General features: G+C 47.2%; 51 protein-coding genes (1 of these 51 only partly in view). 9 read left to right on the top strand and 42 right to left on the bottom strand.

The window, feature by feature from the left end; genetic code table 11:
• The 12 genes from pcrA to BLV66_RS07950 form a co-directional block, all read right to left on the bottom strand.
• Positions 1–1,645, bottom strand: partial view of a DNA helicase PcrA gene (gene pcrA, locus BLV66_RS08005; protein ID WP_281251186.1) — the 5' portion only. The gene continues 638 nt to the left of window position 1, outside the view; only the first 1,645 of its 2,283 coding nucleotides appear in the window; the start codon lies at positions 1,643–1,645; its stop codon lies beyond the left edge, outside the window.
• A 404-nt stretch (positions 1,646–2,049) separates the two neighbouring features.
• A complete protein-coding gene (locus tag BLV66_RS08000; protein ID WP_086985601.1) occupies positions 2,050–2,706 on the bottom strand; it encodes a GntR family transcriptional regulator in 657 nt (218 codons plus the stop codon).
• Between the two features lie 45 nt (positions 2,707–2,751).
• The gene (gene purK / locus BLV66_RS07995; protein WP_086985600.1) at positions 2,752–3,882 is read right to left on the bottom strand and encodes a 5-(carboxyamino)imidazole ribonucleotide synthase; all 1,131 of its coding nucleotides are present in this window, start codon (positions 3,880–3,882) and stop codon (positions 2,752–2,754) included.
• A gap of 214 nt (positions 3,883–4,096) precedes the next feature.
• On the bottom strand, positions 4,097–4,717 hold the full coding sequence (locus BLV66_RS07990) for a glycoside hydrolase family 73 protein (RefSeq protein ID WP_086985599.1): 621 nt from the start codon (positions 4,715–4,717) through the stop codon (positions 4,097–4,099).
• 37 nt (positions 4,718–4,754) lie between these two features.
• Positions 4,755–5,606: a M15 family metallopeptidase gene (locus BLV66_RS07985; protein ID WP_086985598.1), complete on the bottom strand. Its 852-nt coding sequence runs from the start codon at positions 5,604–5,606 to the stop codon at positions 4,755–4,757.
• A 145-nt stretch (positions 5,607–5,751) separates the two neighbouring features.
• Positions 5,752–6,288, bottom strand: a complete 537-nt coding sequence (locus tag BLV66_RS07980) for a hypothetical protein (RefSeq protein WP_086985597.1) — start codon at positions 6,286–6,288, stop codon at positions 5,752–5,754.
• 280 nt (positions 6,289–6,568) lie between these two features.
• Positions 6,569–7,222: a CBS domain-containing protein gene (locus BLV66_RS07975; protein ID WP_086985596.1), complete on the bottom strand. Its 654-nt coding sequence runs from the start codon at positions 7,220–7,222 to the stop codon at positions 6,569–6,571.
• A gap of 3 nt (positions 7,223–7,225) precedes the next feature.
• The gene (locus BLV66_RS07970; protein ID WP_086986018.1) at positions 7,226–7,894 is read right to left on the bottom strand and encodes an ABC transporter ATP-binding protein; all 669 of its coding nucleotides are present in this window, start codon (positions 7,892–7,894) and stop codon (positions 7,226–7,228) included.
• A 37-nt stretch (positions 7,895–7,931) separates the two neighbouring features.
• Positions 7,932–8,705: an ABC transporter ATP-binding protein gene (locus BLV66_RS07965; RefSeq protein WP_086985595.1), complete on the bottom strand. Its 774-nt coding sequence runs from the start codon at positions 8,703–8,705 to the stop codon at positions 7,932–7,934.
• Entirely contained in the window at positions 8,705–9,691 is a 987-nt protein-coding gene (locus BLV66_RS07960; RefSeq protein WP_086986017.1) for a branched-chain amino acid ABC transporter permease, read from the bottom strand. The genes BLV66_RS07965 and BLV66_RS07960 overlap by 1 nt, the downstream gene beginning before the upstream one ends.
• Positions 9,692–9,700: 9 nt before the next feature.
• Complete coding sequence (locus BLV66_RS07955; RefSeq protein WP_086985594.1) at positions 9,701–10,579, bottom strand: branched-chain amino acid ABC transporter permease; 879 nt, start codon at positions 10,577–10,579, stop codon at positions 9,701–9,703.
• 225 nt (positions 10,580–10,804) lie between these two features.
• Positions 10,805–11,950, bottom strand: a complete 1,146-nt coding sequence (locus tag BLV66_RS07950) for an ABC transporter substrate-binding protein (protein WP_086985593.1) — start codon at positions 11,948–11,950, stop codon at positions 10,805–10,807.
• 404 nt (positions 11,951–12,354) lie between these two features.
• Between BLV66_RS07950 and BLV66_RS07945 the strand changes: the two genes are divergently transcribed.
• A complete protein-coding gene (locus BLV66_RS07945) occupies positions 12,355–12,861 on the top strand; it encodes an FUSC family protein (RefSeq protein ID WP_086985592.1) in 507 nt (168 codons plus the stop codon).
• Positions 12,862–12,923: 62 nt separating this feature from the next.
• Here BLV66_RS07945 and BLV66_RS07940 read toward each other — a convergent pair whose 3' ends face one another.
• The 3 genes from BLV66_RS07940 to BLV66_RS07930 all read right to left on the bottom strand — a co-directional run bounded on the left by BLV66_RS07940 (position 12,924) and on the right by BLV66_RS07930 (position 18,207).
• Entirely contained in the window at positions 12,924–16,745 is a 3,822-nt protein-coding gene (locus BLV66_RS07940; protein ID WP_086985591.1) for an ABC transporter permease, read from the bottom strand.
• A gap of 9 nt (positions 16,746–16,754) precedes the next feature.
• Complete coding sequence (locus BLV66_RS07935) at positions 16,755–17,456, bottom strand: ABC transporter ATP-binding protein (RefSeq protein WP_086985590.1); 702 nt, start codon at positions 17,454–17,456, stop codon at positions 16,755–16,757.
• Between the two features lie 223 nt (positions 17,457–17,679).
• Positions 17,680–18,207, bottom strand: coding sequence for a nitroreductase family protein (locus BLV66_RS07930; protein ID WP_176974181.1), 528 nt, complete (start codon positions 18,205–18,207; stop codon positions 17,680–17,682).
• A 354-nt stretch (positions 18,208–18,561) separates the two neighbouring features.
• Between BLV66_RS07930 and BLV66_RS07925 the strand changes: the two genes are divergently transcribed.
• A complete protein-coding gene (locus BLV66_RS07925) occupies positions 18,562–19,827 on the top strand; it encodes a BaiN/RdsA family NAD(P)/FAD-dependent oxidoreductase (protein WP_086985588.1) in 1,266 nt (421 codons plus the stop codon).
• Positions 19,828–19,916: 89 nt separating this feature from the next.
• Here BLV66_RS07925 and BLV66_RS07920 read toward each other — a convergent pair whose 3' ends face one another.
• The gene (locus BLV66_RS07920) at positions 19,917–21,101 is read right to left on the bottom strand and encodes a class I SAM-dependent rRNA methyltransferase (protein WP_086985587.1); all 1,185 of its coding nucleotides are present in this window, start codon (positions 21,099–21,101) and stop codon (positions 19,917–19,919) included.
• On the bottom strand, positions 21,098–21,751 hold the full coding sequence (locus BLV66_RS07915) for a VanZ family protein (protein ID WP_086985586.1): 654 nt from the start codon (positions 21,749–21,751) through the stop codon (positions 21,098–21,100). The genes BLV66_RS07920 and BLV66_RS07915 overlap by 4 nt, the downstream gene beginning before the upstream one ends.
• Positions 21,752–22,013: 262 nt before the next feature.
• On the opposite strand from BLV66_RS07915, the gene BLV66_RS07910 reads away from it, so the two are divergent.
• A complete protein-coding gene (locus tag BLV66_RS07910) occupies positions 22,014–24,191 on the top strand; it encodes an LTA synthase family protein (RefSeq protein WP_086985585.1) in 2,178 nt (725 codons plus the stop codon).
• 42 nt (positions 24,192–24,233) lie between these two features.
• Here BLV66_RS07910 and BLV66_RS07905 read toward each other — a convergent pair whose 3' ends face one another.
• From BLV66_RS07905 to glpK, 7 genes are all read right to left on the bottom strand, one after another.
• Positions 24,234–25,655: an ATP-binding protein gene (locus BLV66_RS07905; RefSeq protein WP_086985584.1), complete on the bottom strand. Its 1,422-nt coding sequence runs from the start codon at positions 25,653–25,655 to the stop codon at positions 24,234–24,236.
• A complete protein-coding gene (locus BLV66_RS07900) occupies positions 25,652–26,365 on the bottom strand; it encodes a response regulator transcription factor (RefSeq protein WP_086986016.1) in 714 nt (237 codons plus the stop codon). The genes BLV66_RS07905 and BLV66_RS07900 overlap by 4 nt, the downstream gene beginning before the upstream one ends.
• A 163-nt stretch (positions 26,366–26,528) precedes the next feature.
• Positions 26,529–26,864, bottom strand: a complete 336-nt coding sequence (locus tag BLV66_RS07895; protein ID WP_068560913.1) for a single-stranded DNA-binding protein — start codon at positions 26,862–26,864, stop codon at positions 26,529–26,531.
• A 120-nt stretch (positions 26,865–26,984) separates the two neighbouring features.
• Positions 26,985–27,926 (bottom strand): DNA-binding protein WhiA, encoded by a 942-nt coding sequence (whiA, locus tag BLV66_RS07890; protein WP_086985583.1) that lies wholly within the window; start codon positions 27,924–27,926, stop codon positions 26,985–26,987.
• Positions 27,927–27,968: 42 nt separating this feature from the next.
• Positions 27,969–28,967, bottom strand: coding sequence for a gluconeogenesis morphogenetic factor MgfK (gene mgfK / locus BLV66_RS07885; RefSeq protein ID WP_086985582.1), 999 nt, complete (start codon positions 28,965–28,967; stop codon positions 27,969–27,971).
• Positions 28,964–29,854, bottom strand: a complete 891-nt coding sequence (gene rapZ, locus BLV66_RS07880) for an RNase adapter RapZ (protein ID WP_086985581.1) — start codon at positions 29,852–29,854, stop codon at positions 28,964–28,966. The genes mgfK and rapZ overlap by 4 nt, the downstream gene beginning before the upstream one ends.
• Before the next feature lie 311 nt (positions 29,855–30,165).
• Positions 30,166–31,680: a glycerol kinase GlpK gene (glpK, locus tag BLV66_RS07875; protein WP_256327851.1), complete on the bottom strand. Its 1,515-nt coding sequence runs from the start codon at positions 31,678–31,680 to the stop codon at positions 30,166–30,168.
• A 389-nt stretch (positions 31,681–32,069) separates the two neighbouring features.
• Here glpK and BLV66_RS07870 point away from each other — a divergent pair, with 389 nt between their 5' ends.
• The 6 genes from BLV66_RS07870 to BLV66_RS07845 all read left to right on the top strand — a co-directional run bounded on the left by BLV66_RS07870 (position 32,070) and on the right by BLV66_RS07845 (position 38,374).
• On the top strand, positions 32,070–33,251 hold the full coding sequence (locus tag BLV66_RS07870) for a betaine/proline/choline family ABC transporter ATP-binding protein (RefSeq protein WP_086985580.1): 1,182 nt from the start codon (positions 32,070–32,072) through the stop codon (positions 33,249–33,251).
• 2 nt (positions 33,252–33,253) lie between these two features.
• Complete coding sequence (locus BLV66_RS07865; RefSeq protein WP_086986014.1) at positions 33,254–33,895, top strand: ABC transporter permease; 642 nt, start codon at positions 33,254–33,256, stop codon at positions 33,893–33,895.
• Positions 33,896–33,897: 2 nt separating this feature from the next.
• Entirely contained in the window at positions 33,898–34,848 is a 951-nt protein-coding gene (locus BLV66_RS07860) for an osmoprotectant ABC transporter substrate-binding protein (protein ID WP_086985579.1), read from the top strand.
• On the top strand, positions 34,845–35,522 hold the full coding sequence (locus tag BLV66_RS07855; protein ID WP_281251185.1) for an ABC transporter permease: 678 nt from the start codon (positions 34,845–34,847) through the stop codon (positions 35,520–35,522). The genes BLV66_RS07860 and BLV66_RS07855 overlap by 4 nt, the downstream gene beginning before the upstream one ends.
• Positions 35,523–35,722: 200 nt before the next feature.
• Positions 35,723–37,600, top strand: a complete 1,878-nt coding sequence (gene asnB / locus BLV66_RS07850; RefSeq protein WP_086985577.1) for an asparagine synthase (glutamine-hydrolyzing) — start codon at positions 35,723–35,725, stop codon at positions 37,598–37,600.
• A gap of 153 nt (positions 37,601–37,753) precedes the next feature.
• A complete protein-coding gene (locus tag BLV66_RS07845) occupies positions 37,754–38,374 on the top strand; it encodes an NAD(P)H-dependent oxidoreductase (protein WP_086985576.1) in 621 nt (206 codons plus the stop codon).
• Positions 38,375–38,426: 52 nt separating this feature from the next.
• On the opposite strand, the gene BLV66_RS07840 is transcribed toward BLV66_RS07845, so the two are convergent.
• The 18 genes from BLV66_RS07840 to BLV66_RS07755 all read right to left on the bottom strand — a co-directional run bounded on the left by BLV66_RS07840 (position 38,427) and on the right by BLV66_RS07755 (position 57,510).
• On the bottom strand, positions 38,427–40,154 hold the full coding sequence (locus tag BLV66_RS07840; RefSeq protein ID WP_086985575.1) for a phospho-sugar mutase: 1,728 nt from the start codon (positions 40,152–40,154) through the stop codon (positions 38,427–38,429).
• Between the two features lie 166 nt (positions 40,155–40,320).
• Complete coding sequence (trxB, locus tag BLV66_RS07835; RefSeq protein ID WP_086985574.1) at positions 40,321–41,295, bottom strand: thioredoxin-disulfide reductase; 975 nt, start codon at positions 41,293–41,295, stop codon at positions 40,321–40,323.
• Positions 41,296–41,510: 215 nt separating this feature from the next.
• Positions 41,511–42,404, bottom strand: a complete 894-nt coding sequence (gene galU, locus BLV66_RS07830) for a UTP--glucose-1-phosphate uridylyltransferase GalU (protein WP_086985573.1) — start codon at positions 42,402–42,404, stop codon at positions 41,511–41,513.
• Positions 42,401–43,447, bottom strand: coding sequence for an NAD(P)H-dependent glycerol-3-phosphate dehydrogenase (locus BLV66_RS07825; RefSeq protein WP_086985572.1), 1,047 nt, complete (start codon positions 43,445–43,447; stop codon positions 42,401–42,403). The genes galU and BLV66_RS07825 overlap by 4 nt, the downstream gene beginning before the upstream one ends.
• 19 nt (positions 43,448–43,466) lie before the next feature.
• Positions 43,467–44,117, bottom strand: coding sequence for an HAD-IA family hydrolase (locus BLV66_RS07820; protein WP_086985571.1), 651 nt, complete (start codon positions 44,115–44,117; stop codon positions 43,467–43,469).
• Between the two features lie 7 nt (positions 44,118–44,124).
• On the bottom strand, positions 44,125–44,961 hold the full coding sequence (gene lgt / locus BLV66_RS07815; RefSeq protein WP_086985570.1) for a prolipoprotein diacylglyceryl transferase: 837 nt from the start codon (positions 44,959–44,961) through the stop codon (positions 44,125–44,127).
• A 22-nt stretch (positions 44,962–44,983) separates the two neighbouring features.
• The gene (hprK, locus tag BLV66_RS07810) at positions 44,984–45,922 is read right to left on the bottom strand and encodes an HPr(Ser) kinase/phosphatase (protein ID WP_086985569.1); all 939 of its coding nucleotides are present in this window, start codon (positions 45,920–45,922) and stop codon (positions 44,984–44,986) included.
• 229 nt (positions 45,923–46,151) lie between these two features.
• Positions 46,152–46,496, bottom strand: coding sequence for a phage holin family protein (locus tag BLV66_RS07805; protein WP_086985568.1), 345 nt, complete (start codon positions 46,494–46,496; stop codon positions 46,152–46,154).
• Entirely contained in the window at positions 46,496–46,813 is a 318-nt protein-coding gene (locus tag BLV66_RS07800; RefSeq protein WP_086985567.1) for a PspC domain-containing protein, read from the bottom strand. The genes BLV66_RS07805 and BLV66_RS07800 overlap by 1 nt, the downstream gene beginning before the upstream one ends.
• A gap of 41 nt (positions 46,814–46,854) precedes the next feature.
• Positions 46,855–48,366, bottom strand: coding sequence for a daptomycin-sensing surface protein LiaX (liaX, locus tag BLV66_RS07795; protein WP_176974180.1), 1,512 nt, complete (start codon positions 48,364–48,366; stop codon positions 46,855–46,857).
• Between the two features lie 558 nt (positions 48,367–48,924).
• A complete protein-coding gene (gene uvrA / locus BLV66_RS07790; RefSeq protein WP_086985565.1) occupies positions 48,925–51,774 on the bottom strand; it encodes an excinuclease ABC subunit UvrA in 2,850 nt (949 codons plus the stop codon).
• Between the two features lie 105 nt (positions 51,775–51,879).
• Positions 51,880–52,230, bottom strand: a complete 351-nt coding sequence (locus tag BLV66_RS07785) for an ArsR/SmtB family transcription factor (RefSeq protein ID WP_483887656.1) — start codon at positions 52,228–52,230, stop codon at positions 51,880–51,882.
• A gap of 185 nt (positions 52,231–52,415) precedes the next feature.
• The gene (gene phoU / locus BLV66_RS07780; protein WP_086985564.1) at positions 52,416–53,084 is read right to left on the bottom strand and encodes a phosphate signaling complex protein PhoU; all 669 of its coding nucleotides are present in this window, start codon (positions 53,082–53,084) and stop codon (positions 52,416–52,418) included.
• Positions 53,085–53,127: 43 nt separating this feature from the next.
• The gene (pstB, locus tag BLV66_RS07775) at positions 53,128–53,892 is read right to left on the bottom strand and encodes a phosphate ABC transporter ATP-binding protein PstB (protein ID WP_086985563.1); all 765 of its coding nucleotides are present in this window, start codon (positions 53,890–53,892) and stop codon (positions 53,128–53,130) included.
• A gap of 12 nt (positions 53,893–53,904) precedes the next feature.
• Positions 53,905–54,711, bottom strand: a complete 807-nt coding sequence (gene pstB / locus BLV66_RS07770) for a phosphate ABC transporter ATP-binding protein PstB (protein ID WP_086985562.1) — start codon at positions 54,709–54,711, stop codon at positions 53,905–53,907.
• 34 nt (positions 54,712–54,745) lie between these two features.
• Complete coding sequence (gene pstA / locus BLV66_RS07765) at positions 54,746–55,630, bottom strand: phosphate ABC transporter permease PstA (protein WP_086986012.1); 885 nt, start codon at positions 55,628–55,630, stop codon at positions 54,746–54,748.
• Positions 55,631–55,632: 2 nt separating this feature from the next.
• Entirely contained in the window at positions 55,633–56,550 is a 918-nt protein-coding gene (gene pstC / locus BLV66_RS07760) for a phosphate ABC transporter permease subunit PstC (protein ID WP_086986011.1), read from the bottom strand.
• 99 nt (positions 56,551–56,649) lie between these two features.
• Positions 56,650–57,510: a phosphate ABC transporter substrate-binding protein PstS family protein gene (locus BLV66_RS07755; protein ID WP_086985561.1), complete on the bottom strand. Its 861-nt coding sequence runs from the start codon at positions 57,508–57,510 to the stop codon at positions 56,650–56,652.
• Positions 57,511–57,671: the final 161 nt, after the last annotated feature.

Raw genomic sequence — 57,671 nt, 5'->3', positions numbered from 1 at the left:
GATCCAAATCGGAAACCAGGGCCAAATCGGTCAGGAAGGAGGTCAGGTCAAAGTCGTCTTGATTCATTTTATCGAACTCTTGGGTTACAGACAGGAATTCATTGATGTTTTCGATTCGTGCTTCCGACTCCAACGTCTTCTCCATTTCGAGGGCTTCTAGATAAGTCGTCTGGGAAAGCAACTCCTGCACCAATTCCGTGATTGGAAGGAATTCCTGCATTTTATGCAGATTATCCATTATGGTAGCGAATTTCTTCAATTCCTTCGCGGCTTTTCCGGATACGCTGGACATTGCCACATCATGGGCAGCCTGCAATAAGGTCAGGTCATGCATATTTGCGAATTCGCGCAGTTTTTCGACACTAGCATCACCGATTCCCCGTTTCGGCACGTTCACGATCCGGCCGAAGCTTAAGTCATCCGATGGGTTTACGATCAGTCGCAGATAAGCCAAGAGGTCTTTGATTTCTTTGCGGTCGTAGAACTTGCGCCCGCCGACCATCTTGTAAGGGATGTTCGACTTCAGTAGGTTCTCTTCGATGACACGCGACTGGGCGTTCGTCCGGTAGAGCACTGCGAAATCCCCGTACTGGCGTTTGTTTTCTCGGACTTCCTGCTGCATCTTGGAGATGACATAGCGCGCTTCGTCATGTTCGGATTGGCCCCGGTAGTAGACGATGTTCTCGCCATCCGGATTGTCTGTCCACAACTCTTTTTCTTTCCGGTTGACGTTGTTTTGGATCACGTCATTGGCTGCGCGCAGGATTTTTTTGGTGGAACGGTAGTTCTGCTCCAGCAAAACCACTTTTGCATCCGGATAATCCTTTTCGAAGTTGAGGATGTTTTCCATGTCGGCACCGCGCCAACCGTAAATACTTTGATCCGCATCCCCGACGACGCAGATGTTTTTGAACTTGCTGGCCAACAGCTGCACCAATTGATATTGGGCGTAGTTGGTATCCTGATACTCGTCCACATGAATGTAATGGAATTTATTTTGGTAGTAGGACAGCGTTTCTGGATATTCTTGGAACAACTTGACCGTCAACATGATCAGGTCGTCAAAATCCATCGATTGGCTGTTTTCGAGCGCTTTCTGGTAATCCTTGTAGCATTCATAAACGATATTATCGATGTATCCGCCAGCCAAATCGCCGAATTCCTTCGGTGTCTGCAGCTCATTTTTCGCTTGGCTGATCCGACCCAGAATCATGCGGTGATCGAATTTTTTGGAATCCAGATTCTTTTCGCGGATGATGCGTTTCATCAATGTTTCGGTTTCGCTCTGGTCGCAGATGGTGAAAGAGCGCGCATAGCCGAGCTGTTCGCTCTCTCTTCTTAGGATCCGTACGCACATGGAGTGGAAAGTGGATACCCACATGTCGTTGCCGACTGTTCCGACCAAGCGGATGACCCGCTCTTTCATTTCTTTTGCCGCTTTATTCGTGAAGGTGATGGCTAAGATGTTCCAAGGGTTTACTGATTTTTCTTCCAGTAGATAGGCCATGCGATGTGTAAGCACACGCGTTTTGCCGCTGCCTGCCCCCGCCATGATCAATAGTGGCCCTTCCGTCGCCAAAACGGCTTCTGCTTGCCTTGGGTTCATTCCTTTTATGAGATCGTGTTTTTGTTGCACAATTGCCATCCTTTCTTTTGTTGCCTTTGTATCGGAGTGTGTATGGGTATGTTCTTTTTTGATAGGTTCAAGGCGATGGTGCAGCCTTATCGATTCTGATTTGCATCATGGTTTAGTCTATCATTTTAGAGCCTGTCTATCAATGAATCCCCGGATATTTTAGAGAGTTTTTAACCCTTGTTCCCCTTGGTGCATTTCAATTTCGTCTCAGCCTATTATGCCACTCTTTGCGGCTGTTTATAGCAAAAGAACTCTCTTTTCCGGATGTCAGGGTTTACAATGAAGTCAGTAGTCAGCATACCGACAGGAACCTGTTTGATATTAGCCTAAGGGTTGGATTTCATGACATCCAACATAAAAGTCCTGCCGCTGAATCAAGCAAATGATTCAGCGGCAGGACTTTCTTTCTCAGTCTATTGGGCCAGGATATCGTTTGTGTCTTTCAACGTTTCGAAGAAGAAAACAAGGTATTCGCCCATCTTATCATAATCTTTAGCACGCATACAGATGCTCACTTCTTGATACAAGGCGAGCAATTTGGCTTCATTTTGGTAACGCGCTTCATCCATCAGGTCACCGTTGTCGGAATAAGTGCCATGGATGTCCCGAGCTGTCGTCAAAATCACTTTCTTCATGAATTGATTGTCGCTTTGTTCGATGAATGTCTCAAAGAGTCGGTATTCATTCTTGAAGTAACCCGTCGCATCACGGTAATTCAAATACTCCACTTGTTTTTCCAGAATCTCATCAAATTTGTTGTGATCCAAGGCGATGTCGTTTTCCTTCAGATATTGTAGGTAATTCATAATGAGACCTGCGATCAGTTCCAGGCGTTCCAATAGACCCTCGTTTGAGATCTTCTTCTCGGCCACGATATAGCCTTTGTAGGGGATAGATTTCACCATCCCTTCCTCCTCAAGCAAAAGCAGCGCAGTGCGAATCGGTGTCCGGCTCATAAACAACGCTTCCGAAATAAGTTGTTCGGTTATTTTGGTTCCCGGAGGCCAGCAATTGCTGTCTATTTTGTCCTTTATGTAGTCGTATGCCTTATTGAATAGCCTTTCCTCCATCAATTGATTCCTTCCTTCATATAAGAGAGCGGACACCTGTTTCCGTTACTCTGTAGATTTCAACAAGCCGTTTTCTTCCAATTCGTTGATGAGGATATCTGGGATGTCACCCAATAATGTGACGTGTCCCATTTTCCGTTTCGCGCGGTGTTCTTTTTTTCCGTAAAAGTGGAAATGCCAATCTGGTTTGGTCAGCAGCAGAATCATTGCTTCATCAAGTTTTTCTTCCATGATATTGAAAGTCACGCTTGTATCGTACAACTGGATTTCCGGAATGGGCAACCCACAGATGCAGCGGACCAGCACCTCATATTGTGAGATGCTACAGCCGTCCAGTGAATAATTGCACGAATGGTGCGGTCGGACGACCAAACGGTTCACATACAGCGTTCCTGATGAAGTCATGAATGTCTCGATTGTCAAAATCCCGGTCAGATTCATGGCCTTCGCAGCCAGCTTGCCGATATGCTCTAGCTCTTTCTGGAAGTTACCGCCTACTCTTGCTGGCGTGATTGTCTTCACAAGTTTTTGCTCCCGGTAGACTGTTTCGGTGACAGGGAATGAAGTGAACACATTGTTCACATCCTGTGCGACCGTAATCGCCAACTCCATCTCAAATGGGATCCACGCCTCCAAAATGCACGTTCCTTTTTTCAGTAAGGCTGACGCCCTTCCGAAGTCTTCTTCACTGTATAAAAGATGTTGCACCGGTGTAGCCATTTCAATACGTATCGGCTTCAGAACACATGGGAAGCCGATACTTTTGACAGCCTCTTCCATGTCTTCGATGGTGGTTATCGTCGCATAAGGCGTTACGTTTATGTTCAATGATTCCAGAAACGCCTTTTCGATTAATCGGTCTTGGGTGATGGAAAGGCTGTCCGGATCCTGCGGTATGCTGATATAAGGATTGATTTGTGTCAGCAACATTGTGTCCACAGCTTCGGATTCAAATGTCAGGACGTCAGATTTTGCTGCGAGATCCGTCAGCGCTTCAAAGTCCGTATATCTCTTGGTTATCTGCCAATCAGCTATTTGCCCAGCCGGACAGGCAGGGTCGGCGTCCAAGATGCCTATTTGGTAACCCATTTTTTTGGCTTCCAAAGCAATCATACGGGCGACGTGTCCTCCGCCAATAATACCGATTGTTTTCCCGGGTAAAATTTGATTCGGCATGTGATCACACTACTCTCTTGGATTTTTCATTAGAATTTGTTAAAAAAGTCTTTACCAAATCATTTTATCACTATATTCAACGATTGTCGCCATGGAAAAAATCTCTGTTTGTCGAATTTCCGTAAGAAATCAGAAGTGATGGAAAAAAAAGCGCGGACATCAGGCTGCCTCTTGGAAAGGGCTCCATCTGTCCACGCGTTTCTTTTTGTATGTTTCAACTATCATATTCATAAAGTGCATGCTGTTCGATGACCGCAATCAATTTAGTCGCATAATCCGGATCGGTCGCATAGCCACAATCCTGAAGAGCTTGAGCTGCTTCCTGATAAGTGGCCGCCTGCAGAACGGGAGCGTATTGATTCGGATCCCAAGTGGTTCCGTTGACGAACAACAGCGCATGGTCTTGGACCGATTCTGTCCAGCTGCCGTAGACCCTGAATTTTGCTTGAATGGTGACCCACTGGCCGTTGTAGTATTCATTGGTCGTCAAAAGAACTGTATTTCCCGGATCCTCACCCTTCATGCCGTAAAGGTTATTGTAGACGGCAGACAGTTCGCTCTCTCCCCAATCTGATTCGAGTATAGCTTGAGCGATGCTGATGCTAGCGTGAACACCGTATGCTGCTTGCATCTGTTGTGCAGCAGGGGCGATAGTGGCGATGAAGCCGGTTCCCTGATTATTGTCGTACTCCGGGATATCCGGTACAATCGGAGCAAAATCGCCGATAAATGACAGACTTGCCATAAAACTGATCGACAAGAAAAATAAAATCTTAACGGCCTTAGCAGATGCTGATTGCGGTTGTTTTCGAGCCCGCTTAATCTTTCGTGCCATATTTTCCTCCATCTATTTGGTTGTGCTGCTTTACCTGCTATTTTTTACTGATCCCGAGTTCTTCATTTTGCTTCAGAATAGCTATGTATTCTTCCAATGTCAGATTCTGTTCAGTCATGTACACAGCGTTCTCTACGCCAACATACCGGAAATGCCACGGTTCAAAATTGATGCCGGTGATGTCTTCTTTCGCTTTTGGGAAACGCAAGACGAAACCGTATTTGGGTGCATTTTCTTTCAGCCATAGCCCTTCCGGATAGTTTTCCAAATCCGGTAATAAGCCTGAATTACCTTCTTGGTTGGCTAAAGCGGTCGATGTGATATCCACGGCGAGTCCGGTTGTGTGTTCGCTGGCATTAGGCAATGCAATATATTCTTCCGTCTTTGCGCGTGCCTCTTCTTCCGAAAAACCTGAGGCTAGATAATTTTGATAGTTGACATCATAGTTTGCTTGTTGTTGCTCAATGGAGCGGTAACCTGAAATCATCGTGAAATCCATCCCGGCAGCTTTTCCCGCTTCCATCAATGTCAAGTATGGGTCCTTAATTCTGCTGTCGATCTGATAGCCGCTTTCTGTCAAGTATAACTCCATGGCGATTTCTCCAGCAAGCTGATTTCCCCTGTTCACCAAAACCAGATTCCAATCAGCTGATGAAGCGTTGGGAGTCACGATCACTTTGGGCTCGTCTTCATCAACTGCAGCTTCGGCAGCGGCTTGCGATTCTCCGGAGTGATTATTTGCTGAAGAATTCTGCTGACTGATTTTTGGTTCATCATCATTGGTTGTGCATCCTGTGAAAAAGAGCATCGCCAGCAAGAGTCCCGCAAGGAAACGCAGTCTTTGTGCGTACCGCTCAGGTGTCTGGGAGTGTGTGTTTTTCGTTTCCATCTTCTACCCTCTTCTGGTCTAAAATTTTGTGTTATGCCTATTTTAGCACAAACGCCCATCAATCCACACCCAAAAAGTAAGCCTAAGCTCGAATCCAAGCGAAAAGCCAAGATAATATCATCTCGGCTTTTCGGTGTATATTAAATTATTCAGTAATTTTTGTAATGGTATCAGGCGTATTCTCATTGAACCATTCCAGCAGATTGATTTTTTCCGAATCGATCTGATGACGGATAATGCTAGGCAAGCGTAGGTCGATGATATCTTTGTAACTCCAGAAATCATAGTTGCACTCGAGCCGGAGTGTCGTGATTGCCGGTTTGTGGATCTCTGAATCATGAACCGTCTCATCGGTAGTGTACCATTTGAAATCGGCCAAATCCGTCGCTATCCATTTTTTGGCGACTTGATACTTCAGGAATTGATATTCTCTTACAGGGTTCTCTGCCACCTCGGGAAGAATTTCGGCATTGCGGCAAACTTTCTGGACAAGCATCCACTCATAATCGGTGAACAATTTTGAAATGATCTGCATGTTCTCGGGTTTTAAACCATGCTCTCCTTTTTTCCAGCGATCCCAGCTCTGCGGTGAGATCCCTAGTTGATTGGCATAAAAAGCTTTTTCACTGACATATTGCTCTTTGATCGTAAACAAGACAATTGTTATAAGTGCATTATTCATTTATGTGACCTCCAATCTATCATGTTCTTATTATACACTTATTACGTGATAAAAGAAATCATTTGCATAAAAAAACGCCCACTCCATTTTAGTTGGAGTGAGCGGTTTTCTTAATTGTATGATGTTGCTTGGTAAACGGGATTATTTGGATCCTTTTAGAACGGTTCTGAATCCTAGAGTTCTCCGCCTAACGCTATTCATGCCCACTCAGCCAAACCTAAGGCTGCGCAGTCCTGAACCTCGTTAGTGCTCAATCTCTGAGCTCAGGATTCATCACACACTATACTCTTTCTGGTTTGTAGATGATCGATCCGATTTCGTAGCCGTGTTCTTCAAGTCTGGCACGGATGCCGTCGATGTCTTTGCTTTCCAGTTGGATGACGACCTGGACATAGCCCAGTTTGCGGTAAGTCGCGATCTGTTGGATGTTGATGTTCTCATCGGAGAAGATATCGGTCAGATCTTCGAGGACGCCTTTTTTGTCTTCATGGATATTGACGACAACGCGGACGCCCGGTGTGTAGTAGCCTAGCACATCGATGAAGGCGGAGAAGATGTCCTTTTCGGTGATGATGCCGATCAGGCGGTTGCCTGCTTCGACGACCGGCAGGACGCTGATGCCATTCTCACGCATCATTACGGCAGCTTCTTCCAAAAGAGCTTCCTTATTGATCGTTACAACACGTTTTTCCATGATGTCTGCCACTGTTGTTTTGTTCAACAGATAGTTGACTTCATGCATATCCAAACTGGTCATGCTGGAAGGTGTATTGCGTTCAATGATGCCCTCCGTTATCAAACCCACGATAGTTTCGCCCTGAACAACCGGCAGACGGTGGATCTTATGCTCTTTCATTAAATCCAAAGCTTCGATAATTTTTGTTGAAGGTTGAATCGTTACTAAATCCGTTGACATATAGCTTTGTACATCCATTGTTTAGCCTCCTAAGTAAGCTTTCTGAACTTCGTCACTTGCTAATAATTCTTCCCCGGTTCCGGTCAAAACGATATTTCCCGTTTCCAATACATAACCGCGATTCGCAATCTGCAGCGCAACGTTAGCGTTTTGTTCGATCAAGAGGATCGTCGTGCCTTGTTTCTGGATATCCTGAATGATATGGAAAATTTCTTTGATGAAAATGGGCGCCAGCCCCATCGAAGGCTCATCCAAAAGCAATAACTTCGGCTTCGTCATCAAAGCGCGGCCCATTGCCAACATCTGTTGCTCTCCACCGGACAAGGTGGCTGCATCCTGATTTTTTCTTTCGCGCAGAATCGGAAATCGTTCGAATACCGCTTCAAGATCACCAGCAAGGTTCTGTTTGTCTTTGCGGGTAAAGCTTCCAAGGTCAAGATTTTCCTGAACGGTCAAACCTTTGAAGACATGGCGGCCTTCCGGAACTTGGGCAATCCCTTGCTCAACGATTTTTCTGGTCGCGATGTTATGGATAGGTTTCCCCAAATATTCGATTTCGCCTGATGACGGTTTTACCAACCCGGAAATCGTACGCAAAATGGTGGACTTGCCTGCTCCGTTGGCTCCGATCAAGGTCACGATTTCGCCTTCATTCACTTCAAAGCTGATATCTTTGATGGCTTGGATCATGCCATAATGCACAGATAGATTTTTTACTTTCAGCACGTTAGTCGCCTCCTAGATAAGCCTTTATTACGGCTGGATTTTTTTGGATTTCTTCCGGCGTTCCTTTGGCAAGTAAACGGCCATATTCCAACACATAGATTCTTTCGCACACGTTCATGACCAAGGACATATCATGCTCAATCAAAACGACGGTGATTTTGAAATCCTTCTGTATTTTACGGATCAATGCGGTCAATTCCGCAGTCTCCTGCGGATTCATACCGGCTGCAGGCTCGTCAAGGAAGAGGATTTTCGGATTCGTCGCCAAAGCACGGACAATCTCCAAACGACGCTGCTCGCCGTAAGGAAGATTTTTCGCTAGAACATCGTATTTCTTTTCCAATTCGAAAATGGCCAACAATTCCAAAGCTTTTTCACGCATTTCGGCTTCCTTGCGGTAATAGGTCGGCGTGCGCAGCAAACTGTGGAAAGTATTCTCACCCATAGTGCTGTGCATCGCGATCAAGACATTATCGATAACCGTCAGTTCCTTGAAGAGACGGATATTCTGGAAGGTACGCGCTAAGCCGAGGTCCGTAATTTTGTAAGGCGCTTTTCCGTTCAATAACACTTTTTTGTTGTCGATTTCCAATTCAATCGTGCCTTCTGTCGGAACGTAAACACCGGTCAGCAAATTGAAGAAGGTCGTTTTACCTGCACCATTGGGACCGATCAGACCAACCAATTCATTTTCTTCGATCGTAAAATCGACATTGGATACCGCGGCCAAACCGCCGAAGTTTTTGGTCAATTCCTTTACTTCTAATAGGCTCATTATTGGACCTCCTTCTTAGCAGAATCTTTTTTCCCAAAGCGCTTCATTAAACTTGACATCGTAAATTCACGATTGCCCAATAATCCGCCTGGACGGAATACCATGATGGCGATGATGGCCAGAGCGTAGAAAATCATCCGTAGCTCTCCGAATGATTGCAGATATGTGTTCAGGACACCCAACACAACTGCTGCAACGATTGTTCCCGTTACACTGCCGATACCGCCGAACACGACGATGATCAGCACGTCGATTGATTTTTGAAAAGTGAAATCGCTCGGATTGATTACGCTGAAATAAGTGCCGTACATGGAACCTGCGATGCTAGCAGTCGCTGCCCCGATCATAAAGGCAATAACTTTGTAGGTCGTTGCATTGACACCCATCGACTCAGCAGCAATCTCATCTTCGCGGATGGCGATGGTTGCACGACCAGGGCTGCTGTTGATGTAGTTGACGGTAAGGATGGTCGTTACAACCAGAATCACGAACAAGATCATGATGAAACCAGTATTCGATTCGAAAGGGAATGAAATACCGCTGATTCCGCGGGCGCCATTAGTCAATTCACCCATGTTCAGAATCAGGATACGGATGATTTCCGCCACACCCAATGTCGCAATTGCCAAGTAGTCGCCTTTCAGACGGAGCGTCGGTATACCGACGATCAAGGCCACGATGATGGAGATGATCATACCCACGACCAAGCCGACAAAGAAGCCTGCCAAGCCTTCCATCATATCGCCGATGATGGCGCCACTGTAGGCACCGATCGCCATGAAACCAGCATGTCCCAGAGAGAACTGACCGGAAAATCCGATGACCAGATTCAATCCGATCGCCAGGATGATGTTGATCATGATGGTCACTAAAGTGATTTGGTAGAAAGGAGAAATCATGTTTGTGCTGACGCCGATGAACAGTACGAGAGCCATCACAGCGATAAGAATGAGCCAACCTAGATTTGTTTTATTGAATTGTTTCATTTTTATCACCTACACTTTCTCTTTTGTATTTTTCCCGAAGATTCCGGAAGGTTTAACGATCAGGATGATGATCAGGATCAAGTAAACAACCGCATCTTTGAACATCGATCCGCCATAAGCGCTGACCAATGTCTCGATGATCCCGATTGCATATCCGCCGACCATTGCTCCAGGAATAATGCCGATCCCGCCGAATACTGCCGCAACGAAAGCTTTCAGACCTGGTGTTACACCCATCAATGGCGAAATCGAATTATAATAGATACCGACCAATACCCCTGCCGCTCCGGCTAACGAAGAGCCCAGGACGAACGTAAAGGAAATGACGTTATCCACATTGATCCCCATCAATTGTGCTGCTTCAGGATCGGTACTGACTGCCCGCATGGCTTTCCCCATCTTTGTGTACTTTACGATGACCTGCAGAGCGATCATCAGAATGACCGTCGTCAGGAAAATCAGGATCTGTTGCGAGTTGATGGTCACGCCGCCGAACGTCCAATTCCGGACTACCAAAGCTGTCGGGAAGGCCTTCACTTCAGGCCCCATTATATAGATCATGACATTTTGCAATAAATAAGAAACCCCGATGGCTGTAATCAGCGTCGCTACCCTTGTTGCTCCCCGTAATGGTTTGTAGGCGACCTTCTCGATAACCACCCCTAAAATGGCACAAAAAATCATTGAAATCAGAATGGATGGGAATAGGCCAAGGCCAACGTTTTGGATCAAAGCATATCCAAGGTACGCACCCACCATATAAATGTCCCCGTGGGCAAAGTTAATCAATTTGATGACACCGTATACCATGGTGTACCCTAGCGCAATCAAAGCGTAGATACTTCCCAAGGATATACCATTTATCAGCTGTTGAACTAAATTTTCCATTTTACACCTCTCTTTTCTTCTGCTGCACAGAAATCTTTCTTTCATTATACTGTATTGTTCGCCTATAGTTTACTATTATTCACATACGATGAGGGATTCCTTAATGGCGAGATTAAACATAAAGAAAGGTGCTAAGCAAATTCTGCCAGCACCTCATTGTGTTACTTTAGAATCAAACGGTCTATTCAGGTTTCAATGCCGCAATTTTTGTGCGCCAGACTATTTTTATTTAGCTGGTTCCACAACAGAGTTGCCGACTTCTACACCATCTTGTAATTCAATAACGAAAGCGGATTTAATTGGGTTGTGGTTCTCGTCAAATGAGAATGTTCCCGTTACACCTTCGAAATCTTCAGTTGCCGCTAAAGCATCTGTGACTGCTTGAGGATCTGTGCTGTCAGCAGTCGTGATTGCATCGAATACTAATTGCGCAGCATCGTAAGCCAAAGCTGCGAATGAATCTGCAGGTTTGCCGTACTCTGCTTCAAAAGCAGCCAAGAATTCTTGTACTTTAGGATCTTCACTGTTCGGAGTGAAGTGGCTAGCGTAGAATACATTATCGACATTGTCGGCACCAGCCAATTCAACCAATGTTGAGTTAGCGAAGCCATCTGGTCCAAGGATTGGTTGCATAATACCCATTTCGCGGGCTTGCTTGATGATCAGTCCGCCTTCTTCATAGTACCCAGGCAAGAAGATGACATCATAATCCATTTTCGCAATGTTCGTTAAGATTGCTTTGAAGTCTGTATCGCCGGCTGTAAAGTTTTCTTCAGCAACGATGTCTCCAGTGAAAGTTTCTTTGAACGCATCTGCCAAGCCAATTGCATAGTCAGTAGAGTTATCCACTAAGATGACAGCTTTTGTAGCTTGCAGATCTGTTTGAGCGAACTCTGCCAAGGCTTTACCTTGGAAGGAATCCTGGAAACATACACGGAAAACGTATTCCAAGACGGAATCGCCATCCATTGTTACGCTATCGCCTGTAGCAGCAGGAAGGATCGCTGGTACTTTTGCTCTTGTAACTGCTGGAGATTGTGCGTTTGCAGCACCCGTTGTAGCGGGTCCTAAGATTGCGACAACATTGTCTTCGGTAGCTAAACGAGTTGCAACCGATGTAGATTCTGAAGGCTCAGATTTATTGTCATAAGATACGTATTCAATCTCTTTGCCCAATAAACCATCTGCAGCGTTCTGTTCTGCAACTGCCATTTTGATTCCTTCGTCCATCAGCGTGCCGTATGCACTCGCACCGCCAGATAATTCAAAGTTACCACCTAATTTGATTGTGTCGCTCTCTTCTGTCGCGCCATTGCCGCATGCTGCAAGTACGAATACAGATGCCAAGCCCATCAATAATTTCTTTTTCATCTAAATAATCCTCCCCATCTCACTATATGTTAATAATTAGTTGCAAATCCAAAGAAAAGGCCCTCATCCTTCTCCTTAAAATTTAATGTCATTAGTATAGAATATTCTGACAATTTAAGCAACCCAATTTTGGCCTTTTTTGGCAAAAAGCGAATGTTCTTTTTTTACCCTACCTGAAAACGGCGCCGTTGCAGCAAATCCAATAAAAGGATTGGCCTCGAAAAGGACATTTTTCGTCCAAGAACAACCACTCTTTTTCTCTCATTTTCTGCAAAGTCACTCTGAACAATACCGCAAATGTGAGTGTATTATTTGCACAATAATACGAAAATGACTTGATAAAAATTCAAAAATGCTTATGATTGAGTTATTATTTCATTTCGAGAGGAAGTGCAGTACTTACTATGTTCCATTTGGATAAGGAGAAGTTCCGCGTAGGCATGCGCACGACCAAATCCGGCGTTGCTGTCGGTTTGTGTGTCCTGCTGTTCAAACTGTTGGACCGAGGTTCTCCTATGCTGGCCGGATTGGCTTCTGTCTTTGCTTTGCGTGAAGATTGCTCGCAGTCACTCCATCATGGCATCCGTCGTGTCGGAGGTAATTCTGTCGCCGGTATCCTCGGGGTCACCTTAATTGCGATCAAAGATTTTCTGGGACTGGATTTTTCTGTGGATTTCTTCGGTACGATCATCGCCGTCATCATTCTGATTACGGTCTGCAATGTCCTGGACATGTCGACGGCTATCGTCGGCGCGACCGCGACCTTCCTTGTCGTCTTCTACAATATTGATGATACCGAAAAGATCAGCTACGCCATCCAAAGGGTACTGGATACCGTCATCGGTACTTCCATCGCCATTGGGGTCAACTACTTGCTGCCAAACGCGCCCCAAACACCATCCGAAAACTGAATATCTGCGGAATAAAACGCGCAAGCTGCCATCGGTTGGCCGCTTGCGCGTTTTTTATTTTCTTATTCGACTGACTTGAGCGCTTCGATCATGTCCACTTGTTTGAGTTTGCGGTGCATGATCAGCATGACGACACTTGAGAACAATAACGACAGCAGACCTGAATACAGGTAGCTGATTGGCATGATTGTCGGCGGGAACATCATGAAGTCGATTTCGACCATTTTGAGAACGACTGTGCTCAAAATTTTCCCGAGAATGAAACCTGAAAAAATACCCAAAAACGTTAAAATCAAGGACTCTCGGTAGATATACATGCTAACTTCCACATCATAGAAACCCAAAACTTTGATGGTCGACAATTCTCTGATCCGCTCAGAAACGTTGATGTTCGTCAGGCTGTACAGAACAACGAAAGCTAATGCTGCCGCTGACACGATTAATACCAGTGTGACGATGTCCAGACTCCCCAAGGTTTCAGCGAAGCTGCGGTCAACGGAATTAATGAACGTCACCAGCGCCACTGACTGTTCTCCCATCGCTTCGGATCCGAAGCTCCGTTCCCAACTTTCCGGTTCGTCAAACAGCAAAAGATCGGTTGTCGGTTCCGCGGCTTGGATAAAAATCTCTTCATAAAGTGCTGGCGTCAAGTAAATATAGTGGTTGACGTAGTTCTCGGTGACAGCCTGGATCGGCACCTGATAGGTCTGCATCTCATCATTCCGGATTTCGATGCTATCTCCCGGTCCGACGCCTGCCAAATTCGCCAATTTTTCCGAGATGACGGCACCCTCATCAGTCAACGCGATCGGTTCCTGAGTTGAACGGTCACGCAAACTGACAAAATCCGAGAGATTTTCGGCTTCCAACGGTGAAAAAACCGTGACATTCTGCAGGTTCACACCTTTTTTATCAAGTTTATAGCTCTCCTGGACCACTTTGAGATGGTCCGTTATTTCAGGAGTCGCTGCAATCAGTTCATCATAAGAAGTGATGTCTTCATCGCTTGCTTCTGGGCGTATCGCCGTTATTGCATTGTAGCGCATCACATCGTTGAACTGCGTGTCCGCCAATCCAGAGATGGAATTCTTGATGCCGTATCCGGTCAAAATCAAGGCGGTACAGCCGGCCACCCCCAGTATCGTCATCATATTACGCGCTTTGTAGCGCAGCAAGTTCCGTACCGTTATCTTCGAATTGAAGCTCAGGCGATTCCAAACGAACGTCAGTCGTTCCAAAAGCACACGTTTGCCGTTCTTCGGCGCTTTCGGCCGCATCATTGCAGCCGGATTTTCCCGAAGTGACCTATGCGCAGCCCATGCTGCTGGGCCGATGGTGCAAAGCAGTGCGATAGCTATGGAAATCAGTGCGTAAGACAGGTAATAGGTGATCTTTACGGAAGGCAGACTGTACATGGACCCATAAGCATCAAAGATGACCGCAGGGAAAATATTATACCCGGCGACCAAACCGAGGGATGTCCCCACAATGCAAGCAATCGCTGCATAGATCAAATATTTTTTAGCGATGTCGAAATCGCTGTAGCCAAGACCTTTCAGCGTCCCCATCTGTTGGCGCTGTTCATCCACCATCCGGGCCATCGTCGTGAAGCTCACCAAGGCCGCAATCAGGAAGAAAAACACCGGAAAAATCTCTGCGATGGCCGAAATGCGGTCGGCATTGTCGCGATATTCCTGATAACCAGGATTGCCGGATCGATCCGTCACATAGTAGACAGGTTCGATCAGATCAGCCAAGGCTTGCTTCGCTTCCTCGACCTGCCGTTCCCCATCGGCTATCTCGAGTTCTGCATCTGCCCGCTCAGCTGTGAAGGTGGCCAAACCATTTTGATAGTCTGCTTCTCCCTGCTGGATTTCCTGCCAAGCTTCAGCGAGGGCCTGTTCGCCGCTCGCACGTTGGCTTTCTAACTCGGCCCAGCCGTTGTTGATCTGTGCCTGCCCGTTCTCCAGTTGGGTCAATGCCGACGCCAATTCCAATCTGCCGTTCTCCAATGCTGTCCCTTGTTCGGCGAACTGAGCATCTGCTGCTGCAATTTGGGCTTCGGCATCGGCCATGAATGCCGCAACTTTTTCTTCCAGCAGTTGTTGCTGCTCGAGCAATGCTTCCCCTTTGGCAGCCAACTCGGCTCCGGCTTCCTCCAAGAGGCGCTGTTCTTCCAATAAGGCGGCCTCTTCAGCGGCCCGTTCTGTCTGGAAAGCCGCGGCTGCGGCGGTTAAGGCTTCTTGCCTGCTCGCTAAGGAGGCGCCCTCTTGCTCCAGTTCGCTTTGGCGGCTTGCTAAATCCGCTTCGGCTTGAACCAGAGCTGCCTGCTCCGCATCCAATGTTGCCTGTTGATCGGCCACAGCCGCTAAGCGCTCCGCCACGCTCGGATCCGTTTCCGGATCTAAAGCTGCCAAGGCTTCCTTTTCTGCATCGATGGCTGCTTGCCTTGCGGAGAACTCCGCTTGCTTGGTCGCCTTTTCCGTTTGGAAGGCTGTCATATCAGCGGTGAAGATAGTGAGTTCGTTCTGATAAGCAGCCCCATCCGTCTCCAGACTCGTCTGCTCGGCCAGCAACCCTTCGCCTTTTGTCGCTAAGGCGGTGGCCCGTTCCTGCAGCTCCATACCTTTTGCTTCCAGTGAGGCTTGGGTCGCTTCAACTTCGGCTTGCCCATCCAGTAAAGATTGCGCCAGATCAGCTATTTCGCGGCCTTCCGGTGTATCGGGCAGGTTTGCCAACAACACATCCAATGAGGCATCAGAACCGGTTTGCCCTTGCAGAGAGTCTTTCTGCGCTTCCCAGGCTGCTTTAGCCTCATCGTAGAGCGCTTTGTTTTCGAGATAGGTAGAAAAGCCTGCGCGGTATTCGGCCATGCCCGCATCGATTTCGGCTTGGCTGGCGGCTAAGGTGTCCTCCGCTTTTGCAATCTCATCCAGAAACAACTGGAGGTTTTCTTCATAGACCGCTGTGCCGTCATCCAATTGTTTCCGCGCATCCTGAAGTTCCTGCTCGGCTTCCGCAAGTTTGTCTTTCCCTTCCTGCAGTTCATCTTCCGCATCTTTGATCTTCCGCTGTCCCTCTGCACGGATTTCATTGATGCGCTCCAATGGTCTCCCGTTCAAGGCGAGCTCCACTTCATCGGCCAGGCTGTCCACCTGATCATCATAGCTGTCCGTGTAGCCGGTTTCCGCCGCATCGGGAGCGATCGTCAGGTAAGCCTCCGTGTAGATGCTGCCGAGCATGTCCGAAGCAGCCACGACAACGAAAGCATCCAAGCTACCTTTCCCGACGTTCGTAGAGCCACGCATCATCGTTTCGATGTACATCGGCGAGTCGACAAAACCGACGATTCTGTATTCCTGTTCCTTCAAGGAGATGCGTTTTTCCTTTTCCTCCTCGGTGAGCCCTTCTTCGGACTCGTGCCGGAAGGTGACGCTATCCCCGATCTGATAGGTGTCCATCAGATTCTGTTTCGCATCCAAGGCGATTTCCCCGCTTGTCTCCGGCAGCCTCCCATCGACGACTGCATATTCATTGACCGGATCCGCACCGCTTTGCAACGGGAAGACTTTTACGAGGAAGTCACTTCCTTCCATTTCGATATCCACTGTGCGCATCGGATGGACAGCCAGATCGGCCGTTTCCGCCAAAATGGCGATGTCCGCTTCTTCCAATCCGTAGGTGGACAACACCTTCAGGTCATACAGGTTGTTATCTTCATAATAGCGGTTGGCTGTGTCCAGCATATCCGGACCTGCCGCTTTGATACCGGCAAAGAAGGCCACACCCAACGTGATGATGGCCAATAACGCGAGGAAGCGCGCCTTACTTTTGCCTATTTCTACCCAAATATCTTTCCAGAGCGCCTTCTTCTTCATCGTCATCTCACCCTCCTACCATTCGATTTCCGAGACTGGTTTGGGATTCGGATTTTCATGGACTGCCCTTACTTTGGCATTGTTGATTTCGATGATCCGGTTCGCCATGGCTGCGATGGCTTGGTTGTGCGTGATGACGATGACGGTCGTTCCGGTATCGAGGCACGTATCCTGCAGCAACTTGAGCACTTGTTTGCCCGTTTCATAATCCAGTGCCCCTGTCGGCTCGTCGCAAAGCAACAGCTTGGGCTGCTTCGCCAAAGCACGAGCGATGGCGACGCGCTGTTGCTCGCCTCCGGAGAGTTGCGCCGGAAAGTTATCCATGCGCTCGCTCAAACCTACCTCACGCATGACTTCGGCAGCGTCGCGGGCATGGGGCGATATTTGCGAGGCAAGCTCCACATTCTCCTTCGCGGTCAGGTTAGGCACCAGGTTGTAGAATTGGAAGACAAAACCGACATCACGCCTTCTGTAGGTCGTCAAGGCTTTTGAAGTGAACTGAGAGATGTCCACCCCATCGATGCTGATGTGGCCTTCATCGGCATCGTCCATCCCTCCGAGAATATTCAGAACGGTGGATTTCCCGGCTCCACTGGGCCCTAGTATCACTACAAACTCTCCTTCATTGATGTCGAAGCTGATCTTGTCGTTGGCAGTGATCCGTGTCTCGCCCATCTGATAGAATTTGCTGACATTCTTTAAGGAAATGTACGCCATTATGTATCCCTTCATTTCTTGATTGATTTGAATTCTGAAGCTTTCCGGAAAAATTATCCGCAATATACTTACCTATTGTAATAGTAAAATCTTATCCAAACTGGCGCAGAAATGCAATTGGTTCCTTCCTGCTGTATTTTTCCAATCACAAATCAGTATGCAAAAAACGACCTGGGAAACCTGAATGTTTCTCCTAAGGTCGTTTTTCATTTTCTGAATCGTCCTATTCGACGATGTTGCTGGCGATTTTTTCCAATGTGCGCGGTCTGTCATGTAGATAGCCGTGCGGATAGCCCGCCACCATCCCGGCGACAGGCGTGAAGCCTTCCGGAATCCCCATTTTTTCGCGTATTCCTTCAGAGTTGAGTGTGCCGTCAATGATGACTCCCATCACGAAACAACTGCCCAATAGTTCCGCCGTTGCCTGCAAGTGCATATTTTCTACGATTGCGGCTGCACTGGCGATGCTTCCTTGTTTAGCCGGTTCCTTGGCGGAAACAACAAAAAAGGCAGGTGCTCCGTACAATGGATCTCTGTCAGCGTTGCCGGTCACTTCCTTTGCCGCGGATGTAATCGCTGCCAAAATTTCTGAATTTTTTATAACCGTGATATGGTAATCCTCAAAGCGACCGCGGCTGATTGGTGCATTTTGGCCAGCTTGCAGTATAATTTCGATTTGTCCTCGGGATAGCCCGAACGTTTGGAAGCTGCGTGTTGTTTGTCTCGTGTGCATTACTTTCATAAAATCCATTCCATTTCCCTCACTTCTAACAAAATAACTGTACTCTATGGCTATTATACCCCTTCGGGCACAAAAAATGAACGGAAATCGAGGCCAGCAGAAAAAAACATTCTGCATGATTGCTGCTTAGCTGTTCAGCAATCAAAGCCCCGTTTCCGTCCATGAGGGAGGAGTTCTTCTGCGGGTACAGAAGAGGAAAAAGAAACTATTATCTTTGGGTATGGATATAGTATAGCCGCGATCTTTGAATATTTAATGAAGGAAAGCATCCTTTTTCGTGACCATCCAGGGAAGAAAGCCGTTTTCAGATGAACATATCTGTGATAAAGTAAGTGCAGCAAAAGAACGGAGAAAATACATAATATGAAAACACGCATCATTATTGTCGGTGGAGGTTCGAGCGGTCTGATGGCGGCTTGCACCGCTGCCGAAGCGGGGGCTGAAGTGACCCTCCTCGAACAAAATCCAAGTTTAGGGAAAAAATTGCTTCTGACAGGCGGCGGACGCTGCAACGTCACCAACAATCGTCCCGAAGAGGAAATCATCCGGCACATTCCCGGTAACGGAAAATTCCTGCACAGCAGCTTTACCCAATTCAGTCAATATGACATCATGACCTTCTTCATCGAACGCGGCGTCGCCCTGAAGGAAGAGGATCACGGCCGGATGTTCCCTGTCACGGACAAAGCCAGAACTATCCTGGAAGCATTCATCGAGGAATTGAAACGGCTGCAGGTCCAGATCCGGACCAACATAAAAGTCGAGCGCATCCTGATCGAAAACGGGCAGGTGACCGGTGTCCTTTTGGAAGATGGCGAGATTCTCCCGGCCGATCGGATTATCCTGGCAACCGGAGGGAAAGCACTGCCGCGCACAGGATCCAAAGGCGATGGCTATAAGTTCGCTAAGGCCGCTGGACACACCATCACGGAACTTTACCCGACCGAAGCACCGATCACATCCGATGCGGACTTCATCCGTTCAAGCGAACTGAAGGGACTTTCCTTACGCAACATTGCCCTCAGCATAAAAAATAAAAAAGGCAAAACAGTCGTGTCCCACCAGATGGACATGATTTTCACCCACTTCGGCGTTTCCGGTCCCGCCGCTTTGCGTTGTTCGATGTTTGTCCACCAGACAATGAAGCGCGATAAAACCGAGACCGTCAAGATGTCCTTGGATGTCCTGCCGGAACTTTCATTGGGTGCCGCCGAGCAACAGTTGCAAAAGCTTATCAAGGACCAACCAGAAAAGAGCGTCAAAAACGGTTGGAAAGATCTGATGCCGGAGCGATACCTACTTTTCGGCTGCAGCCAAGCCTCTATCGACCCACAGAAATCCCTGAAGGAATTGACGCCGAAGGAAATCAAAGCTTTCGCCGACTTCTGCAAAAATTTCTCCTTCGAAGTGAACGGCACGCATCCATTGGATAAGGCCTTCGTCACCGGCGGGGGCGTTTCCACGAAGGAAATCAATCCGAAAACGATGGAAAGTAAACTGACGCTGGGACTTTATTTTTGCGGCGAACTGATCGACTACAATGGCTACACCGGCGGCTACAACATCACCGGCGCCTTCGTTACAGGGCACACTGCCGGGCAGCATGCTGCTGCTGAACGGGACGAATAAAAACGTCCATTGCGAAAAGAGAACGGAGCCACCTCATTTTAGAGGCAGTTCCGTTCTCTTTTTTCATTTGATTTTTGAGTAGCCTGGGCCTATCTCGCCAGTTTTTTGATGATGAAGACTTTCAGGTAATCACTGGTCTTGCTGCCTGCCGGAACAGCGAAATCGCTCGGCAGATGGAATGTTTCCAGGATACGGTAGTCACAATGGCTGTTCTTGAAGGCTTGGTCGATGTCCTGTTTGAAATTCTTTTCCTTGTAGTTGGCGGCGTTGGAAGAAACGATCAGCGTGCCATCCGGTGCGGTGATCTGGATCAGCTCCTCCAACAACTGGGTGTAATCCTTTGTGACCGAAAAAGTCCGCTTTTTGGTGCGGGCAAAGCTCGGCGGATCGATGATGGTCACGTCATACTGCAATTCCTTGCGGATGGCATAGCGGATGAAATCGAAGACATCCATGACATAAATCTTTTGCGCCTCGCCATCCAGGTTGTTGACGGCGAATTGTTCTTTGGTCCGTTCCAACGAACGGTTCGCAACATCGACACTTGTTGTTTCGATTGCTCCGCCCATAGCTGCAGCAACAGAGAAAGCGCCCGTGTAGCTGAAGGTGTTCAATACCCGTTTGCCTGCCGCATAACGCTCCGTCAGAGCGCCGCGTACGTCGCGCTGATCCAGGAATATGCCCGTCATCAGGCCATCATCCAGATACGTCGCATAGTTGATACCGTTCTCCTTAACGATCAGGGGCGTCGGGGCTGCTTCACCCGTGACGAAGCGGCTGATTACGCCATCCTTCCGTTGGTAACGGAATTTTTCATAGATGCCCTTCGTTTCCGGGAAGACCGCTTGGAAGGCAGCGATGATGGCGGTGTGGTAGCGGAAGATGCCTCCGCTGTACCAGGACACCACCGCAAAGCCTTCATAATGGTCGATGGTGACACCGGGAATGCCGTCACCCTCCGCATTGAAAATCCGATAGGTTGTTGTTTCCGGGTCCGCTTGCAGATCCGTGCGCTTGCGTTTCGCTTTTTCGAACTTGTTTTTGAAGAACGCTTCATTGAAACTATCCGCGTTATCCAACGAAAATACCCAGCCGACGCCTTTGTTCTGTTTGGCCAAATAGGCTCTTGCTACGAATGCCTGGCGGGAATCGACCAGTTCGACCAGTTCGCCCTCATTGAAGCTGAGTTCATTCGGAAAATCCTCGAACTGCAGCAAGGGATTCCCTGCCTTAATTTTTTTTTCACTTATTTGCGTAATGATTATTTTTCTCATTGTTTTCTTCCTTTATAGTCAATTGTCCGTTCTGCACTGCTGTGTTTTTTTGAAGATACCCAGATGCCGTAGCCGATTGCTGCACCCAATGTATTGAAGAAGACATCATCGATATGCGTCACGCCCGTCTGAAAGATGAGCTGGAGAAACTCAATCGTGGCGGAAAAAAGAAAGCCGATCGCCGTCACTTTGAGGAAACTGCATTTTTTCCTGAACAGGTACGGACCCACGAAGCCCAACGGCATAAACCAGACGACGTTCCCCCATGAATTATACCAGGCCGAAAAACCGGAGTCCCCGTAAAAGAGTTTGATCGTATCCACCAGCGGCAGCCAATGGATCGCCGACCAATCGATCTTGTGATACTCGACGGTCCAGAATGTCTCCTCGTTGCGGAAAACCGTCAGTTGAAGCAGCAGCACGATGTAGAATAACAGAGCATGCAGCAAGCCTTCCTTATATAAGGGGATTTTTTTGCCCGTCTTGCGGTGTCTGTGCAGCAGATAGGCGGCCCGCAGGACCAGAAAAATCAAATAATACAGTATGGTTTTGTCCACGCTGTTGAAAACTAATTGTATGAGCGGAAAATGATTGACGGATGATTCCAGAGATGCAGCCACCCACTCATACAGCCCTTGTAAAAATATCATAATCTATGCTCACCTTTGTCAGTTTTGTTCCTTTGATCAGATACATTGAAAGACCCATTTTCTCGAAAAATCCTGAAAAAAGCAACCGTTCTTGATAAAAACTTAGGAAAAACTTTACGGCGCTTCGATTGACTATCAAAAGCATTCAGAATATAATGACACTAGCTCATTTTACATAAAATTCACAAACAACACACATTACCCTTAAAAATTCACATGAAATTTACATGTGTTCCACAAGATATCATAGGAGGTCTCTTTTTTGAAACAAAAATTAACTGAACAGTTGCAGACGCGATTCGGGTTTTTCCTGTTCGCCGTCGTCCTTTTCTGGCTGAAGACCTATTTCGCTTACCACACAGCGTTCTCTTTAGGCGTAGACGGCTGGTTCCAGCAGCTGATTCTTTTTATCAACCCGATTGCAACGACTTTATTGATTCTGGGGATTTCCCTCTTTGTAAAGAATCCTAAAAAAGGTTACCGCAGTCTTATCGCCCTGTATTTTTTCAATTCATTTTTGCTGTTCGCCAATGTCGTCTATTATCGGGAATTCACGGATTTCTTGACGCTTAAGACCATTTTCGGTTCAGCCAACGCAACCAAAAACTTGGGTTCGGGCGTTATCGCCATGATGCAGCCGATCGACCTGTTCTATTGGATCGATGCTTTCGTCCTCGTCTACGTCTATAAGAAATTCGTCAGCAAAAACCGCGAAGAACGTATCTTCAAGAAAAGATGGGCATTTGCGACAGTTGCAGCCTCGATTGCGATTTTCGCCGCTAACCTGGGTCTGGCTGAAATCAGCCGACCGCAATTGTTGACCAGAACATTTGACCGCAACTATATCGTCAAATACTTGGGAATCAATGTCTACACCCTTTATGACGGAATCAAGACAGCCCAAGCCAACCAAGTGCGCGCAAGCGCGGACAGCTCGGATATGGCTAGCGTCCTTGATTATCTGGGTGAACATTACGCCGAACCAAATCAAACATACTTCGGACAAGCGCAAGGCAAAAACGTCGTCTACATCCATCTGGAAAGTATGCAACAGTTCCTGATCGATTTGTCGCTTACGGATGAAACAGGCACAACTGCAGAAGTGACGCCGTTCTTGAACAGCTTATATCACAGCAACGATTCCTACAGTTACAGCAACATTTTCCACCAGACTGGACAAGGAAAAACAAGTGATGCCGAACTTATGCTGGACAATTCACTGTTCGGATTGCCTCAAGGATCAGCCTTCACACAGATTGGTGCGGACAATACATTCCAATCGGCACCGGCCATCTTGAGCGAAACCTTTGGCTACACGTCAGCCGTTTTCCACGGCAATGTCGGCTCTTTCTGGGATCGCGACAATGTCTACAAATCATTTGACTATGATTATTTCTTTGATGCTGACAGCAGTTACACGCTAACGGATGAAAATTCAGTCGAGTACGGTTTGAAGGATAAATTGTTCTTCCAGGAATCGGCTCAATACTTGGAACAATTGCCGCAGCCTTTCTACGCGAAATTCATAACTGTATCAAACCACTTCCCGTTCCCTGAAGACGAGATGAACAACACCTTCGCCTTGGATACCGGCGACGAAACGGTGGACGGTTATTTCAATACCGTCCACTATGCCGATGAGGCCTTGGCTGAATTCTTCCAATATATGAAGGATGCAGGACTATATGATAATACGATTTTCGTATTGTATGGCGACCACTTCGGAATTTCCAGCTCACGTAATGAAACGGTCGCGCCGCTCATCGGAGCGAATGCAGACTTGTGGGGTGCCTATGATGACGCCATGATGCAAAAAGTACCGTTCATCATTCACAACCCTGGTTCCGGTACCGGACAGATCAGCGATGTCTATGGCGGCCAGATTGATATCTTGCCTACTGTGATGCATCTACTTGGTGTCGATACCTCAGCCTATGTCCAACTGGGACAGGATCTGTTATCCGCGCAAAATGAAGGAATCGTTGTTTTCCGTAACGGCAGCATCGTAACAAGTGAGTACACTATTTTAGGAAATACTGTTTATCATACCCAAACAGGTACGCTTGCTTATCAGACTGAAGAAGTAATCCAAAAGGTTGCTGAAATCCGAGCCCAAGCTGAACTGCAACTGGCCATCTCCGATCAGATCATCAATGGCGACTTGCTTCGCTTCTATACTCCGGATGGATTCATGCCAGTCGACAAGAGCTTGCACAACTATGTGGATTCTCCAACCGAACTAGAAGAGGACATCGCGGAATTGGGTGCCCTGAACACATCCTTGTACTACACGAACAACGGAGTCTCAAGCGTTCCGCTTTATCAGACGGATGCCCCAGAGTTCCCGGCCAACAAAGCCACTGCTGAAGGAACCGTAACGGAGGAACAACCCACTTCTGAAGAAATCCCAGCAGAACAACAGACAGAAATAGTTGAATAATCAAAAGATCTGCCGGAATTTAAAATTCCGGCAGATCTTTTTTTAACTATTTTTTTCGAGTGCTGTTTTGGTGGGTAATGTTATCGTAAAGGTCGTTCCCTCGCCGGGATTGCTCTCCACGTTGACAGTCCCTTTATGGTTCATCACTAAGGATTGGACAACAGCCAATCCGATTCCCGACTCGCCAAATTTTGTGTTCTTTCTGGAAACATCCACTTTATAGAATCTTTCCCAGATGCTCGTGATATCCTTCTTCTCAATACCGATACCTGTGTCTTTGACCTGGATGACTTGCTGTTCCCCATCCAGAAACGACGACAGGGTGATCGTGCCGTTTTTCGTGAATTGAATAGCGTTCTGGGTTAGGTTTACCATAATCTGGATAAACCGATCATAATCCGCGTAGATTCGGTCAGCAGCATCCACATGCACGACGATCAGGTCATCCTTCGCCTGTGCTTTTGCTCGCATCTGCTCCGCGACATTCTCCAATGCTTCCTTAGCGGAAAATTCTTGCTTCACTAAAACGATCTGATTGGAGCGGATTTTTTCATAGTCCAAGTTTTCGTTCACCAAACGGATCAGCCTTTTGGTTTCTTTCTGCATCAGTTGCATGCTGCGGTCCCGTCGTCCTTCGGGAATCATGTGGTGTTGGATCCCTTCCAGGATGCCATTGATCGTTGTGAGCGGTGTGCGCATCTCATGGGCAACATCCATCATGAATTGACGCCGCAAATTCTCTTGGCGTTCAACTTCTTCGTTGGAGGCTTTCAAAGACCTTGCCATTTGGTTAAAATCCTCCGATAGCTCATCAAATTCATCTTTGTGATGATTCTCTAGCGAGATATCAAAATTTCCTGACGCAATCTCATGTGTGGCTCTCCGCATCCGTTTGATGCGTCTGGTCAGATAGTTGGCGATACCAAGGCTCAATACAATCGCAATGCCCCCGGATGTCAGAACAGCCACAAGCAGGTTGTGCTCAATTTCATTGATTTCGTCCTCGATCCCTTTTACCGGGGAACCTACCGCTATGAAGCCTGTGAAATCAGCCGTAGTCGCATTAAAAAGCGGAAGATAAACCGTCAAGAAGCGTTTTTTCTCATTCAGGAAGCCGCGATCCCGCTCCGTCAAAGAAATCCGTTCCCCTTCTGAGAGCCTCTCAAAATCCTCCGTGCTGATCCCACTCGTATACAGATCGGTTGCTTGCGGATAAACCATATGGTCTTCTGCATCAAAGATGGCAAACGAGACATCCTGGTTGGAAACCAAAGTCGAACCGCTCTCCAATTGCTGGATCGTCATATTCTGATCGATGATCGATTCGGCATACCCGTACAGCTGCGCCTCTTTCTCATCGTAGATATTACTGGTGACATATTGTATGATCAGGATGCCGGTCGTACTGACGGTTATTAGAATCAATGCGAAAAAAGCAAAGATTTGTTTGTAGACGTACTTCATTTTTCCTCTACTCCGCTATCATCGAATTTGTAGCCGACTCCCCAAACCGTTTGGATCACTTGCGGTCCGACCGCTTCTATTTTTTGCCTCAATTTCTTGATGTGGGCATCGATTGTGCGTTCATCCCCATAATAAGGATCTTCCCAAATCCGCGTCAAAAGATGTTCCCTCGAAAACACTTGTTTCGGGTGTTCGGCCAGCAACGCGAATAATTCGAATTCCTTCGGCGTCAAGCTTTCGATCTGTTTCCCGTCAAGGTAGGCTTCGCGCGTGATCGTACTGATTTTGACGTGATCAGTGAGCACATCGAAATCGTCTGCGGCCTGCGCTTGCGCGTGATCGACCTTAGCGCGACGGTGCATCGCCTTGATGCGGGCTATCAGGGTTAGAGGGCTGAACGGTTTCGTGACGTATTCATCCGCACCGATTTCCAGACCGATGACTTGATCGCTTTCCGAATCGCGCGCCGTCAGCATGATGATCGGCACAAACTGGGAGATTTTCCTTATTTCACGGCAGACCTGCATCCCATCCATGCTCGGCAGGTTCAGATCGAGGATGATCATATCCCATTTTTTGTCTGCAGCCGCGAACGCCTCCAGGCCTTCTTTTCCATCATGTTTGAATACAGCTTCCCAGCCTTCATTCTCAAAAAACATCGCCATCATTTCGCAGACGGCTTCATTGTCTTCTATCATCAAAATTTCCATAGCGATTCCCCTTTTCATTTCTTTCATTATATCTTTTTTTCCAATAAGCGGCATCATTTCCCGTCTACGATACCACATACCTTTGAAGTTTCTATGAATAAATAAGGAAATCGCCGTTTTCGAAAGAAAAAGCCCCGAAACCCGGGGCTTTTGTGCGGGAGCATCAGACTGCTTCCTGTTCTCTTTTCGCTTCAACAAAATACAATTCTTCTACGACCAATTCGATAACATAGACGTGCTGCTCCTGCTTATTGACGTAGGAACGCGAAACCAAATGGCCGTTGACACCTATCTGATTCCCTTTGGCGCAATACTGTTCAACCAAATTGGCAGTTGCTCCCCAAAATACGACAGGTATGAAATCGGCCTGCGGTTGGCCTTCATCCGCTTTCCTTAGGCGCTGCACCGCCAGCGTATTGTTGCATACTTGCCTTTCCCCATTCACCTGTTGCACTTGGATGGGCCGCACCAGCCGCCCAATCAATGATACTTGATTCATCCTTTCATTCCTCCTTCATCTTGACTTACTGTCTATAATATCCGCAAAAAAAGAGGCATGATTTTTATCAAAAAAAATAAACCGGAAGACTTTCTCAGTCTTAAGGTTTATTTTCCTGTATCAGCGGATGGCTTTTCCCATCCGCAAAGAATCGGCGTAGTCGTTTATTTTTCGCAAACGGTGATTGATGCCGGATTTGGATATGACTCCGCTCGGTATCATTTCACCAAGTTCTTTCAGGCTGATATCCGGATTCTCCAACCGGATCACGGCGATTTCCTTAAGCTTGTCCGGTAATCTCCCCAACCCTACAGTAGCTTCGATGAATTCGATGTTGGCGATCTGTTTTGCCGCCGCATCGATCGTCTTGTTCATATTCGCGTTTTCGCAATTCACCAAGCGATTGACGGAATTACGCATGTCACGGATGATCCGCACGTCCTCAAACTTCATCATCGCGTTATGGGCACCGATCAATGCCAGAAAATCGGCGATCTTCTCGGCTTCCTTCAGATACGTGATGAATCCGTTGCGGCGCTCGATCGTCCGCGCGTTCAGGTCAAAGTGATTCATCATATCGCAGATGTCCTGGTTGTGGTCCTCATAATTGGAATAGATTTCCAGATGGTAACGGCTCGTTTCCGGGCTGTTCACCGACCCCCCGGCCATAAAGGCCCCGCGCAGATAAGAGCGTTCTTTTTGGTTATTGTTCATGATGTCATCGGAAACTTGCGTCTTGAAGGACAGCCCGTCGAAAATGTTCAGATCACTCAGCAATTCCGTGACACCCTGCTTCAGGCGCACAATATAGACGTTGTTCTTCTTAAGCTTCATTTTGCGGCGCACCAACAATTCGCTTTCGAATGAGTAGTGATCCTTCAAGAGAACGTACATCCGTCTGGCGATTGCCGCATTTTCGGTCTGGACATTCAGGACAAATGACTGATTATAGATACTGACAGATCCGCTCATCCGGATCAACGCAGTCAGTTCGGCTTTCGCATGTTCGCGGTGCACTTCCAATGTTGTTAATTCTTTTTTTACTTCAGATGCAAAAGACATATGTGCCTCCTTTCCGACAGCTTCTTTCTATCAGAAAAAAGGTCAACAGATAGTTTTGATATTGGAAATCAGATTGATCAGTTCCGAAACGACTTTATTGCCGTCATGGTACACGCCGCCGTTCTTCATATCCAGGAAGTCCGCGGAGATGACCCGGCAATTTTCTTCGCGCAGTCCTTTGAAATCGTGGCGGACTTGCAGCAGATATTCTTCATCGGCTTGTTGATTGAGGTATTCATCCGGCACTTTTTCCGTGTTTACCAGGACGGTGTCGATGAATTTCACTTTCAGATGGTCATGCAATACCTTGATATGATCAGCATCAGTGAAGCCCTCTGTTTCGCCCAATTGCGTCATGATGTTGCAGATGTATACTTTCTCGGCTTTGGTCTCGATAACCGCTTGCCCCAGATCACTGATCATCAAGTTAGGCAAAATGCTCGTATACAGGCTCCCCGGTCCGAGGACGACCATATCCGCCTCCATAATGCTTTTGATGACGTGACGGGAAGCTACGGCCTCCCTAGTCTCATCCAACGGTTTGACATACACCCGTTCGATTTTTTTGCGTCCATTTGCTATTTTCGACTCGCCCTTGATGACCGTACCGTCCTTGAACTCTGCGTAAAGCGAGAGCGGTTCGTCAGCTGCGGCGTAAATTTTGCCTTTTACGCCCATCATGACGGACAACAATCGAATGGCATCAAAAATGTTCCCTTTCATTTCAGTCAGGGCCACGATGATCAGGTTTCCGATTGCGTGCCCGGACACGAAGGAATCCTTTGAATCGAAACGGTACTGGAAAATGTCTTTTTCCAATTTCGGCATATCGGAGAGTGCAATCAGGCAGTTGCGGATATCCCCGGGAGGCACAATGTTGACATGGTCGCGAATGATACCGCTGCTGCCGCCATCATCGGCTACCGTGACGATAGCCGTGATATCTGTATTGTGGTTCTTCAATTCTTCAAGAATGACCGGCAAGCCCGTTCCGCCGCCGATAACGACGATTTTCTTCGTTCTGCTCGGATTTTGACTCATGACCGATTCACCGTCTCTTTGCGTTTGTTCCGATCACGGTGGGTTGTGTTCACTTGATAGCCCGCGCTCTTCAATTGAAGGCTGGTGCGTTCCGATAAAGCGACAGAGCGGTGTTGTCCGCCTGTGCAGCCGATGGCGATATTTACGCTGGTTTTGCCTTCTTTTTTGTAGCCAGGAATGATGTATTCTAACAAGTCGATAAATTTTTTGTAAAAAATTTCCGTCTCCGGTTGCTTCATAACATAATCATAGACAGGCTTATCCAGTCCCGTCAACGGGCGCAGTTCATCTACGTAATGAGGATTGGGCAAAAAACGGACATCCATAACGATGTCGGCATCGATCGGTAAGCCATACTTGAACCCGAAAGATACGACTTCGATATGGAAAACATCCTTATCGTCGACTTTGAATGTATCCAGAAGTCGTTCTCTTAATTGGCGCGGCGTTGTTTCGCTTGTGTCGATGACCAACTGCGACCGATTGCGGATATCCTCAAGCAGTTCCCTTTCTTTGTGGATTCCTTCCAGTACGGTTCCGCCCGATTGGGTCAGAGGATGGCTTCTTCTTGTCTCTTTGTATCGGGAAACGAGCACATCGTCCTTCGAATCAAGGAAGATGACTTTGGTTGTGATGAAGGAAGTATTGTCCAAACTGTCTACAGCAGACATGATTTCATCAAAGAATGCACGGGAACGCAAATCGATCACTAAGCAAATCCTGCTTATTTTACCCGATTCCTTTACAAGCTCCCAAAATTTCGGTAATAAACTTGGGGGCATATTATCTATACAGAAATAGCCTAAATCTTCAAATGTCTGTAAGGCCACCGTTTTTCCGGCGCCGCTCATCCCCGTAATGACTACCAATTCGAGAGTGTCTGCCATTATAATTCCTCCTGTCAAAACTGTTTACAGCCATTATAACATACCGGGTGTATCATTTGTTCATTTCTGAATATTTTATCGATTCTTACGTTTTGGCTTGGGTATTCAACCAGAAAAGCTTACTTACTCACTTACTTGCTCCGCTAACGAGAGATAACGCTCTCCTAAACGCATTCTGATCCGCAGGGGATTCCGCTCTTTCTTAAACGCGTTCTGAATCCCAGAAATCTGTGCCTAAGCTGACTACCACACACGGACAAAAAGCGTCCGCTTTGTGTTAATCCTCTTAGTGCTCGATTTCTACCCAGGATTCATCTCGCTCTCTTGGATTTGTGTTTGAAGTGGCGGGCGGCAGCTACGGCGTTTTGCCAGCCCGCGTAGAGATCATCGCGCACTTCAGTAGGCATATTCGGATGGAATTCGCAATCGGGTTCCCAATTTTTGATGATGTCATCGGTATCCTTCCAGAATCCTACTGCCAAACCTGCCAAGTATGCGGCCCCCAGTGCGGTTGACTCCATCACTTTGGATCGAGTCAAAGTTGTGTTCAGAAGATTGCTTTGGAATTGCATCAGGAAGTTATTGTGAGCTGCTCCTCCATCGACCCGCATGTTCGTGATGACAAGTCCGGAATCCTTTTGCATTGTATCCACGACATCCTTTGTCTGATAAGCCAACGATTCGAGCGTCGCACGGATTAGGTGCGCTTTCGAAGTCCCTCTCGTCAATCCAAAGAAAGCACCACGCACATCCTGATCCCAATAGGGTGCTCCCAGGCCGACAAACGCAGGAACCATATAGACGTTCTCGTTCGATTCAAGCAATTCAGCATATTCTTCCGACTCGGCTGAAGTACGGATCAACTGGGCTTCATCGCGCAGCCATTGCAGAGCGGATCCAGCCACAAAGATGCTGCCCTCAAGGGCATAAGTCACTTCGCCGTTCAACCCGTAGGCGATTGTCGTAAGCAAGCCATTTTCCGATTTCACCGGTGTAAGGCCTGTGTTCATAACAATGAATGCGCCGGTACCGTAAGTATTTTTCACCATCCCTTGTTCAAATCCGGTCTGCCCGAAAAGAGCGGCTTGTTGATCGCCGGCGATTCCAGCTATCGGGATGCGCGAACCATAAAAATCATTTTCTTCGGTATAACCATATATTTCCGATGAAGAACAGACTTCAGGCAGCAGCGTTCGCGGAATATCCAGCAAATCCAGGATTTCCTGATCCCATTTCAAGTCGTAGATATTGAACAGCATCGTTCGGCTGGCATTGGAAACATCCGTTACATGCACCTTTTTTCCTGTCAATTTCCAGACGATCCACGTATCGATGGTGCCAAAAAGCAGTTCGCCCTTTTCAGCCCGCTCACGAGCACTCGGGATATGATCCAACAACCATTTGATTTTAGTGGCGGAAAAGTAGGAATCAATAATCAGTCCGGTTTTATTATGGATGAATTCGTTATGACCTTCCCGCTTCAGTTTGTCGGCGATTTCCGAAGTCTGGCGGGATTGCCAAACGATCGCATGGTAGATTGGCATCCCAGTAGCACGGTCCCACACAACCGTTGTCTCGCGCTGATTTGTTACCCCTATTGCCGCAATTTCTTCCGGACGAATGGCCCCCCTGATCAAAGCATCCGCTATGACTGACTGAACGCTGACCCAAATTTCATTCGCGTCGTGTTCCACCCAGCCTGGTTCAGGATAATATTGCATCAATTCACGTTGCGAAGAAGAGATGATTGTGCCTTTCTTGTCCCAGATGATTGCACGCGTGCTGGTTGTCCCCTGATCTATCGACATAATGTATTTTTTTTCCACTTGTATGCCTCTTTCCTGATTTGAAATTTATCATTGATAAAAATTAAGAAACCGTTCTCATTTTTTTATCGTCTGCGCGCATTTGCTTCTACGTATTATCCTAGCATTTTTTCCGACGAATCCCAATTATTTTTCTTTGCTCCAATGCTGCATCAGAAGCTAATATCAATTATATTGAACAGCGCATTTATCAACTTAATTTTATTAATATTTAGCAAATTTCAAAATATAAAAATTTTTAAAAAATATACCATCACCCCAACGATGGAAGCCCTCTCATTTACGTACTTATTTCACAAAGTTTTGCTCTTATTATTTGCAAAATGGCTTCCTTGCGCGGTAAGGTAGAGTAAGGAATTTGTGAAATAAAAAAACTAAGAGGTGGAACAATGATAGAATTCAAAAATTTAACCAAGCGATTCCCGGGCGGGAAAATTGCAGTGGACTCCCTGAACCTGACATTCAATGATGGAGAGTTCATTGTATTCATTGGAACAAGCGGCAGCGGCAAAACAACTTCGATGAGGATGATCAATCGCATGATCGAACCTTCCTCCGGTGAAATCCTGATTGATGGAAAAAACATCAAGGATATGAATGCGGTGGAATTGCGTCGCCAAATTGGCTACGTCATCCAGCAAATCGGTTTGATGCCACACATGACCATCTTCGAAAACATCGTCATGGTCCCAAAATTACTGAAATGGCCTGTGGAAAAACAAAAAACAATTGCAGAAGAGCTGATACAAAAAGTCGATCTTCCATTGGACTTTTTGGAACGCTACCCATCTGAACTATCCGGGGGCCAGCAACAGCGTATTGGTGTTATCCGTGCTTTGGCAGCCGACCAAGACATCATTTTGATGGATGAACCTTTCGGAGCATTAGATCCGATCACCCGTGATTCTCTGCAGGAACTTGTCAAACAGTTGCAGCAGGAATTGGGCAAAACCGTCATCTTCGTCACCCACGATATGGATGAAGCTTTGAAACTGGCAGACCGGATTGTCATCATGCAAGAAGGAAAAGTCGTCCAATTTGATACTCCCGATAATATCCTGATGGACCCTGCGAACGAATTCGTCGAAAACTTCATTGGCGAGGAACGCCTCAGCCAAGCGCGCACGAATTTCCGCACAGTGGAACAAATCATGATCCGTGGCCCGGTATCCATTTCGACTGATCAAAATCTATCAGAAGCCATCAAGCTGATGCGCACGCGTCGTGTCGACAGCTTGTTTGTGACCGATGCTGACGATGTCTTGTTGGGCATGTTGAGTGTCGAAGCGATCAACCAGAATCGACGCAGACCAGTCACTGCTGGCGAAATCCTGAGTGAAGTTTCTTTTGTCCGGGAAGGCACGCTCGTACGTGATGCTTTGCAGCGTATCCTGAAATTGGGTTACAAAAACATTCCTGTCGTGGATGCAAAAAATCATCTGATTGGCTTAATCACCCGCACGTCCATTGTGGATATGGTATACGATACGATATGGGGAGACATAGAACCCGAAATGGCGGCTGAAGAAGTAATCGAAACAACCGCAGACATTGAAACGGTTAAGGGGTGATGATAATGGACTTTTTGACAACGAACGGTTCCGAGTTACTCTTAAAAACAGGGGAGCATTTCTACATCTCAACCTTAGCTCTGATACTTGGCGTTCTGGTTGCCGTTCCTTTGGGCATTGCCTTGACCCACTTCAAGCGTTACTCCGGTTTTATCATCAGTTTTGTTTCGATTCTCCAGACAGTCCCTTCCTTGGCGTTACTTGCCTTGATGATCCCCCTTTTCGGGATCGGAAAACTTCCTGCGATCGTAGCTTTATTCATCTATTCTTTGTTGCCGATTCTGCGCAATACGTTCATCGGCATCTCGAATGTAGACAACAACATTATCGACTCAGCAAAAGGGATGGGGTTGACCGACAATCAGATCATTCTTCAGGTGAAATTGCCTTTGGCAGCTCCAGTCATCATGTCCGGAATCCGCTTGGCGGGAGTGTACGTCATCGCCTGGGCGACGCTCGCTTCGTATATAGGAGCTGGCGGTTTGGGTGATTATATTTTTAACGGATTGAATGTATACGATCAGGAAATGATCATTTGGGGAACTTTGCCGGTGACCGTATTGGCTTTATTGGCTGATTTCCTTCTTGGAAAGCTTGAACGTTTCGTTTCTCCACAGACAACATCTGCAAAAGGAGGAAACTGAGCATGAAGAAACACATGAAGAAATGGTTGTTGTTTCCACTGACGTCACTTTTGTTGGCAGCCTGCTCCTTGCCTGGCCTTGGCGCATCGGTGAACAATGAAGGCATCGTCATCACCGGTGGGACAACGACAGAAATGCAAATATTGAGTTATATGGTCAGAGGGATGGTCGAACATTACCTGCCGGATGCTTCTGTCGATATGGTCAATAATCTCGGCTCATCGACACTGAATCATCAAGCTATGATCGGCGGGGATGCGAATGTATCGGCTGCCCGCTATACAGGGACGTCGCTGACCGGTGAATTGGGCATGGAACCTCTTACGGATCCAGCATTGGCGTTCCAGACAGTCGTCGAGGGTTTCGATGAGCAATTCGATCAAGTTTGGTTCCCATCCTATGGTTTTGCCAACACGTACGCATTTTTGGTGACACGTGAATTTGCCGAAGAAAATAATTTGGAGACCATCAGCGACCTCGCGACATTGGCCCCAAATCTGAGAGCCGGCGTCGACAACTCTTGGATGGAGCGGGAAGGTGACGGTTATGAAGCATTCAAAACGACATACGGCTTTGACTTCCAACGCGTTTATCCGATGCAGGTCGGTCTCGTCTACGATGCTTTGCAAGCGGACGAAATGGATATCGTTTTGGGCTATTCCACGGACGGGCGGATCGCGAGCTATGATCTGGTCGTTCTCGAAGACGATCTCCAGCTGTTCCCGCCTTATGACGCCAGCCCGGTTGCCACCAAAGAGATTTTGGAGGCTTATCCTGAACTGGAGACCATCCTGCTGAAATTGGAGGACACGCTGACTGACGAGATGATGCAGGCGATGAACTACGAAGTGGATAACGACTTGGTAGAAGCCCAAACAGTCGCCCAAACTTTCCTGGAAGAGAACAGCTATTTTGAAGATAAAGAAGTTACGTCCTTAAAGGAGGGAAAATGATGAACCTCAGTGAAATGAATATGCTCCAGCAGCTGCTCTACTATTATGGGGAAAATGCCAGCTACGTCTTCGAACAATTCACCCGCCACTTTCTGATTTCCATTTATGGGGTGCTGTTCGCCGCAATTGTAGCCATTCCGCTCGGTTTCTGGATCGCACGGAATAAAAAACTGGCGGATTGGATCATCGGCGCCGCAAATGTCATCCAGACCATCCCTTCTCTGGCGCTGTTATCCATTTTGATGCTGGGACTCGGACTCGGGTCGGATACCGTCATTGCGACCGTCTTCCTGTATTCGCTGCTGCCGATCATCAAAAACACCTATACGGGTGTGCGAAATGTGGATGCCGCTTTGTTGGATACGGGTAAAGGCATGGGGATGACGCGGATGCAATTGACTTATCTGATCGAATTACCGTTGTCGCTTTCCGTCATTATGGCCGGCTTGCGGAATGCCTTGGTGGTTGCTATCGGCATCACCGCCATCGGCACCTTCATCGGCGCCGGCGGTTTGGGGGATATCATTTCCCGCGGCGTCAATGCGACGAACGGGACAGCCATCATCCTTGCCGGCGCGATTCCAACCGCCCTGATGGCCGTTCTTGCCGATTGGCTGTTGGGTCTGATGGAAAAACGTCTGGATCCCTCCAGTAAAGTTAAACGTACCCGTTGAGTGCTCAAAATACGCAGTGAAGTTGAAGGACAAGGTCGTTCCCTACAAAGTGGAACGCCTTGTTTTTGATTCCTGTAGATTCCGCCGAGCTTTCCCATCGGATAATTTCTTTTAATGATTTTCCATTTGTGATAGAATAGATTGGACTCTAGACGGACAGACATTCTGATCTAGCAAGAGATACTTAAGGAGTGGTATAAATGTGTGGTTTTGTTGGATATATCCATGGATCGACTGCATGGAACCATCAGACTGTGATTGAAGGTATGATGAATAGGATCGTCCACCGCGGGCCAGACAGCGGCGGCATGTATTCTGATGACAAGGTAACGTTAGGCTTCCGCCGATTGAGCATCATCGACCTTTCCGATAACGGGAAGCAACCGATGTACAGTGCCGATGGAAATTTGGTATTAGTGTTCAATGGCGAAATCTTCAACTTCCAGGAGTTGCGCGAAGATCTGAAGCAAAAAGGGCACGTCTTCCATTCCAAAACGGACAGTGAAGTTTTGATCTATGGCTACAAAGAATACGGTTATGACTTCGTGAAACAACTGCGCGGCATGTTTGCGTTCGCAATCTGGGACAAAGTGAACGATACGATGTTCATCGCCCGTGACGGCTTCGGCATCAAACCGTTGTACTATACAACAAATACAACCGACGGCAGCTTGCTTTTCGGTTCTGAAATCAAGTCATTTTTGGCTCACCCTGCTTTCATTAAAGAAGTGAACAAAGATGCTTTGCGCCCTTACTTGACGCTGCAATATTCTTCGATGGGTGAAACCTTCTTCAAAGGCGTCCACAAATTGAAACCGGCGCATTATATGGTGCTGAAAGGCAACGATATCCATACGGTCGAATATTGGGACAAAAAGTTCCATGCCGAAAACGGTACTTTGGAGAGCTATGTGGAAGAAGTCAAAGCAACAATGGCCGATTCTGTCCGCGCCCATAAAATCAGTGATGTAAAGACAGGCGCTTTCCTGTCCGGCGGCGTCGATTCCAGCTTGGTAACAGCCTTGATGAAACCGGAAAAATCCTTCTCGGTCGGCTTCTCCGAATATGAAAAAATGTTCAACGAAACCAACCAAGCTGCCGATCTTTCTGAAATCTTGGGCATCGAGAATGTCCGCAAGTACATTTCTCCTGAAGAAGCTTTCCATGCCTTGCCTACCATCCAATACCATATGGATGAACCGCAATCAAATCCGTCTTCCGTTCCTTTGTATTTCTTGGCCGAATTGGCGAAGAAAGACGTGACGGTCGTACTTTCAGGTGAAGGTGCAGATGAAATTTTCGGCGGCTACTCTTGGTATGAACCATCCAAGAAAATGGAAACTTATGAAAAAGTCCCTTACAGCCTAAGAAAAGGCATCGGCAAATTGGCCCACAAACTGCCGAAGAATACCTTGACGACCTTCCTGGTCAAAGGCGGCCAAAAAGTGGAAGAACGCTTCATCGGCCAGGCCATCGTCTGGGACGAAGAAGAAGCTGTGGATATCCTGAAGCCAGCATATAAAAATGGCCCGGATATCCGCTCGATCACCAAACCGATCTATGACGAAGTCAAAGGCCAAGATGATGTGACGAAGATGCAGTATCTCGATCTGAACCTCTGGATGCCTGGGGATATCCTGTTGAAAGCCGACAAGATGAGCATGGCCCATTCGTTGGAGCTTCGCGTACCTTTCCTGGACAAAGAGGTCATGGAATTGGCGAAACGCATCCCTTCCGATTACCGCGTCAACGAAATCGATACGAAATATGTGCTGCGCAGAGCGGCTGCCGATGTCCTACCGGAAGAATGGGCGAAACGTCCGAAATTGGGCTTCCCTACTCCTATCCGTCACTGGTTGCGTGAAGAAGAATTCTACAACGAAGTCAGAAAAGCTTTTGCTTCCGACTATGCAGGAGAATTTTTCGACACCGAAAAGCTTGTGCAGATTCTCGATGACAACTACACGAAGAAATTGGATTACGGCCGTCAGATCTGGACTGCCTACATCTTCCTCGTCTGGTACAAACGTTTCTTCATCGATGAAACGCCTCTGTCCGCGGAAGCTTTCGTAGCTTAAGATTGTTGATTCAAAATGCAAAAGAGAGTTGCCCGACAAGGGTAACTCTCTTTTTTACCTGTTCCTCTCGTTTGTAGGTAGTGGTTATGCTTTATCATCTGTGCATGTAAATGGTATCATGTAGGTATAACAAATTGGAAAGAAGGTTATTCTATGGCCAGAGTTTTAGTTGTGCGCGCGCATCCGTTCGACAGCAGCGTCTCCCGTTCCATGAAAGTCCTGGATGCTTTTCTGGAGGAATACAAAGCTGTGAATCCTTACGATCGCATCAAGGACATGAATCTTTACGAAGTCGCCATCCCAGAAATCGACCGGGATCTTTTGACTGCCTGGAAGGAATTGTCGAAAGGCGTGCTGTTTGATCAATTGACTTCCCGTCAGCAGGAAAAAGTGACGCTCTTCAATCACTACACGGATGATTTCTTGTCCATGGACAAGATCATTATCGCTAATCCGCTATGGAACATGCATGTGCCAGGTCGTCTGAAAACGTGGATCGATACCATCACGGTTGCCGGTCAGACATTCCGTTACACGGAATCCGGAGCCGTCGGAATGGTCCCAGATAAAAAATTGCTGCATATCCAAGCGAACGGCGGCCTCTTCGACGGACGTGACCCTGCCAGCCAGTACATCAAGAGCATTTTCCGCTTCCTTGGAGTCGAAGAAATCTCGCAACTGTTCGTCGAAGGAATGGATACATATCCGGACCGTGCTGATGAGATCGTTGCGGATGCGATCGAAAAAGCCAAACAATTGGCCAGGACTTTCTGATAAACCTTCAAACAAAAAAGAAGCCCGCGGGCTTCTTTTTTTCTAGCATTCCTTATTCAGCGGTCAACGTACGGATGCTTGCCTCAAAAGCAGCGACTTTTTCGTCGACTGCAACTTGGCTCTCAGCCTTCGCACCGATATAGAATTTAATTTTTGGTTCTGTTCCGCTGGGACGGATAGCGATCCAGCTGCCATCCTCAAGGAAGTATTTCAGCACATTCGAGCTCGGCATATCGATGCTTTCCGTGGAGCCGTCAGTGAATGTCTTCGTTGAGTTGCCAAAGTCTTCCGTGATTGATACGGCGATGCCTGCGAATTCTGCTGGTGCTTCCGAACGGAATTTAGCCATCAGCGCTTTGATCTTTTCTGCTCCAGTGATGCCGGACATCGTGACGGAAATCGTCTGTTCTTTATAATAGCCGTGTGTTTCGAATATTTCAACCAAACCATCATACAATGTTTGGCCTTTTTTCTTGTAGTAAGCCGCTACTTCAGCAATCAGCACTAAGGCTTGGATGGCGTCTTTGTCGCGTACGAATGGTTTTGCCAGATAACCATAGCTTTCCTCGAAACCGAACAAGAATTCCTTGCTGTGGTCTTCTTCGTACTGTTTGATTTTTTCTGCGATGAATTTGAATCCAGTCAGAACATCCACCATATCCACACCGTAAAATTTTGCGATTGCGGTCGGCAACTCACTGGATACGATCGATTTAAGGGCTGTACCGTTGGAGGGTAATGTGCCGGCTGCTTTTTTCGCGCGTAACAAGTAATCCAGCATTAATGCAGCAATTTGGTTACCCGTCAAAACAACGTACTCGCCTTTTGCTTTGCGGACGGCTGCACCCAAGCGGTCAGCATCCGGATCGGTCGCGACCAAAATATCAGCATCCAGTTCCGTACCCAGTTTGATGGCGTATTCGAATGCGCCTGCTTCTTCTGGATTCGGTGATTTCACGGTGGAAAAATTCGGATCGGCCACTGCCTGTTCGGGAACGAGGTAGATACCTTCAAAACCGGCGTTCTTCAAGGCACGTTCACCCATCATCTGGCCAGTGCCATGCAGGGGAGTGAAGACCAATTTCATTTCTTTGCTCATTTCATGGACAAGGGCGGAATCTACGGTCACTGTTTTGACTAGATCAAGGTAAATTGCATCGATCTCTTCCCCAAGCATTTTGATCAAGCCGGCTGCCTTCAGCTCTGCTTCATCACCCACTTGGATCGTCAGTGGATTTTCGATCGCTCTTACATATTCAGTCAAAGCATCTGCATCGTCAGGAGTCATCTGGCCGCCGTCGTCTCCATATACTTTATAACCGTTGTAATCAGCCGGGTTATGACTCGCTGTGATCATGATCCCCGTTAGCGCATTCAAATGTCTTACCGCAAAGGACAACTCAGGTGTTGGTCGCAAGCTTTCAAAAACGAAAGCCGGAATACCGTGCGCCCCCAATGTTTTCGCTGCCTCCATCGCAAACTCCGGAGATTGGTGTCTGGAATCATATGCAATCGCGACGCCGCGTTTTTTCTCTTCTTCACCTTTCGCCTCCATCAAACGGGCCAATCCTTCGGTGGCTTGACGTACTGTGTAGATGTTCATCCGGTTGATGCCGACTCCCAGGATACCGCGCATACCTGCCGTTCCGAATTCCAGCGGAGCAAAAAAAGCATCTTTCAGCGCTTCTTCATTTCCCTCCAAAGACTTTAATTCTTCTTTTAATGTAGATTCTAATAAGGCAAAATTATTCCATTGTGCAATGGTTTCTTGATAAGACATTTTCATCATCCTTCCATATTAGTTTAGCTATATTATAACATTATTTGCATCCCATTTGAGTGAAAAGATGGAATCTACAAAAAAAGTTCATGCTCTGAAATCAGAGCATGAACTTTAGTGATATTTATCGATTTGACAACAAATTTACGGTTGCATGATGATCAATTCAGTCCGTTGTCTCGGCAGCAGCTTCAGCAGCTGCCAGACGGTCATGCAAGCCTTCGATGTATGAAAAAGCACGATTCCCGGCTTCCCCACCATCTCCGACGGCAGTCGTGATTTGGCGCAGAAGCTTCTGACGGACATCCCCGATGGCAAATATGCCCGGTACGGCCGTTTCCATGTGCTCATTCGTGATGATCCAGCCTTCTTCATCCGTGATCCCCAGATCAAGGAAGGCATCCGATTGCGGCAAAATACCGACGTAGATGAAGACGCCGTCCACTGCATTTTCCGTGATTTCGTTGGTGTGCTTGTTCCTGATCACCACACCCGTGACTTTTTGTCCGTCTCCCTTAATTTCTTCCACAAAGGAATCCCATGTAAAGGAAACTTTCGCATTCTTGAAGGCACGGTCCTGAATGATTTTTTGGGCGCGCAATGTATCCCGTCGATGCACGATGTTAACGTCCTCCGCGAATTGCGTCAAGTAAGTCCCTTCCTCCACGGCAGAATCACCACCGCCGACCACTGCCAATTTTTTGCCTTTAAAGAAGGCACCGTCACAGACGGCACAATAGGAAACGCCTCGGCCATTGTACTGGTCTTCTCCGGGAACTCCCAATTTGCGGTGGTGGGAGCCGGTTGCGATGATGACAGCACGCGTTTTATAGGATTTTTTGCCTGCTTCGACGATGCGGTAATCACCATCGACAACAATGCGTTTCACATCTCCGTAAGCGTGCTGGGCTCCGAATTGCATGGAGCTCTCGTACATCCTTTCAGCCAGCTCCGGACCCAATATCGATTTGAAGCCAGGATAATTTTCAATTTCGGCCGTATTAATCATTTCGCCGCCTGGAACGCCACGTTCCAGCATCAAGGTGCTCAAATTCGAACGGGAGGCATAAAGCGCCGCAGTCATTCCGCCTGGTCCGGCTCCGATGACGATGACGTCATAAATTTTTTCAGTTTGTTCCATGTTTAGTGTATCTCCTTCTGGTGTTAAGTCTATTCCGGGCTAGTACCGAAATCTGATTCTTATTCAGTTTACTCTGACTTTATTTTTTGTGCCACAATTCTGCTCAGGGTGCCGCATTGATGGAGAAGAAGCCGAGCCATGAATCGCAGAACGATTGATGGCTCGGCCTCTCTTATTTTATTCAAAAATCAATTGGCTTTGGATTGCCTAAATGGCTACTTGCCTTCGTCCTCGGCAACCAATTTTTCGCCCAGTTCTACCAGATATTTTTTCAATTTATCTTTTATTTCAGGATGGGTCAGACCGTAAGAAATGCTAGTCGTCAGGAAACCGAATTTGTCTCCGACATCAAACCGCTTGCCGTCGAAGCGTTTTGCGAAGACGCGTTGCGTCTGGTTCAGCGTATCGATGGCGTCGGTCAATTGGATTTCCCCGCCGGCACCTGGGTTCTGATTTTCCAAAATTTCGAAAATTTCTGGAGTCAGCAAGTAACGGCCGATGATCGCTAAATTACTCGGAGCATCTTCTGGATTCGGTTTTTCGACGAATCTGCGGACGTTGAACAGGCCAGGCTCTAATTCCTGATCGGGATCGATGATTCCGTATTTGGATGTTTCTTCATGCGGCACTTCCATCACAGCGATGTTCGAAGCATGTGTGCGCTCGTAAGCATCCATCAATTGTTTGGTCAACGGCACTTCATCTTCCATCAGATCATCCCCAAGCATGACAACGAAAGGCTCATCACCGACAAAGGCTTTTGCCTGCAAAACCGCATGACCCAATCCCAATGGATAAGATTGACGGACGAAATGGATGCGCAAACCGGTCGTTTCCTGCACCAATTCAAGCAATTCATTTTTGCCTTTTTCACGCAGATTCGCTTCCAACTCGATATTCGAATCAAAATGGTCTTCGATCGGACGTTTGCTTTTTCCGGTTACGATCAGGATATCTTCGATCCCTGATGCTATTGCCTCTTCGACGATGAATTGAATGGTCGGCTTATCGACGATAGGCAACATTTCTTTTGCCATCGCTTTCGTTGCAGGTAAAAAACGCGTTCCGAATCCCGCAGCAGGAATCACTGCTTTTCTGACTTTCTTCATATTGACTGGCTCCCCTTTTCCACATTTTGAGAAGATTGTTCCGCTTTGCCTTCGCGCAGCATCAATTCCTCGATTGCTTTTTTAACATCGACTTTCTCGTACAACACTTTATAGATGGCTTCCGTGATCGGCATTTCGATACCTTTTTCTTTAGCCAATTCATAAGCGGCTTTTGTTGTCGCCACGCCTTCAACGACCATTCCCATATTTTTCAGCACTTCATCCAAGTCCTGGCCTTTACCAATCAGGTCCCCGGCTCGCCAGTTCCGTGAGTGGCGGCTTGTGCCAGTAACGATCAGATCGCCCACCCCGCTCAAACCGAAGAAGGTCATTGGATCGGCTCCAAAGGCTGTGCCGAGTCGGCTGATTTCAGCCAATCCGCGCGTCATCAAAGCCGCTTTCGCGTTGTCGCCATAGCCCAATCCATGGAGCGCTCCTGCACCTACCGCGATGATGTTCTTCAAAGCAGCACCCAACTCAACCCCGATGACATCCGTGTTCCGGTAAACCCGGAAATAGGGATTCATGAACAGTTTTTGAACATACCCTGCATCCTCCTCGCTCTCGGATGCGGCCGTGATTGTTGTGATGTCTTTTTTGGCCACTTCTTCCGCATGGCTCGGTCCGGAAAGGACAACTAAGCTGTCGTACTTTTCAGCCGGAATCTCTTCCTGGATGATGACGGAAATCCGCTTATGCGTATCCTGCTCCAAACCTTTGCTTGCATGGATCAGATGCGGCTTCGTTTGTCCGTCCAACAGCGTTGCGACTTCTTTCGCGACCACGCGGATCGCTTTTGTCGGCAGTACGAACAAGAGCGCGTCTGCTTCGTTTATGGCGGCTTTCAGATCTGTGTATGCCACAATCGCTTCACTTAACTTGGCACCTGGCAAGTAATGCTCATTCGTGTGTCTTTCGTTGATTTCTTTGATTTGTTTCGGGTCATTCCCCCAAAGGCGGACATCATGCCCATTCTCATCCAATACCATGGATAAGGCTGTTCCCCAAGAACCTGCCCCCAATACGGCGACTTTTTGTTTCATTTTGCTCGCTTCCCCTCGATTAAACTCTCACACCGGAAAGAATGTACTCTTCCAACTCCTGTGGATCGTTGACTATTTTTGTTGGCCGATATGGTTGGATGAAGGCAGTCGTTTTTTCGGACCAGCCTACAAAAATGCTTGTCACACCAGCATTATTGCCTGCGACTATATCGTGATGATTGTCCCCGACCATTACGCTGGTTTCCCTTTCGGCGTCCAGACGCTCCATAGCCAGGAAGAGTGATTCGGGATCGGGTTTCGGTTGCGAAAAATCGCCTGAGCCGAGGATCGTATCAAAATAATCTGTGATCCCAAGGATAGCGATACCCCGTTTCAGCACATCGCTGCGCTTCGTCGATACGACACCCAAGCTGAGGCCTTCTTGTTTGAGGTTCTCAAGCACTTCTTTTATGCCTGGAAAAATGCCGATCATTTCATCATGCTTCTCCAGCATAACTTCCCTGTAGCGGGCGACTAGTTCATCCTGTCTTCCTTGATCAAGATTCCCATATATTTCCTCTAAACTTGGACCGTTGAACTGAGCCATTTCCTCTTTTTTGAACCGGCCCGGAAAATTTTCCTCCATGACGACAAAATGGCTTTCGCTGATGAGCCTGTTCGTGTCGGCAATCGTGCCGTCAAAATCAAATAATACTGTTTTGAATTTCATTACTCTATTATGCTCCCTTTCTGGTGATGTCTGTGTAGTAGGGATCAGGTGGATAATTATTTCTGCGTCTGTATGCCCAGATTCCCATTGCTCCAAGGAAGAGCAGGATGGACAGCGCCTGTGAAACCCGGATAGGTCCGAATAGATACAGGCTGTCCGTGCGCATGCCTTCGATAAAGAAACGGCCGAACGAGTACCACATGACATAAGTGAACATCACTTCTCCGACACGCAACAGCTGTCCTTTTCTGCGCAGGAACAGGATCAGCACAAAACCGGCCAACGACCAAAGTGATTCGTATAAGAAGGTTGGGTGGTAATATATTCCGTTTATGTTCATCTGTTCAATGATGAATTCGGGCAGGAACAAATTTTCCAAAAAGGCGCGGCTCACTTCCTCACCATGCGCTTCTTGGTTCATGAAATTCCCCCATCTGCCGATGGATTGCGCAATCAGGACTGCGGGTGCCAAAATATCCATCGTCAATGCAAAAGAAATCCCTTTTCGTTTTGTGTACCAGTAAATTGTCAAAATCCCGGCTATCAATGCCCCATAAATGGCGATGCCACCATTCCAAATCTGAATGATTTCGCCTGGGTTCTGCAAATAATAATCCAATTCAAACAATACATAGTAAATGCGGGCGCCGATGATTCCAAGCGGTATCGTCCAGAACATCATATCGACAATAAAATCCGGATCCAACCCCTTTTTCTCGGCCTCTTTCGTTGCCAATGTCATGGCAATGAGGATGCCTACCGCGATGATGACACCATACCAACGGATTTCCAACCCACCGAACGACAATGCGACGGGGTTCAATGCGGCTATCAAGTTAATCATTTATCTACTCCTTCATTCATGCCTAATCATTTTTTTGGACATTCTCTTTTATCAAAGCTTCCAAATTTCTTTCGAAAGTCTCAGCGGCGTTGTAGCCCATTGTTTTCGCACGGAAATTCATAGCCGCCACTTCGATGATGATGGCAAGATTTCGCCCGGTTTTTACTGGAATCGTGATTTTAGGGATGCCGACACCCAGAATGTTTACAATCTCCTCTGTGCTGCCCAGACGTTCAAACTTTTTGTCTTTGCTCCAAAGCTCTAGGTTAACGATCAGATTGACTTCATTGGTCTGTTTGACTGCTCCGGCTCCGAACAGCGTCATCACATCGATGATGCCGATTCCGCGAATTTCGATCAGATGGCGTAGGATGCCCGGTGCCTCACCGATCAGCGTATTTTCATCATGTTGATACAGATCAACGCGATCGTCAGCAACCAGCCGGTGTCCTTTTTGGATCAATTCCAAAGCCGTTTCCGACTTCCCGACGCCGCTGTCTCCTGTAATCATGACGCCCATTCCAAAAACATCCACGAAAACCCCATGCATAGAAACCCGTTCCGCCAACTTGCCTTCAAGGAAATTGGTGATGTTACTGGATACTCTTGTCGTTCTGGACTGCGCCGAAAGAATCGGTATGCCGGCTTCCTGCGCGGCTTTCGTCAATTCTGCTGGCGCCTGCAGCTTGCGTCCGATAACGAAGCAAGGTGTCTCTTTGCTGCATAGTCGCCTCATGACGATCAGGCGCTCTTCGGCGGTCATCCTCTCGATGAATGTCAGTTCCGTTTTCCCCAACAACTGGATACGGGCCGACGGGTAGAAATTAAAGAAACCTGTCAACTCGACGCCGGGCCTGGAGATTTCGCTGGTCGTGATTTTGTTTTCCAAAAATTCTTCTCCGCTCAGTACAATATACCCTGAAGAATCCACTAATTCCTTTACAGTGACTGTATTCGCCATTCTTATCCCTCGCTCTATCATTTAATTTCCTGACCCCGATCAGGCAGGATTTTTTTACATTTTTGTCTTGCCGCAAACAATGATTGCATCGCTTGTGGTTTATTGTATTCCTATCCATCATAACATTTTATGCATGCATACGAAAGAACAAAAAGGCAGCTGAAACAATCGTTTCAGCTGCCTTACTTTATGTTATTTGGTGCTAAGCACCGCAGCGTAACCCTGTTGGTTAACGCGCGTCATCCCTGTTCAGGAACATATGCACGATCGACATGATCAAAGCCACTAGGAACGCTGTGCCGTAGCTCGTGAAGTGGAATCCGGGACCGACCAACCAAGACGTAAGATACAGCATAAAGCCATTGATGACGAAGCTGAACAAGCCGAACGTAAGGATTGTGATCGGGAACGAGAGGATTGAAAGCACCGGTTTAATCAAAAAGTTGACGATGCCTAAAATGATGCTGGCCCAAAATGCCGTCCAAAGGCTATGCACATAGAACGAAGGTGCCATAAAATAAGCCAGAGCGATGAACACTAACGAATTGACGGCCGCTTTCTTCCAAAATCCCATCAAAAATCACTCCAGTCGTCCTCTTCTTGTTTTTCCACTGGTTTTGCTTCTTTTACAGATCTAGAGGCATCGGAACTGCGGCGGGACGATGAAGAACCATATTTACCACCGAATGATTGCCCATCGCCGCTTTGGCCCGGTTCAGGCATCAGTACAGCCATCAGGATGTACAGCAATACAGGTGATCCGACACCCGCAAATACGGAAATCAGAAATATCACACGCACAATCGTCGAGTCGATGCCGAAGTATTCGGAAATACCTCCCAGAACACCGCTGACTTGTCTGTCTGTAGCAGATTTAGTTAATTTTTTCATGTTCGTTCTCTCCTTATATATGCCATTTATTGTCGCTATTTTTAGTTATTTTTTAAGAATATGTTTCCTGTTGTTGTCTTTAATTCTACCATAACCGGCGCTTCCTCGTCCATTCGTCTGAATTCCAAGTACTTGTTGGTGTGTTCATTTTTTTGACGGATGATTTCAATGTTTTCCATTCGATTCATGATTTTTCCCAAAGAGCTACTGGCTTTCACTTCTGCACTTTTGGCAGCCGGCAAAGACAGTTTAACGGAACCATTGACAGAGCTGGCTTGAATTTGTTTTGCGTTGATTCCCGGATAGGAAATTTTCACATCGCCGTTCACAACGGAAACAGTTGCGCTGATGACATCACTCTTGATCGTCAGACTGCCGTTTATAGTCTTCGCCAGAACATCAACGATTGTACTTTCTGAAACGTCCAAACTCCCATTGACGCCATCCATCTCCAACATGATGGCCTTGAGACCTGAGATGACCATATTGCCATTGGTGGATTTGATGTAAAAATCTTTTCCTTCAATGTTTTTCAAAGTTGCATTCCCGTTCAGCATCTTGATTGCGACATAATCGTATTCGCGTTTCGGCAAAGAGACGACGATATCGCATTTCACTCTTTTGTTCGGAACGCGGAAAGTAAATTTATCCTCATCCATCACCAGCGTGCTCCGAGCCTCGAATGCTTCCTTCGCTGTTGCTTCTTCAGTTTTCCCATAGATTTTCACATCCGCGGCGACCGAAATAGTTTCGTTATCCCAACTTTGCAACGTCACGTTGCCGTTTGCCAGTTGGAAATCAAGAATCGTCGCTGTATTTTGATCGAATGTGAATTCATGCTGGAATTTGCTGGTGATCAATCCAGGGATCTTGATATTAAAATCAGTGTCCTTCCAATCGACATTCTCTACGACCGTTTGTACCGTGTCGGTCAAAAATTTACTTAATTGTGTGCCTGCTTTGGTGAGGCGATCGGCGAAATTGGCGGCTGTGTCCTTCCATTCCTCTTTATTGCCCAGTTTCTCGCCAAAGGATTTCACGCTGTTTTCCACATGCTCCTTCTTGAGGCTGCGCATTTTTTGTTCCATCTCGACTTTTTCGGCTTCCAGTGCGGCAGCTTGCCCACGCAGACCATCCAGCTCTTCATCCAAGCGCATCAGCGTGATTTCTTGTTCACCCGTCAAATCGCCCAGTTCATCGGCTGTGGCCAATTCTTGCCTTTTTTCGGCTTTATCGTTGATCTGTTTTTTCAGCGATTGCAATGCTTCGCCCTTCGCATCGATTTGAGAGGAAAAATAGGAAATTTCGCTAGCCAGTTCATCCAAAATCTTTTCCAAATTTTCCTGGTCTTCCCGCTCTTGAGCAGATGCTTGATCGGTTTGCTCTGTGTAATCTGATGTAGCATCAGGTTTATCTGTAAAATCTTGCTGCTGATTCAATTTCACAGCATCTTTTCCTTCGCGCTTCGCCAAGTTTTCCAAAAGTACCAAGGCTTCTTCTGTAGTAATGATGCCTTCTTTTACCAACGCCAAAATACGGTCTCTTTCATTCATGGTAGTTCCTCCTTGATGGTTATCCATTTATCTATTCACTGACATGGGACAGTTTGCCTGTTTTCTGATTACCTGTTGCTTATGTTCTTATTATGCCTAATTTTCTTTCCCTTGTCATAGGTCTAAAGATTGATTTTCCCTTCAGCAGAAATGACTAGAGGATTGCAAGAAAAGCAGAACGGGTTCGTACAGCCCTTGTTAAGGATTTAGGGAATCTGGCCTCGCAACGTTCCCTACGGTCACCTTGTACTGGGAGTCTCTAAGGGATGGATCACTAAGACTCCCATGCAGATGAGCATCGTAGAGTGCAACTACTGAGAGACTTCCTGCATCAGCAGGTTAGTCGAACCATATGTCTTGGCTTGCAGAGCCAAGGGGTTCCTTCATCCGTTTTCCGAAGAGCTAACCCGTGAAGCTAGCCAACGATTTGGGATGCAAGGAACATTTTACAATCATATAGAACACCACCGGTGATGCACTTTTGATTCCAATTAATTTTATACTTTACTAGTATTACGAGGAAAAAAGGCCAACCGGAATCGGCTGGCCTTTCGCTATCTATTTTGTCTTTTTGTTTCTTGCTTTATCCCGTTCCAGAATGGGTTTCAGGAATTGACCGGTGTAGCTTCCCTTCACTTCGGCGATTTCTTCCGGAGTTCCGGTCGCGAGTACGGTTCCCCCGCCGGCTCCGCCTTCAGGTCCCATATCGATGATGTAATCGGCCGTTTTGATCACGTCGAGATTGTGTTCAATCACGACAATCGTATTGCCGGCTTCAACCAATCGATCCAAAACTTGCAACAATCTGGCGATATCGTGCGTATGCAACCCCGTCGTAGGTTCATCCAGTATATAGAATGTCTTCCCGCTGGATACGCGTTGCAGTTCACTGGCCAATTTCATCCGTTGGGCTTCACCGCCGGATAGAGTAGTGGCTGGTTGTCCCAATGTTACATAGCCAAGACCGACATCAACGATGGTCTGCAATTTGCGTCTGATTTTAGGGATGGCTTCAAAATAGGCCAAAGCTTCCTCAATCGTCATATCCAACACTTGAGCGATGTTTTTGCCTTTGTATTGCACTTCCAAAGTTTCTGAATTGTAGCGCGTGCCATGACAGACTTCGCAAGGAACGTAGACATCCGGCAAGAAATGCATCTCGATCTTCAGAATGCCGTCGCCGCGGCAGGCTTCACAACGCCCACCCTTGACGTTGAAGCTAAACCGGCCTTTTTTGTAGCCGCGTATTTTGGCTTCGTTGGTGCTTGCAAAAAGGTCGCGCATGTCATCGAAGACGCTGGTGTACGTTGCTGGATTGCTTCGCGGCGTTCGTCCAATCGGGCTTTGATCGATATCGATGACTTTCTCCAGACCTTCGAAACCGCTGATTGTCTTGAATTTGCCCGGTTTTTCTTTTGTACGGGTCAATTCTTTGGCCAGGGCCGTCTTCAGGACATTATTGACCAAGGAGCTCTTCCCCGAACCAGAGACGCCTGTGACTGCCACAATTTTCCCTAGAGGAAAAGCCGCGTCCACATTCTTCAGATTATTTTCAGTGGCGCCAGTGATTTCCACGGCTCCTTTGTCTTCTGTCCTTCGCGTCTCCGGAACCGGGATGAACAATTTCCCTGACAGATATTTCCCGGTCAGCGATTTTTTGTTTTTCATGACTTGTTCAGGCGTACCGGCAGCCACAATTTCGCCACCGAGTTCACCTGCACCCGGTCCGATATCGATCAGATAATCCGCCTGCATCATCGTGTCTTCATCATGCTCCACAACAATCAGCGTATTCCCGAGATCGCGCATGTTTTTCATCGATTCGATCAATCGATTGTTATCGCGCTGATGCAACCCGATGGATGGCTCATCCAAAATGTAGAGCACACCGGACAGGTTGGAGCCTATCTGCGTAGCCAAGCGGATCCGCTGCGCTTCCCCTCCGGAAAGCGTGCCCGCTGTCCGACTCAAGGTCAAATAGTCCAGGCCGACGTTCTTCAGGAAAGTCAATCGGGACAAAATTTCCTTCAGGATAGGCGCCGCAATCTGTTTCTCTTGTTCCGAAAGAGAAATCCCCTCGAAGAAGGCGACCGCATTCTCAATGGAAAACTCCGTGACTTGACCGATATCGTGTTGGGCCACCTTCACGGATAGGGCCTGCTCATTCAAACGATAGCCGTGGCAAGTATGGCAGGGCAGCTCGGTCATGTATTGGCGCATCGCTTCGCGCGTAAAATCGCTCGATGTCTCTTTGTAGCGTCGATTGACATTGGTGATGACCCCTTCAAAAGGGATATCGACATCCCGGACACCGCCGAATTCATTCTGGTAATGGAAATGGAACAATTCGCCTTCAGCGCCATAGAGCAGTTTTTGCTGGGTAGCGGTACTAAGTTCAGCGTAAGGAAGATCCATATCAATCCCGTTTTGGACACAAAATTGGCGCAGCATTTCCGGATAGTAATTCGAACTGATTGGGTTCCAAGGCACCAACGCACCTTCATTTAAGGAAAGCTGTTTATCCTGAACGATCAAGTCAGGATCGACTTCCAATTTCATTCCTAATCCATCACATTCGGAACAGGCTCCGTAGGGCGCGTTGAAAGAAAACAGGCGCGGTTCGATTTCACCGATCGTAAATCCGCAATAAGGACAGGCGTGGTGCTCACTGAACAAAAGCTCTTCACTCCCGATAACATCAACGATGGCGTATCCATCCGCCAAATGCAGTGCCGCTTCGATCGAATCGAAGATTCGCGAACGGATGCCCTCTTTGATGACCAGCCTATCCACAACGATCGCGATATCGTGTTTTCTATTTTTTTCCAATTCAATGTCCTCAGAGACATCAAACAACTCTCCATCGACGCGGACGCGGACGTAGCCTTGTTTTTTGATGTCTTCGAATACTTTTTTGTGCTGCCCTTTTTTCCCTTTGATGATCGGTGCCAGTATCTGCAGTTTCGTGCGTTCAGGAAGCTCAAGAACCTGATTCACCATCTGTTCGGGTGATTGGCTGCTGATCGGCGTGCCATCATTCGGACAAATCGGGTGACCCACACGGGCAAAAAGCAGTCGCAGGAAGTCATTAACTTCTGTAACTGTACCAACAGTCGAACGGGGATTGCGATTCGTCGTCTTTTGATCGATAGCAATCGCTGGGCTCAAGCCATCGATGCTGTCCACATCCGGTTTGTCCATCTGGCCCAAAAACTGACGTGCATAGGCGGAGAGGCTTTCCACATAGCGTCTTTGTCCTTCTGCATAAAGCGTATCGAAAGCCAACGAGCTTTTACCAGATCCGGAAAGACCGGTCATGACGACAAGCTTATCCCTTGGAATGGTAACATCTATATTCTTCAAATTGTGCGAACGGGCTCCCCGTACGATGATTTGGTCTTTTGCCATATTTTCAGATCCCTCTTTGACTTATTCTTTGGTCTTCGTCTGTTTCCTATTCTCATTCAGTATACCATATCAAGTTCGGAAAAGAACACTAGTTCGCACTTTTGTTTAAGGATGTTTCTTATCCGCGGAGCGTGCCTCTGCCTCATTCCTCTCTTCTTCCCTGCCATGTTCGGCATGTTCTACAGCCAAATGCAAGATTGCGTAGACATGCTGATCGTCTTGACTGTAGAGGATATTTTTTCCGCTTCTTCTACTCTTCACCAACTTCGCTTCCCGCAGCTTTTTCAGCTGGTGCGACACTGCCGATTGCTCCAAGTCCAGTTCCTCTGCGATGGCATTAACGTTCAGTTCCCGGTTTTCCAGCACATGGAGAATCAAAAAACGGGTCGGATCGCCGATCAATTTGAATATTTTCGTAACTGCTTGTATGGTTTCTGTATTCAAATCTGACATCATCTCATCTAAGCTCCTATTCCTTACTTCAATCCTTATTTTAGCAAATTCATCTGTTCTATGAAAGCTATTGCGCTTGCTGCCGAAATTAGCAGCTGCAAAGCATCTCTCCTGTATCAGATCCTTGAACTGACGCAGAAATAAAAAAGCGTTGCAGCGCCATATTCGGCTCGGCAACGCTTTTCTCATTAAATTTTATGGTGGACATTCAATTCTACGACTTCGCCTGAATCCAAGTAAATGATCCATTCGGATATATTCGTTACATAATCGCCTATTCTTTCCAAATAAGTCGAAATGCGCATGTAATTGGTTCCTCCGAAAATGATTTCAGGATCCTGTTTCATATGCTCGATGCAGCTTTCGTAGATATTTTTTGCACGTTCATCTATTTCTGTATCCCTGGCCGCAATCGCGCGTGCCCGTTCAACATCCATGACAACGTAAGCATCCAGGACTTCCTTTACCATCGCCATGACCATCAAGGCAGCTTCCGCGATAGCCGTTTCGATATCAGCATCATGCTTGGTGCCTTTCACTTTGATTGTTGACTTGGCGATACTGACCGCGTGATCACCTATCCGTTCCAAATCGGCACTGGCTTTCATCACGGTTACGATTTTGCGCAAGTCAGTGGTGACCGGCTGTTGCAAGGCTATCAATTCGAAACATTCGAGCTCCAAGTCGTTCTCGAGTTTATTGATGGCTGCATCTTCATCTATAACTTGCTGTGCTAATTCTTTATCGTGCGTGACAAAAGCATCCACTGATTTCTGGATCGCTTCATTGACCAATACACCCATCTTCAAAAAGTGAGTGTGCAAACTCTTTAATTCCTCTTCAAAAACTCGTCTCATCACAAACCAACCCCTTTGTAAATATTTTTCATTATGCAACGGATCAGCCGAAACGTCCAGAAATATAATCTTCCGTTTGTTTTTTCTTTGGATTGGTGAAGATTTGGCTCGTTTCACCGAATTCAATCAATTCTCCGTTCAAAAAAAAGGCAGTATTATCAGAAATCCGCGATGCTTGCTGCATATTGTGCGTAACAATAATCATCGTGTACTCGTTTTTCAGTTCCATAAGCATCCGTTCGATCTGAGCACTGGAAATTGGATCCAACGCGCTCGTCGGTTCATCCAACAAAATGACTTCAGGTTCGATCGCCAAGACCCGGGCGATACAGACACGTTGCTGCTGTCCTCCTGACAAAGATAAAGCACTCTGATCTAATTTATCTTTGACGTCGTCCCATACAGCGGCTTTCTTAAGACTCTCTTCCACAATCCGGGCAATTTTTTCTTTGTCCTTCATTCCGGCGATGCGTAAGCCATATGCTACGTTGTCGAATACCGAAAATGGGAATGGGTTCGGTTGTTGGAAAACCATGCCAACCTTTTTCCGCAACTCTACAGTATCCATTTGCGGACTGTAGATATCCTGGTCATTGAAACTGATTTTCCCGGTGACCGTCACATCCGGAATCAAGTCATTCATACGATTCAAGGTCCTTAAGTAGGTGGATTTTCCGCATCCGCTCGGCCCGATCAGAGCCGTTATTTCTTTTTTATGGAAATCCAGCGAAATGCCCTTCAACGCTTCGTTCTTTCCGTAATATAAATGTACATCACGCGTTTCAATAATGGGTTTTGTGCTGTTCACGTTGCTTTCCTCCTAGCCGAAATGCCCAGAAACATAATCTTCCGTCTGTTGAATCTTCGGACGGGTAAAGATTTTTCTGGTCTCATCATATTCAATAACATTGCCCAAATAGAAGAACGCTGTATAGTCACTGATCCGCGATGCTTGTTGCATATTATGTGTAACAATGATAATCGTATACTTTTCCTTCAGCTCCAGCAAGGTTTCTTCGACTTGAGAAGTCGATATCGGATCCAACGCGCTGGCCGGTTCATCCAAAAGCAGGATATCAGGTTTCAGTGCGATCGCCCGTGCGATGCAGAGACGTTGCTGTTGGCCGCCCGAAAGTGCTAAGGCGCTTTTGTTCAACTGATCCTTCACTTGGTCCCAAAGGGCAGCTTGTTTCAGGCTGGTTTCGACGATTTCGTCCAATGCCGACTTGTCTTTCATGCCGTGCCTTCTCAGTGCAAAAGCGATGTTCTCATAAATCGATTTGCTAAAAGGATTCGGTCTTTGGAATACCATCCCAATATTTTTCCGTACTTCGAATACATCGACTTCAGGTACGTTCACATCAATGCCTTGGTAAATGATTTCCCCAGTCACTTTTGCGCCGGGAACAGCGTCGTTCATCCGGTTCAGCGAACGAAGATAAGTGGATTTCCCGCACCCGCTCGGTCCGATCAGCGAGGTGATTTTATTCTTTTCAAATTCCATGGAAACGCCTTTGATTGCTTCAAAATCGCCATAATGAACATGCAGATTATTTGTCTTCAGGGCAACTTCAGCCTCAGGACGCATCCGGATGATATTCGTTTCCAGTGTTTTTTCATTCCCCATCAAGGGTCCCTCCTTCAAATCAATTTTTCCGGTTCTATGCTGAAGTAGCTTTCTTCTGCAATCTTCTGCCCAAACTTCTGGCGGTCAGATTGAAGATGAGGACTGCCAACACCAGTACTGCTGAGGCACCAGCGGATACTTGCGCTCCATCCGGTTTCACGCCTTCACTGTTGATTTTCCAGATGTGTACAGCCAATGTTTCGGCAGGCCGGAAAATATTCAACGGACTTGTGATGGATTGCGGATTCCAATTTGTGAAATCCAAAGCCGGAGCGCTCTGCCCGGCTGTATAGATCAATGCGGCTGCTTCACCGAAAATACGGCCCGCAGCTAAAATCATCCCGGTCAGAATACCCGGCAAAGCAGCCGGCAGAATGATCAACGTCACTGTCTCCCAACGGGAAAGCCCCAAGGCCAATCCAGCTTCACGCTGGGAAGACGGAATCGCCCGCAAGGAATCTTCGATCGTGCGCGTCAAAAGCGGCAGATTGAAGATGGTCAGGGACAAGGCTCCTGAAAGGATCGAGAAGCCAAAATCATATTGGATGACGAAAATCAGGAACCCGAAGAGTCCGACTACAACTGACGGTAAGGAACTCAAAACTTCGATAGCAGTACGGATGATGTCGGTAAACCAATTCTGAGGTGCATATTCCGAAAGGTAAATCGCCGCTCCCAACGCAAGTGGCGTGCTGATCAGCATCGTCAGGATCAAGAGGTAAAAGGAATTGAATAACTGTACTCCGATTCCACCACCTACTTGGAAGGACTTTGCCGGTGCCGTCAGAAATTCCCATGAGAACTGGGGCAGGCCGCGCCATAAGATAAAGAGCAGCAGACCTGCCAGAATAAGGATGATCGTTCCGGAAAACAGATAGATCAGGCCGACCATAAATTTGTCTACTTTTTTGGGATCCATGTTCATTTTTTAACGGCTCCTTTCTTACCGATGTAGCGTGTCAAAATATTGAAGAATAAAGCCATCAAAAGGAGGATGGTCGCCAATGACCAGAGGACATTGTTTTCCAAGGTTCCCATAACGGTGTTCCCCATGCTCATCGTCAAAATACTTGTCAATGTCGAAGCCGGCGTCACAAGATTGTTCGGCATCAAAGTCGCATTTCCGATAACCATCTGAACCGCCAAGGCTTCTCCGAACGCACGCGCCATCCCGAAGACGACCGCTGTCATAAGCCCTGGGGTAGCTGCCCGCAAAACCACTTTATAGATGGTCTGCCAGCGCGTCCCTCCCATAGCAAGGGAAGCTTCCCGGTAATGACGGGGGACTGCGTTCAAAGCATCCACTGACATGCTGGTCACGGTCGGCAAAATCATGACGAACAGGACCAAGGTGGAAGAAAGAATACCGAATCCGGTACCGCCGAACAACGAGCGGACAAAAGGCACTACAACCGTCAAGCCGATGAATCCGTACACGACCGACGGAATACCGACAAGCAGTTCGATGACCGGTTGCAGTATTTTTTTCCCGGATTTCGGTGATATTTCCGTCATGAACAAGGCTGCAGCTACGGCGAACGGTGTCGCCAAGGCTGCGGAAATCAAAGTGACCAAAAATGAGCCTGCGATCATCGGTAAGGCTCCGACTAAGGGTGTGCCGTCATCAGCGACGGTACCGGGGTTCCAGATGCTTTTCGTCAAAAAATCCCCTAGTGATACGCCATCCGTAACAAAGGTGGATATCCCTTTGCTGGTGACAAAATATAGAATGGACAGCACGATGAAGACGATGACTGCAGTGCTGATCAGACTGATGGTGCGTCCAAATGATTCCAATCTGCGTTTACTTGACTTTTTCATTAAGTTTCCTGGTGTCATTTCCAAGAGAAACCCTCCTCTTAAACTTTGAGCCGCAACGAAAGGCGCCGTCCTCCGAAAAGGCGGCCGCCTTTCATCACAATGATATTTCAGTTGCTGTTATTCGATCGGTGTGACGTTTCCTTCAATGTCTCTATCGACCTTCATTTGCGTCGAAGGAATATATCCCAACGCTTCGATCAGATTGCCCTGCACTTCTTCCGACAGCATGTAATCCAGGAATTCTTTAGTCAATCCCGTAGGTTCGCCATTCGTGTACATATGTTCATATGCCCAGATGACCCATGCGTTGGTCGTAACGTTCTCCGGCGTCGGCTCTACTCCATCTATGGAGAGCGCCTTGACATCTTCGTTGACGTAAGAGAAGGATACATAGCTGATGGTGCCCGGTGTTGATGCAACGATCTGACGGACGGTTCCGTTGGATTCTTGCTCTTGGGTGATGATGCTTTCTTCTCCGGCCAGAACCCATTTATCGAATGTCGCTCTGGTACCGCTACCTTTCGCACGATTCAATACGACTATCGGCAGATCTTTTCCGCCCAATTCGGACCAATTGCTGTATTTGCCCGTAAAGATACCGCGCAACTCTTCCATGGAAAGATCCGTTACACCGACGCCGGGCGTCACGATAGGCGTAATCCCAACGATGGCGACACGATGGTCCACCAATTGGCTGGCATCAATTCCTTCCCTCTCTTCGGCAAAAATATCCGAATTACCGATATCTACCGCACCCGCGGCAATTTGGCTCAAGCCTGTTCCGGTTCCACCGCCTTGGACATTGACGAATTTCCCGAGGTTTTCCGCACTGAATTGTTCCCCAGCGGCCTCCACTAACGGCTGCAGCGCAGAAGAACCGACCGCGGTGATGGATTCCTCATCAACTACAGGTCCGCAGGCAGACAGCGCAAAAACGGCAGCTAGACTGACTATGGCTGAAACATATCTTAATTTCATTGTTGACCTCCCATGTATTTACCTTGAACACATACTTATCCATCGTAACGAATATTTGTAAATGTTTCGTATCTCTTTTGTAAATTTTATGTAAATCCACCACATATTTTATTGATGGAACATTGTAACGTTGATTTTACGTTATTTTTCTGTAAATTTAC

Origin of the sequence: Trichococcus collinsii, from assembly GCF_900107505.1 — a bacterium.
In the GTDB taxonomy this organism is placed as follows: domain Bacteria; phylum Bacillota; class Bacilli; order Lactobacillales; family Aerococcaceae; genus Trichococcus; species Trichococcus collinsii.
The sequence above is the reverse complement of the archived record's forward strand: the minus strand, read 5'-3'. Positions and strand labels throughout refer to the sequence as shown.

Excerpts from the sequence above, each read along its gene's own strand:
- BLV66_RS08000 (WP_086985601.1), bottom strand. The coding sequence starts at position 2,706 with ATGGAGGAAAGGCTATTCAATAAGGCATACGACTACATAAAGGACAAA.
- purK (WP_086985600.1), bottom strand. The coding sequence starts at position 3,882 with ATGCCGAATCAAATTTTACCCGGGAAAACAATCGGTATTATTGGCGGA.
- BLV66_RS07990 (WP_086985599.1), bottom strand. The coding sequence starts at position 4,717 with ATGGCACGAAAGATTAAGCGGGCTCGAAAACAACCGCAATCAGCATCT.
- BLV66_RS07985 (WP_086985598.1), bottom strand. The coding sequence starts at position 5,606 with ATGGAAACGAAAAACACACACTCCCAGACACCTGAGCGGTACGCACAA.
- BLV66_RS07980 (WP_086985597.1), bottom strand. The coding sequence starts at position 6,288 with ATGAATAATGCACTTATAACAATTGTCTTGTTTACGATCAAAGAGCAA.
- BLV66_RS07975 (WP_086985596.1), bottom strand. The coding sequence starts at position 7,222 with ATGGATGTACAAAGCTATATGTCAACGGATTTAGTAACGATTCAACCT.
- BLV66_RS07970 (WP_086986018.1), bottom strand. The coding sequence starts at position 7,894 with ATGATCCAAGCCATCAAAGATATCAGCTTTGAAGTGAATGAAGGCGAA.
- BLV66_RS07965 (WP_086985595.1), bottom strand. The coding sequence starts at position 8,705 with ATGAGCCTATTAGAAGTAAAGGAATTGACCAAAAACTTCGGCGGTTTG.
- BLV66_RS07960 (WP_086986017.1), bottom strand. The coding sequence starts at position 9,691 with ATGAAACAATTCAATAAAACAAATCTAGGTTGGCTCATTCTTATCGCT.
- BLV66_RS07955 (WP_086985594.1), bottom strand. The coding sequence starts at position 10,579 with ATGGAAAATTTAGTTCAACAGCTGATAAATGGTATATCCTTGGGAAGT.
- BLV66_RS07950 (WP_086985593.1), bottom strand. The coding sequence starts at position 11,950 with ATGAAAAAGAAATTATTGATGGGCTTGGCATCTGTATTCGTACTTGCA.
- BLV66_RS07945 (WP_086985592.1), top strand. The coding sequence starts at position 12,355 with ATGTTCCATTTGGATAAGGAGAAGTTCCGCGTAGGCATGCGCACGACC.
- BLV66_RS07940 (WP_086985591.1), bottom strand. The coding sequence starts at position 16,745 with ATGACGATGAAGAAGAAGGCGCTCTGGAAAGATATTTGGGTAGAAATA.
- BLV66_RS07935 (WP_086985590.1), bottom strand. The coding sequence starts at position 17,456 with ATGGCGTACATTTCCTTAAAGAATGTCAGCAAATTCTATCAGATGGGC.
- BLV66_RS07930 (WP_176974181.1), bottom strand. The coding sequence starts at position 18,207 with ATGGATTTTATGAAAGTAATGCACACGAGACAAACAACACGCAGCTTC.
- BLV66_RS07925 (WP_086985588.1), top strand. The coding sequence starts at position 18,562 with ATGAAAACACGCATCATTATTGTCGGTGGAGGTTCGAGCGGTCTGATG.
- BLV66_RS07920 (WP_086985587.1), bottom strand. The coding sequence starts at position 21,101 with ATGAGAAAAATAATCATTACGCAAATAAGTGAAAAAAAAATTAAGGCA.
- BLV66_RS07915 (WP_086985586.1), bottom strand. The coding sequence starts at position 21,751 with ATGATATTTTTACAAGGGCTGTATGAGTGGGTGGCTGCATCTCTGGAA.
- BLV66_RS07905 (WP_086985584.1), bottom strand. The coding sequence starts at position 25,655 with ATGAAGTACGTCTACAAACAAATCTTTGCTTTTTTCGCATTGATTCTA.
- BLV66_RS07900 (WP_086986016.1), bottom strand. The coding sequence starts at position 26,365 with ATGGAAATTTTGATGATAGAAGACAATGAAGCCGTCTGCGAAATGATG.
- BLV66_RS07895 (WP_068560913.1), bottom strand. The coding sequence starts at position 26,864 with ATGAATCAAGTATCATTGATTGGGCGGCTGGTGCGGCCCATCCAAGTG.
- whiA (WP_086985583.1), bottom strand. The coding sequence starts at position 27,926 with ATGTCTTTTGCATCTGAAGTAAAAAAAGAATTAACAACATTGGAAGTG.
- mgfK (WP_086985582.1), bottom strand. The coding sequence starts at position 28,967 with ATGAGTCAAAATCCGAGCAGAACGAAGAAAATCGTCGTTATCGGCGGC.
- rapZ (WP_086985581.1), bottom strand. The coding sequence starts at position 29,854 with ATGGCAGACACTCTCGAATTGGTAGTCATTACGGGGATGAGCGGCGCC.
- BLV66_RS07870 (WP_086985580.1), top strand. The coding sequence starts at position 32,070 with ATGATAGAATTCAAAAATTTAACCAAGCGATTCCCGGGCGGGAAAATT.
- BLV66_RS07860 (WP_086985579.1), top strand. The coding sequence starts at position 33,898 with ATGAAGAAACACATGAAGAAATGGTTGTTGTTTCCACTGACGTCACTT.
- BLV66_RS07855 (WP_281251185.1), top strand. The coding sequence starts at position 34,845 with ATGATGAACCTCAGTGAAATGAATATGCTCCAGCAGCTGCTCTACTAT.
- asnB (WP_086985577.1), top strand. The coding sequence starts at position 35,723 with ATGTGTGGTTTTGTTGGATATATCCATGGATCGACTGCATGGAACCAT.
- BLV66_RS07845 (WP_086985576.1), top strand. The coding sequence starts at position 37,754 with ATGGCCAGAGTTTTAGTTGTGCGCGCGCATCCGTTCGACAGCAGCGTC.
- BLV66_RS07840 (WP_086985575.1), bottom strand. The coding sequence starts at position 40,154 with ATGTCTTATCAAGAAACCATTGCACAATGGAATAATTTTGCCTTATTA.
- trxB (WP_086985574.1), bottom strand. The coding sequence starts at position 41,295 with ATGGAACAAACTGAAAAAATTTATGACGTCATCGTCATCGGAGCCGGA.
- galU (WP_086985573.1), bottom strand. The coding sequence starts at position 42,404 with ATGAAGAAAGTCAGAAAAGCAGTGATTCCTGCTGCGGGATTCGGAACG.
- BLV66_RS07825 (WP_086985572.1), bottom strand. The coding sequence starts at position 43,447 with ATGAAACAAAAAGTCGCCGTATTGGGGGCAGGTTCTTGGGGAACAGCC.
- BLV66_RS07820 (WP_086985571.1), bottom strand. The coding sequence starts at position 44,117 with ATGAAATTCAAAACAGTATTATTTGATTTTGACGGCACGATTGCCGAC.
- lgt (WP_086985570.1), bottom strand. The coding sequence starts at position 44,961 with ATGATTAACTTGATAGCCGCATTGAACCCCGTCGCATTGTCGTTCGGT.
- hprK (WP_086985569.1), bottom strand. The coding sequence starts at position 45,922 with ATGGCGAATACAGTCACTGTAAAGGAATTAGTGGATTCTTCAGGGTAT.
- BLV66_RS07805 (WP_086985568.1), bottom strand. The coding sequence starts at position 46,496 with ATGGGATTTTGGAAGAAAGCGGCCGTCAATTCGTTAGTGTTCATCGCT.
- BLV66_RS07800 (WP_086985567.1), bottom strand. The coding sequence starts at position 46,813 with ATGAAAAAATTAACTAAATCTGCTACAGACAGACAAGTCAGCGGTGTT.
- liaX (WP_176974180.1), bottom strand. The coding sequence starts at position 48,366 with ATGAATGAAAGAGACCGTATTTTGGCGTTGGTAAAAGAAGGCATCATT.
- uvrA (WP_086985565.1), bottom strand. The coding sequence starts at position 51,774 with ATGGCAAAAGACCAAATCATCGTACGGGGAGCCCGTTCGCACAATTTG.
- BLV66_RS07785 (WP_483887656.1), bottom strand. The coding sequence starts at position 52,230 with ATGATGTCAGATTTGAATACAGAAACCATACAAGCAGTTACGAAAATA.
- phoU (WP_086985564.1), bottom strand. The coding sequence starts at position 53,084 with ATGAGACGAGTTTTTGAAGAGGAATTAAAGAGTTTGCACACTCACTTT.
- pstB (WP_086985562.1), bottom strand. The coding sequence starts at position 54,711 with ATGGGGAATGAAAAAACACTGGAAACGAATATCATCCGGATGCGTCCT.
- pstA (WP_086986012.1), bottom strand. The coding sequence starts at position 55,630 with ATGGATCCCAAAAAAGTAGACAAATTTATGGTCGGCCTGATCTATCTG.
- pstC (WP_086986011.1), bottom strand. The coding sequence starts at position 56,550 with ATGACACCAGGAAACTTAATGAAAAAGTCAAGTAAACGCAGATTGGAA.
- BLV66_RS07755 (WP_086985561.1), bottom strand. The coding sequence starts at position 57,510 with ATGAAATTAAGATATGTTTCAGCCATAGTCAGTCTAGCTGCCGTTTTT.